This window comes from Parafrankia soli (assembly GCF_001854695.1).
Classification (GTDB): Bacteria; Actinomycetota; Actinomycetes; order Frankiales; family Frankiaceae; genus Parafrankia; species Parafrankia soli.
The window spans coordinates 1-57,671 of sequence record NZ_MAXA01000003.1; the positions used below are offsets into that span (position 1 = coordinate 1).

Below are 57,671 nucleotides of genomic sequence, written 5' to 3' on the forward strand. Positions count from 1 at the left end.
TGACGTCGAACCGGCGGGCAAGATCGGTGGAGGTTCTCTCCACCCAGTCTTTCCGCCGGTCGGCCTCCCGGGCCTTCACCCGGGCGATCCGGGTCCTCAGTCGGCCACGCCGGTTCGACCCGCGTGTGGCTTTCGCCAGCCGGCGCTGGAGCCGGCGGAGTCGTTCGGCTTCCTTCGGCCTCAGCGTCGGGCAGGACAGCCGCTCCCCGGTGGACAGCGCCGCGGACACGGCGACACCCCGGTCCACACCGACGACCTCGCCGACCTCACCGGTTCCCGGCGCGGGGACCGGGTCGGGTGCTACGGCGAACGCCACATGCCAGCGGCCCGCCCGGTCCCGGGTCACCCGGTACGACCTGAAGTCCGGGATTATCCGCGACACGCGGAACTTCACCCAGCCGACCTTCGGGATCCAGCATTGGGACCACTTCCGGTTCAGCTTCTCGACCCGTGCGTTCTTCCCTACGATCTGGAAACCCTCGGACCGGCCACGTTTCCGAAAGGTCGGGTGGCGGTGCGAGCCGTTGAAGAAGTTCCGTATAGCCTGGTCGAAGTCTCGAAGCGCCTGCTGCTGAACGGTCTGCGAACCGGCTCGCAGCCACTCGAACTCCGCCCGCGCTTCGGTCAACTGCCGGCAACGCTCCGCATGGTTCGGTGCCCTTCCCTGGCCGGGCTTCCACCACGACTGCTGTTCGACCGCAAGATTCCAAACAAAACGCGCGTGTCCGCAGTGCTCCTCGATTCCGGCGACCTGTTCGGGTGCCGGGTCGAGCCGGTAGCGGGACATACTCTCATTCTACCGAAAGGATTCGCTCATGCGATCCAGTAAGGGGCGCCCTTTCCTGCCCGGCCTGAAGGCCGGGGTATCCACGGCAAGATCCCGATGACCGAGCGCATCTTGATCAGGAACGCGAAGATACTCACCTGCTCCGCGCCGACTCCGCGGGCCGTGCCCGGCGTGCCCGGCGGCGGTTCCGGCGCCGGGGCCAACGTCGGCACCGGGTCGGACGTCATCGCCGACGGCGACCTCCTGATCGAGGGCGACCGGATCGCGCGGGTGGCGGCGGGGCGCATCGAGATCGACTCCGGTGCGGCCCGCGTCGTCGACCTGCACGGGGCGGCCGTCTTACCCGGCCTGGGTGACGCGCACGTGCACATGAGCTGGCCGCTCGACTTCGTCTTCGACCACGTCTCCGTCGCCAACGCGCCGGCCGCGCCGCACGCGCTCGACGTCGCCGCCGTGGCCCGGACGTTCCTGGAGAGCGGCTACACGCTCGTCGTCGGGGCCGGGGTCTCCCAGCCGTTCGACGACGTGCGCACCAGGGACGCGATCGAGCGGGGCCTCATCCCCGGCCCGCGGGTCATTCCGAGCGGCACGATGATCACCGAGCGGGGCGCGATCAGCGCGGACACCGGGATGACCTCGGTCGTCTCCGACGCCCGGGACATCCGCGAGGTCGTCGCCCGCCAGTGCGACACCGGCGTCCGGGCGCTGAAACTGTTCGTCTCCGGGGACGGCATCGTCCCCGAGTACCCCTCCGACGACCTTTACATGAACGACGAGATGCTGTCCGCGGCCGTAGACGAGGCCGACCGGTACGGGGCGTTCATCACGGTTCACGCCCGCGGGTCGGACAGCGTCGCGATGGCGGCGCGCAACGGGGTCCGGGTCATCCACCACGCCTGCTTCCTTGACGACAAGGCGGTGCACGAGCTCGAGGCGCGCCGGGACGACGTCTGGGTGTGCCCCGGCCTGCACTACCTGTACGCGATGGTCAGCGGCCACGCCGAGCCCTGGGGCGTCACCCCGGAGAAGATCGAGCGCTCGGGCTACGAGAAGGAGTTCCACGCCCAGGTCGAGGGCATCCGCCAGCTGCGGGAGGCGGGCATCCGCATCCTGGCCGGCGGCGACTTCGGCCACCAGTGGACAAAACACGGCACCTACGCGGCCGAGCTGCAGCGTTACGTGGAGCTGGTCGGCATGTCACCGCAGGAGGCGATCAACACCGCGACCCGGAACATGGGCCCGCTGGTGGGCCTGGACGTCGGCCAGGTCCGCGCGGGCTACCTTGCCGACCTGCTGATCGTCGATGGCGACCCGCTCGCCGACATCACCGTGCTGCAGGATCCCGACCGCCGCCGCACGGTCCTCAAGGGCGGGCGGTTCGCCTACGTCAACCCGCGGATGTTCCCATGATCGGGGCCACCGGCGAGCGGGCGGCGTCCGGCGACGTGATCGAGGCGCCCCCGCTGGACGGCCCGCCCGTCGCTGATCCGCCCGCGGTCGAGGCCCCGGTGCCCGCCCCGGCCGCGGCGGCGCTGCTCTCCGGAGTCGAGACCCTGGCGCGCCTGCTCGTCGTGCGCGAGCGGCTGGATGCCAAGGACGGCCTGACCACCGGGACGATGGTGTCGGGCTACCCGGGTTCGCCCCTGGGCACGTTCGACCTGACCCTGGACAAGCTCGGCGACAAGCTGGCCGAGCACCGCATCCTGCACCGGCCGGGGCTGAACGAGGAGCTCGGCGCCGCCGTCGTGTGGGGCAGCCAGATGGGCGCGGTCAGCGGCTACGCCGGCGTCGACGGCGTCGTCGGCGCCTGGTACGGCAAGACCCCGGGGCTCGACCGGTGCGGGGACGTCCTCAGGCACGCCAACGCCATGGGCGCCGGCCCGAACGGCGGCGTCGTCATGTTCTGCGGCGACGACCCGACCGCCAAGTCGTCCACCCTGCCCTGCGACAGCCAGTACACGTTCGAGGACGCCTGTATCCCGGTGCTGTTCCCCGGTGACCAGCAGGAGGTCCTCGACCTGGGCGTGCACGCCTACCGGCTGTCCCGGTACTGCGGATCCTGGGTCGGGATGAAGATCGTCACCGCGGTGGCGGACGGCATCGGCAGCGTCGACCTCGATCTCGACCGGCACACTCCGGAGGAACCGGAGGACATCCTGGTCGAGGGCCTGCCGTGGCGGCACCGGCCGCAGGCCAAGGTCGGCCCGCACGCGGTGCCCGGCCAGGAGGCGCTCGTCGTCGACCACCGGCTGCGCGCCGCGCAGGCCTACGTCCGGCACAACGGCCTCGACCGGGTGGTCGGCGCCCAGGCGGGCGCGCCGCTGGGCATCGTGTGCGCCGGCAAGACCTACTTCGACGTGGTCCAGGCGTTCTCCGATCTCGGTGTCCGCCCCGCCGATCTCGCCGCCGCCGGCGTCCGCGTGCTCAAGCTCGCGATGACGTACCCGGTGGTCGAGAGCACCGTCGTCGAGTTCGCCCGGTCGGTCGAGGAGATCCTCGTCGTCGAGGAGAAGCGGCCGTTCATCGAGACGCAGCTGCGGTCGATCCTGCACCAGGCGGGGATCATGGTCCCCGTCGCGGGCAAGAAGGACCTGGACGGGCGCGCGCTGCTGTCGACGGTCGGCGAGCTGGACCCGGCCGCGGTCGGCAAGGCGCTGACCCGGGTCCGCCCGGCGCTCGCCGCCGGCCGGCGCGACGAGCCGCGGCGGATGTCGCTGCCGCTGCTCGCGCTGCCGTCCCGGCCGCCGGGCTTCTGCAGCGGCTGCCCGCACAACCGCTCGACGGTCTTCCCGGACGGTGCCCTCGTCGGCGGCGGCGTCGGGTGTCACGGGATCATGTACTTCGAGACCCGGCACCAGGGCATGACCAGCCTGCCGCCCACCCCGATGGGCGCCGAGGGCGTGCCCTGGATCGGGCTGGCGCCGTTCGTCGACGAGCCGCACCTCATCCAGAACCTCGGCGACGGCACGCTGAGCCACTCCGGCATCCTGGCGATCCGGGCGAGCGTCGCCGCCGGCGTCGCCGTCACGTTCAAGATCCTGTACAACACCGCGGTCGCCATGACGGGCGGTCAGGACGTCGTCGGCCTGATGGACGTCCCGGCGATGACCCGGGCGCTGGAGGCCGAGGGCGTGCGCCGCATCGTGGTGTGCGCCGAGGACCCGAAGCGCTACGGCCGTCGCGCCCGCTGGGCACCGGGCGTCAGGGTGCTCGGGCGGGACCACCTCCCGGAGGTGCAGGAGGAACTGCGGGGCGTGGCCGGCGTCAGCGTGATCATCTACGACCAGCGCTGCGCGGCGGAGTCGCGGCGGCTGCGCAAGCGCGGGCTGCTGCCCGAGCCGCCCCGGCGGGTCGTCATCAACGAGGCCGTCTGCGAGGGGTGCGGCGACTGCGGCACCAAGAGCAACTGCCTGTCGGTGCTCCCGGTGGAGACCGAGCTCGGCGTGAAGCGGCGCATCGACGACCTTTCCTGCAACCGCGACTACACCTGCCTGGACGGCGACTGCCCGTCCTTTGTCACCGTGCAGCCCCGGTCGCGGACCTGGCCGTGGACGAGGTCCCCGGCGAAGCGCCGGGCCCGCAGGGCGAGTGCCGAGCAGGCCGCGGGTGCGTCCGCCGGGACGGGCGAGTCGGTGCGGCCGGCCCTGCCCGCCGGCACCCTGCCGGCGCCCGCCAACCCGGGTGTCGACGGCCAGTACGGCATCTACGTCACCGGCATCGGCGGGACGGGCATCATCACCGCCAGCCGGATCCTCGCGGCCGCGGCCGAGTCGGCCGGGCTCGTCGTCGGCGGCGTGGACCAGACCGGCCTGTCGCAGAAGGCCGGGGCCGTGGTCTCCCACCTGCACCTGGCGGCGACCAGAGCCGAGATCGGCTCGGCGACGGTCGGCCCCGCCGGGGCCGACCTCTACCTCTCCGGCGACATCCTGCAGGCCGCCGGCGGGCCCCAGCTGGAACGGGTCCGCCCCGGCCACACCGTGGCGGTCGTCGAGACCGAGCTGATCCCGACCACGTCGATGCTCCAGGGCGGCGCGACCGCGCCCGCCGACGAGGATCTGCGCAGGGCGATCACCGACCGGGTCGGCCCCGAGCGGGTCGCCTTCATCGCCGGGCGGCAGATCGCCGAGCAGGTGTTCGCCGACCAGCTCCTCGGCAACGTCGTCCTGCTCGGCGCCGCCTTCCAGCTCGGCGGGCTGCCGTTCACGCTGGACGACGTCGAGCACGCGATGCGCCGGCAGGGCAGGGCCGCGGCGAAGAACCGGGAGGCCTTCGAATGGGGCCGCTGGGCCGCGCACGACCCGGCGGCCGTCGAGGCCAGCCTCGCCGGGCCCGCGGGCGCCGGGTCGGTGGCCACCGGGTCGGCGGGCGCGGAGGCCTCCGGCGCCGGTCCGGAGCCGGGTCGGCGGCCCGGCCTCACCGACCCGTCACCGGCGGCGCTGACCCGCGCGGCGGCGCTCGTCGCCGAGCGCCCGCTGCCCCCGGCGCTGCGTGACCTGCTGGTCCGCCGGGCCGCCCAGGTGATCGACTACTCGGGCGACTCGCTGGCGCGGCGCTTCCTCGGCCTGGTCGAGCAGGCGTCGGCGCGCGATGACGAGGCCAGGGGGTGGGAGCTCACCCGGGCGGTCGCCGACTCCTGGCACAAGATCCTGACCTACAAGGACGAGTACGAGGTCGCCCGGCTGCACCTGAAGACGGACTACGACGAGGTCGCGCGTGGCCTCGGCATCGACGGCCCGTACAAGGTGACCTACCACCTCCATCCACCCGCGCTGCGCCGGCTGGGCGTGTCGAGGAAGCTCCCGATGGGCCGGCCCTACGCCGTCGCCTTCCACGGCCTGCGGGCGATGAAGCGGCTGCGCGGGACGCCCTTCGACGTCTTCGGCTACGACCCCGACCGCCGCACCGAGCGGGCCGTGATCGCGGAGTACGAGGCGCTGATCACCGAGCTTGTGCGGCCGGTGCCGGCCGGGTCCGGCGTCTCCTACGAGACGCTGGTCCAGGCCGCCGAGTCCGTCCAGGTGGTCAAGGGCTATGCGGAGATCAAGGAAGCCGCGGTGCGGCGCTGGCGTGCCGAGGTCGCTCAGCTGCGGCGTGAGCTGGTCCCGCCCGCCGCTGGTACCGGTGGCGGCACGGCACCCTGACCTGATGTTCCCTCGCGTCGTGGGGAACCGGGGTGCATAACAGCCCGTTTCGCAAAGATTGATCGACCACGGGGTGTCGTGTCCGGTTCGAGCACCCCCAGGGAAACCATGATCGGCCGTGGTCCCCGGCGGCCGTGTCCGGGTGCGCGGGGTGCGGGGTACGCGGGGATCATCGGGTCCCCGGCACGGTCCGGGCCCGACAGGTGTGCGTACCGGGCCGGCCGCTATGCACGGCGGCGCGGAACCGTGGCGGGTGAGGGGCAGCCAGGACTCTCTCACCCGCCGCACATCACCCGATGGCGGAGACTCAGGGTGCATAACCGGCTCGGGGAGGAGGTACCGGGCCTCGGTCTGGGTCCTGTTCCGCGGGAGGCGCCAGCCGGCCACCCCGACCCGGGTCCCGACACGACATCCCACTCCTGATCGATCCACTCCTGGCCGATCTTTGCGAAACGAGCTGTAAGTCGTAGGTCGTGGGGCCCGTCCGCAGGCGTCTCGTGAGCGGGCGGCTCGTGAGCAGTGCCTCGCGAACTCGATAAGTGAGCGAGTATTTGCTATCTTCTGGGAACTATCGTTGCCGCGGGCGACCGATCGGAGTTTCGATGGATCTGCTGCTGCGCCACGCCTCGTTGATCGACGGGACGGGTGCCCCGGCCCGCGCCGCGGAGGTCGCCGTCAGCGGTGGCCGCGTGGTCGCCGTCGGCGCCCCCGGCGAGCTCACCCCGACGCCCGACTGCGAGGTCGTCGACCTCGAGGGGCTCACCCTCGCCCCCGGCTTCATCGACGTGCACACCCACTACGACGCCCAGATTCTCTGGGACGGCGACCTCACGCCGTCTAGCTGGCACGGCGTGACCAGCGTGATCATGGGCAACTGCGGCTTCGGGGTGGCGCCGACCAGGCCCGAGCACCGCGACATCATCATGCGCCTCCTGGAGAACGTCGAGGGGATGTCCCTCAGCGCACTTGACGCCGGCATCTCCTGGTCCTTCGAGACCTTCCCGGAGTACCTCTCCGCCCTCGACCAGCGGCCCAAGCGTCTCAACGTCGGCGCCTTCATCGGCCACTCGCCGCTGCGCGCGTTCGTGGTCGGCGGTGAGGAGCGGCCGGCGACACCGGCCGAGCTCGAGCGGATGCGCGAGATCGTGCGCGAGGCCCTCGAGGCCGGCGCCATCGGGTTCTCCACCTCGCGCCAGCCCGCCCACCAGGGCGCCTACGGCCGTCCGGTGCCGAGCCGCTTCGCCGAGGTCGACGAGGTCTACTCGATGGTCTCGGTGCTCAGCGAGCTCGGGCGCGGCGTCGTCCAGGTCTCCATCGGCCCGGGCCTGTTCGTCGACCAGTTCTCCGAGCTGGCCACCCGCTTCGGCGTCCCGGTGACGTGGACGGCGCTGGTCGCCCGCGCGGACAAGCCAGGCGCGGCGATGCGCACCGTCGAGCGGGGCGGGGCGCTGCCCGGCGAGGTCTACCCGCAGATCGCCTGCCGCCCCATCGTCATGCAGATCACGATGGACGACCCGGTGCCGCTCGCCGAGATCGACGAGTGGAAGGAGGCGCTGGCGCGGCCCCGCGAGGAGCGTGCCGACCTCTACCGCGACGCCTCCTGGCGGGAGCGGGCCCGCCCCGCGACGCTGAGCGCGTGGAGCCACCGCTGGTCCAAGATCGATGTCGAGGAGACCGGCGCCCACCACGACGTCGTGGGCATCCCGCTGGACCGGCTGGCGCAGCAGCGGGGCACCACCCCCTTCGACGTCATGCTCGACCTCGCGCTCTCGGACAGCGTCCCCACCCGCTTCCGGGTGGTGCTGGAGAACGACGGTGACGCCGAGATCGCCCAGCTGCTGGCGGACAAGCGCACCCTGCTCGGGCTCTCCGACGCCGGCGCCCACGCCAACCAGCTCTGCGACGCCTGCTACTCCACCCACCTGCTCGGCCACTGGGTGCGCGAGCGCGGCGCGATCGCGCTGGAGGACGCGGTCTGGCGCCTCACCGGTCATCCCCACCAGGCCTTCCGGGTGGACGGCCGCGGGCTGGTCAAGGAGGGCTTCCACGCCGACCTCGTCGCCTTCGACCCGGCCACGGTGGGCACGACCCCGGTCGAGCGGGTGTACGACCAGCCCGGCGGCGCCGACCGCCTGGTGGTGCGCAGCACCGGCATCGAGCACGTGTGGGTCAACGGCGTAGCCACCCGTTCGTACGGTAAGGACATCCCCGGCGCCACGCCCGGCCGCCTGCTGCGCGCCCGGGGCACCGGGGAGGGCACCCCGCAGTCCTGACCACCGGACCAACCCCGCGCCCGGGTAGCCATTTCGCGGTGGCCACCCAGGCGCTTCCGCGTCCGCGGGCTCTCTGTCTCTGCCGCTCAGGGCCTGGCCGGGCCCGACCCGGGCGCCGAGCTGGACCGGCCGGGGGGCTGGTGTCCTAGGTGACTGTCCTACGCGGACTGTCCTACGCGGACCTGGCGGTCTCCTTGTCGGGGATCCGGAGCAGGTCGGCGGTGTTGCTGCGCAGCACCTTGCGCCGCGTGACCGGGTCGCAGTCGTCGAGGCGCTCGACGTAGTCCATGGGCTGGCGGAGCCCCTCGGGGTGCGGGTAGTCCGAACCGAAGAGGACCTGGTCCGGGCCGAGCACGCTGATGAGGTCGTGCACGTCGTCCTCGGGGAACGGGCAGACCCACAGATGCTCGGCGAGCATCTCGCTGGGCTTCGCCGAGAGCGTGCCGCCGATCATCGGGCCGCGCCGGCCGAGGGCGGCGGCCTTGTCGACCGTCTTCAGCAGCGGTCGCACCCAGTTGCTGCCGTTCTCGATCGAGATGATCTTGATGTTGGGGTGTCGGCCGAAGAGGTTGTGCAGGGTGAGCGCGCTGAGCGTGTCGACGATCGGCCGCTCGGTGTTGCACAGCGCCCACTGCAGCGGCGACTGCAGGTGTGACGGGTTGCCCGCGTCCTCGGACCAGAGCCGGCCGTACGCCGCGTTGTAACCGCTGTTGGAGACGTGGAACACGACCCCGACCCCGGCCTCGGCCGCCATCGCCCAGAACCGGTCGAAGTCGGGGTGCGCGGGGGAGCGGCCGCCGATCGGCCCGGGGCGCAGGTGCACCAGGCGCGCGTCGGCGTCCAGCACCCGCTTCAGCTCGGCCACGGCGTGGTCGATGTCGAGCAGGGAGAGCATCGGAACGGCGAAGATCCGGTCCTGCTCGGCGTAGCCCCAGTCCTCCTCGAGCCACCGGTTGAACGCGCGCAGGCTGGCGTAGGTCAGCTCGACGTCGTCCGCCATGTCCTGCTCGACGGCCACGCCGAGGGTGGGCAGCATGATGGTCGCCTCGACACCCTGGTCGTCCATCAGGTCCAGCCGCGCGGGCCGCTCGATGAACGCGGGGTGGTCCTTCGCGTTCAGGACCTCGCGGTGGGTGAAGCCGTCCGCCACCTCGCCGACGAACAGGCCCTGCAGCGCGCCGGGGGCGGACGCGTAGTCCCCGGGCATCACGCTCATGAAGGTGCGGCGGTCGCCCAGATAGACCCGGCCCAGGCCGTCGGCCCCGCGCTCGACCCGTACGGTGCGCTCCTTGAAACCGGCCTCGATATGCCGGGAGAAGCAGTCGTCGGGCTCGTAGTAGTGGCCATCGGCATCGATCAGCTGGTAGTCCACCGCGTGCCACCTCCGGGAAAACGATTCAGTGAATACTCGCTGCGCCGGTCGAAGTGCCGGGACTTGCGCGCGGTGCGCTGGCTGGCCACGAGGTGCGGGTCGTCTCCGGGCGCCGGGCAGGCCACGAGACGGATCGTCGTGGTCACCTGGCTGCCTCCTCCGCCTGTCGCGGTTCTGTCGCCTGCCGCGGTTTCGTGTCGCTCGGCGGCCTGCCGCGCAGATCGCGGGCCGGTTCGCACGGCCTCAGTCCTGGTAAGTGAGCATACACTTTTTTCCTATCGGGCGCAGGGGCGTTTGCGGTGGCAGGCTGAATGCCCGCCTTCCCGAAGGCGGGCGATCTCGTTCTCACCGGTAACGCGCGGAACGCCGCCCAGGCAGTTCTCCGGGATCTACGGCGGTGCCGCCCCGAAAGGCGGGTGATGAATGCGGACGCCGGCCAGGACGGCCGGCGTCCGAGGGGATTCCGCGGTGCTTCCGGGATCCGTGAGGGTCAGGTCTGTCCGCGAGGTCTGGCGGACGGCTTTGGCGGCCAGGAGGGCGTCGATCTCTGCCGGGGGGAAGCCGAGGTCGGTGAGCACGGCGACGCTGTGCTCACCGACGCCCGGCAGCATCGGCGTGACCGGGTCCGCGTCGACGCCGGTCGGGCCGTACCGCGGCAGGGCCCCGATCTGCTCGAACCAGCCCCAGTCGGCGACCTCGTACGAGGCGACCCGGCCGAGCTGGCGGTTGACCGGGTCGTCCAGCACCGCGCGGCGGAAGCCGTCCCGGTCGAGCGGTTCGATGAGGTCGGCGAGCAGGTCGGCGGCGCGCAGACGGGCCACCCACTCGGCCGCCGGCGCGGCGGCGAACACGGCCTCCAGGACGGACTCGGCCCGGCGGGCGCTCGCGTCGTCCGAGCCCCCACGCAGCGGCACGTAGGACTCCGGCAGGCCGCCGGCCGCGGTGCCGTCGTCGCCGCCGGCCGCGTCGCCGGTGACGGGCGTCGCGGCGGGTGCCGTCAGCTCGCGCAGGCGGGCCCACGCGGCGCGGTCGGGCAGGACGAGCGCGAACCAGCGGTCGTCGCCGCCGGCGTAGATGCGGTAGCCCGGGCCGTACCCGGTCTGGGTCGAGTCGAGCGAGGGGGTCGGGACGCGCTCGCCGTCGCGCTGGAACACCCCGCTCTGCAGGAGCATCCCCGCGCCCAGCAGGCTCGTCGCCACCCGCTGCCCGCACCCGGTCGACTCCCGGGCGTACAGGCCGGCCAGTATGCCGGTCGCGGCCACCCAGCCGCCGCTGACGTCCAGCGGAATCCAGGTGGGGGCGACCGGATCGTTGCCGGTGCCGCCTACAGCCTGCTCCAGGCCGGTCAGCGCCTGCATCAGGGCGTCGTTGCCGGGGTACTTCGCCCGCGGTCCCGTCGGGCCGAAGGCGCTGGCGTGGCAGTACACGGCGCGCGGGTTGAGCCGGGCGACGGTCTCCGCGTCGATCCGGAGCCGTTCGGCCACCCCGACCCGGAAGTTGTGCACGACGACGTCGGCCCACCGGATCAGCCGTTCCACGACGGGTCGGGCTTCTGGGGCGCCCAGGTCCATCGCCAGGCTGCGCTTGCCGCGCTGGCAGGCCGCCACCGCGTAGGCGGCGGCCCGCATGGCCTCGCCCTCGGGCGGCTCGACCTTGACGACCTCCGCGCCCAGGTCGGCGAGGATCTGGGCGCCCAGCGGACCGGCCACGAACGCCGAGAAGTCCAGGACGCGAACCCCCCGCAGGAGACGGCCGGACGTCCCGGCCGCGCTCGCGGCGGGGGCGCCGTCCGCGGGCGCGGGGCGGACGGGACGGACGGAGATCGGCGAGCCGACGACGACGTCCCGCCGGCCGGACTCCGAGCGGGTCACCGCCAGGCCGACCTCGGCCAGGTGCGGGTCGGCCAGCGCGTCGCCGGGGCGCAGCACCGGCTCGCAGGCGATGCCCGCCTCGCGCAGCCGGTTCAGCCAGTCCTCGCGCGGCCGCAGCGCGAACGGCGAGCGCCAGCGGCGGGCACGCTCGTTGAGCGCCCCGGTCATCTGGTCGGCGTAGTAGCCCTCGTCGCTGGGGGTGTCGCCGAGAACGTCGATGAGACGGGAGTACATCCCCTTACCACCGAACCAGACCTGCAGCAGCTCGCCGTCGGCGCAGCGGTACAGGAAGTTCGGGAAGGTCGATCCCTTCTCCCAGTAGGACTCGATCTCCGTCGCGGCGCGCTCGGAGCGCCCGATCATGCACCCGAGGGTGGAGAGCAGCCCGTCGTAGAGCGACGTCTCGGCCCAGCCGCCGGTGCCCGTCCCGACCCGGCGGCGCAACAACGCGAGCGCGGACGTCGTGAGTAGGAAGGCCGTGCCGCTGCCCGACGCCTGCGCGTCGATGAAGATCGGGCCCGGCCGGTGCCCGGCGAGCTGGGTGCAGAACCCGGCCCGCGCCTCCACCAGCAGCCCGAAGTCCTCCCCGAGGCCCTTGGACGTCCGGCTGGGCCGGCAGCGGGCGTACACCAGGCCCGGGTTGGCCGCCTGGAGGTCGAGATGGCCCAGGCCGCGCTGCTCGACGAGCGCCTCGGGTCCGTAGACGAACGCGACGTCCGCGCCCCGGAGCAGCGCGCGCACCTCGGCCGCGTCGTCGGTGACGACGAGCTGCTTGTCGCGGTGCCAGACCTCGCCCCAGGCCACGTGCTCGTCGATCGCCGGCGTCGACGTCCCGACCGCCCGGACGACCCGCGCGCCCAGGTCGGCGAAGATCATGCCGGGCACGCCGCCCGCCAGGCCCAGGCCGAGGTCGCTGGTGCCGACCGCGACCTCGACGACCGACAGGCCCTCGCAGGGACGTCCGGCGGGGGCGGTGCTCACGGCGCGACCTCGTCCGCCGGCAGCCCGTCCACTGACAGGCCGTCCACTGACAGCCCGTCCGCCGGCAGCGTGAGGCGGGGCAGTACCTCCCTGGCCGCGAGAGTGATCACCTCGAGGGTGTCCTCGTGCGCCGCCGGGGAGATGATGAAGTGGCGCACCCCCGCGTCCACGTACTGCTGGAAGCGGGCGGCGACCTCCTCGGGCGTGCCGGCCGGGGCGACCCGCTCGAGCATGCCGCCGGGCTTGTTCCCGTAGGCGCCGCCGAGGAACGACGCGACGTCGTCGCGGGCGCGGTCGCCGTCGGGGCGGATCGAGCAGTAGACGTACATCATCCACTCGAAGCCGGACTTCTCCAGGTCGCGGCCGTCCGCGGCGGCGTGCTCGCGGACGGTGCCGACCGTGCGGGCATAGGCGTCCGGTGACATCAGGTAGGGCATCCAGCCGTCGCCGACGCGGGCGGCGCGGCGCATGGCGGGCCCCTTGCGGCCGGAGATCAACAGCGGCGGGCCGCCGGGGCGCCCGCCCGGCCGGTCCGCGCCGCGCAGCTCGACCGGGACGAGCTTCGCCTCGTCGAGGTGGAAGAACTTCCCGTGGTGGGTCACCGGCTCGCCGGACCACAGCGCCCGGAGGATGTCCAGGGTCTCGTCGGTGCGCGCCCCGCGCTCGGCGACGGGCACGCCGACGGCGTCGAACTCCTGGGGGAACTCGCCGCCGACGCCGACCCCGACCGAGATCCGGCCGCCGCTGTGGACGTCCAGGTCGGCGAGCTGCTTGGCGATGATCACCGGGGGGTAGAGCGGGGCGAGCAGGATCGAGGTGCCGACGCGGACGCGCTCCGTCCACGCGGTCATCAGCGCCAGCCGGGTGATCACCTCTCCGGTGCCCGTCCGGGGGAGGATGTGGCCGCCCTGCCAGACGGACTCGATCGGGAGGCGCTCCGCGGCGGCGAGCCACGCCCGGTCCGGCTCGGGGAGGGCCGCTGCTCCGAAGACGATGCGATTGCCTGGCAACCAGGGCTCCTTAACGGACGACCGGCCGGACGGCGTGACCAGGCCGTCCGGGTCGGGGAGCAGACTCGGCGGCTGTCCGCGCGCGTGTCCGGGCTTGCGTGGCAGAATAGCGGAGTGAGCGTACACTCCTCTTCCCTGTGAAGGGAAGCTGAGCAGGGAAGCAAGGGCTGAGCAGGGAAGCAAGGGGGAGAGGCTTGACCGCGATCGTGGGTATACCCCCGGCCGTGACCGAGGAGACCGAGCCGTTCTGGACGGCGGCTCGTGAAGGCCGGTTGCTCGTCGAGCACTGCCCGGCCTGCGGGYCCGACTCCTTCCCGCCGTACGGGGCCTGCCGGGTGTGCCGGAGCCGTCCGGTCGAGTTCGTGGAGATCACCGAGCGTGGCCGGGTGTACAGCTTCACGGTCAACCACCAGCGCTGGATGCCTGGTCTCGAAGTGCCCTACGCGATCGTCCTCGTCGAGTTCCCGGGCCATCCGGGAGTGCGGGTGGCCGGCCGGCTGCGCGGCTGCTCCCCGGAGGCCGTGGAGATCGGGATGGCGGTCGAGGTCGGCTTCGAGCCGGGGCCCGGCGACTTCGCCGTCCCGAGCTTCGTCGCCGTCGACCGCGCCTCCGAGAACGGTGCCGGGGCGACCGCGTGACGGGCACCGAGCACTTCGAGAAGCGGGTCGTGCTCTCCGGCGTCGGCCAGTCGGCCGTCGGGCGGCGCATCGACCGCTCCGGGTTCCAGCTGACCCTCGACGCCGTTCACGCCGCGATCGAGGACGCCGGCCTGCAGGTCGACGACATCGACGGCCTGGCCATGTTCCCCGGCGGCGGCAAGGCCAACCTGCCCGGCTACGCCAACGGCAACCTGTACGAGATCCAGGACGCCCTGCGCCTCACCACCACCTGGCGGCAGGGCCAGGTCGAGGGCATGAGTCTGCCCTTCTACGGCCCGGCGCAGGCGATCGCGACCGGCCAGGCCCGCCACGTCGTCATCTGGCGGACGGTGAAGGAGGGCAGCGCCGCGCGCAACGCCGGCGGCCGCCCCGCCTACGGGTCGATCCACCCGGCGGCCGAGGGGCCGCTGGCCTGGCTGCTGCCGATCGGCGCGCTCTCCCCGGTGTGCCAGGTGGCCCCCTACGCCACCCGGTACATGCACGAGTACGGCGTCACCCGCGAGCAGCTTGCCTGGATCCCGGTGACCCAGCGCGCGCACGCCGCCCTCAACCCGGACGCGGTCTACCGCGACCCGCTGACCGTCGACGACTACCTGGCGTCGCGCATGATCTCGACGCCGATCTGCCTGTACGACTGCGACGTTCCCGTCGACGGGGCCACCGCGATCGTCGTCTCGGCGGCGGAGACGGCCCCCGACCTGCGGGCACCGGTCGCCATCGAGGCGATGGCCGGGGTCGTGGACGGACGCCCCTCGTGGGAGCAGTGGGAGGACATGGGCCGGGTCGGCCACGCCACCGCGGCGGCCCTGTGGAACCGGACCGGTCTGCGGCCCGCCGACGTCGACGTCGCCCAGCTCTACGACGGCTTCACCATCGAGGCCGTCTGGTGGCTCGAGGCGATGGGATTCTGCGGTACCGGCGAGGCGGGCGCCTTCGTCGAGGGCGGCAAGCGGATCGCGCTCGGCGGCGACCTGCCGCTCAACACCTGGGGCGGGCAGCTCTCCGGCGGGCGTCTGCACGCCTCCTTCGGCCACACCGCCGAGGCGATCCGTCAGCTCCGCGGCGAGGCCGGGGCACGGCAGGTGGTCGGCGCGGAAGTCGCCGCGGTGACCAACGTCGGCGGATACGAGGCGGGCGCGGCCCTTCTGACGCGCTGGCGTGGCTGAGAGAGGAGACGTCGGATGGCACGAAGTTCTGGACGGGTCGAGGGAAAGGCCGCCATCGTCACCGGAGCCGGCTCCACGCCGGGTGACGGGATAGGCACCGGGAAGGCCAGCGCCGTGGTGCTCGCCCGGGAGGGCGCGAGCGTCCTGCTCGTCGACCTGTACCCCGAGCGCGCCGAGCTGACCTTAAAGATGATTGAGGAAGAGGGCGGCAAGGCGAAGGTTTTCGCCGCCGACGTCACGCAGGCGGACCAGTGCGAGGCGATGGTCGCGGCGGCCGTCGAGAACTTCGGCACGGTCGACATCCTCGTGAACAACATCGGGCTGGCCTCCCTGGGCACCGTCGTGGACCTCTCGGAGGAGGCCTGGGACCGCGCCCTCAACGTCAACCTGCGCACGGTCTTCCTGGCGTCCAAGTACGCCGTGCCGGTGATGGCCGCCCAGGGCTCCGGCTCGATCGTCAACATCTCGTCGATCTCCGCGCTGCGGGGCGACGGCACGATCGCCTACTCGGCGGCCAAGGGCGCGATGCTCGCGATGACCGTCGACATGGCCTACTCGCACGGGCGGCAGGGCATCCGGGTCAACGCGATCGCGCCGGGGCACATCACCACCCCGATGGTGAACTCCGTCTCCGGGCAGGACCCGCGGGCCGACTTCCGCACGCAACTGCGCAACGAGGCCGGCCTGCTCGGCACCCCGGGCACCGGCTGGGACGTCGGCTGGGCCGTGGCCTTCCTCGCCTCCGACGAGGCGCGCTGGATCACCGGCATCACCATGCCGGTGGACTCCGGAGTCCTCAGCATCACGCCGCTGTCGATGGCGCAGTACCTGCGCGCCATCCCGGAGTAATAGCCGCCGCACCGCTGGGCTGACCGCGCCGGGCGGCTCGCCGGGACGGACGACACTGTTCCGCCCCGGCGGGCCGCTTCACCATTGCCGCAGCGCGCCGAGTACTTCGGCGCCGAGTACTTCAGCGTGCGGACTACTTCAGCGCGAGGACCTTCGACGCGGCGAACTTCCCGCCGTCGGCGGCGCTTCCGTCGAACCCGTACATGATGTGCGCGAAGAAGTTGAACCCCGAGGCGCAGACAGGGTCGCCGAGATTGCAGCACTCCTTGGCCTTCGGGCCGTAGAGCGGACTCGCCGTGGTGATCTTACCGGCGGTCAGTGCCAGCGGGTTGCCGAACACGACCACCGCCGCGACCCGCGGGGCGAGTTCCTTCGGAATGGTCTCGCCCACGCCGAGGAACGTCGGAATCCCGATCGAGATGTCCGTGACGCTGGCGCCCTGCGAGTACCCGCCCAGCACGAACTTCGTGTTCGGGCAGGCGGCCGCGGTCGCCTTCACGTGCCGGGTCATGTCGGTGGCCCCAGGGCCGGCCGACGTCTGCGCGTAGTCCGCGGCGTAGTTCACGGCGTACGAGGYGACCGTCTTACCGGGCAGGTTCTGTTTCACGGCGTTGACGAACGGGCCGCCGGTGATGCCCAGGCCGGGCAGCTCACCGCTGCCCCGGGCGAAAACGACCTCCACGTCGGAACAGGTGGCCGCCTGCGCGGGCCCGGCGACGATGCCACCACCGAGGGTGCAGGCCGTCGCGGCGACGGCGAGCGCCAGGGCGCGGCGTTTCCAGGAGCCGACAAATCTCATGCGCGAATCTCCTCGCGTAATCGACCAGCGCAGTGCGGCTGGTCTGTTGTCCCACCCCCTCCCTTTGTCAAGCTTTGGTGCGTTTTGGACGCTATCGTCCGGTCTGCCCGTAGACAACGAGTACCTGATCGGGTTCACCCGAAAGTGCCACCGGAGCGCCACGCAGGGACACCGTCGTCGCCCGTGGGGCCGGCGTTCAGGAGGGCAGGACCACGGAAGGGACGTATCGGGTGCTGGAACGCGAGGAGCGGGCGTTCGAGGAGTTCGTCGGGCGCACGGGCGACCGGCTGGTGCGCTGCGCGGTGTTGCTGGTCGGCGACCGGGGGACGGCCGAGGACCTGGTCCAGGGGGCGCTGGAGCGCACCTACCGGCACTGGCCGCGGGTGTCCGCCGGACACCCGGAGGCCTATGTGCGGCGGGCGCTGGTCAACGCGGCGGCGAGCCGGTGGCGCCGGTTCCGGATCCACGAGGTGCCGCTGGGTGCGGACACCAGATCGGCCTGCCGGACCACGCCGACCGGCTGTCGGTGCGCGACGAGCTCATCCGTGCCCTGATGACCCTGCCCGTCCGACAACGCGCGGTGCTCGTGCTGCGCTACCTCGACGACCTGCCCGAGGCGGAGGTCGCGGCCGCGCTCGGCTGCAGCGTCGGCTCGGTCAAGAGCCAGGCCTCGCGCGGACTCGCCCGACTGCGGGCCAGCGCGCACCTCGACGACGTCCTGCCGGCGGAAAGGAGGACTCCGTGACCATCGACGTCGAACGGGATCTACGAGCGGCCATGCGGGCCGTGACGGCCGAGGTCACGGCCCGCCCGGACACCACCCGCCTGGTACGCGAGCGGTTCCGCCTGCGTCGGCGCAGGCGGCGGGTCGCGCTCGCCGCGGCGGTGGCGGTGCTCGTGGTCGCCATCCCCACGGGTCTGGGCCTGGCCCGGTCGGACTCCGACACCGTCGAGGTCAGGCCGGCCCGCCCGTCACCGACCGCCAGTCCGGCCGCTGGGCCGACGTCCGCCCCGACCGCCGGTCCGGGTTCCGGGCTGGGGCCTGGTCGGGACGTGGGGGGCGTCGGCATCACCTGGATACCCGCCGAGATGACCTTCGAGGAGGACACGAGCGGTGCCGGCACCGGCGAGCCCACCCCGGACATCGCCACCTACTGGTCGTCCTTCAACGCGATGATGGGTAAGCAGATGGCGTTCGTCATGGTCACGGTCAGCTGGGGGCCGGTACCGACCCTCGACGCCGTCGAGTCGAGCATGCGCGTGCAGCCAGAGCGGACCGTCGCCCGCACGACGGTCCGGGGTCGGCCGGCCGTGTTCACCCGCATGGACCCCAAGCGGGAGTTCGCCCTCGTCTGGGCCGAGCAGGACGGGCTGCTCATCGAGGTAGCCGCCGGCACTCCTCTCACCGAAGACGAACTGCGCCGGGTCGCTGAAGGGCTGGTAGTCGGAGCCCGGCCAACGCTCGACCCGAAGACCGAGCAGGCCGTCCGCGAGGCCGTCACACAGGCGTACGCCATGGACGGGCCTGCGGACCGGGCGCTCGCGGCGATCGAGAACGGGCAAGGTCAGCCGCGCCGGCTACTGCATGACCATCCTTGATGACTGCCCGATCGATACACCTGCCACCCCGGCGGGCGGGCCCTCATGACCGCGCCGGAGCGGCCGGCGCGTCGATCAGGGCAGGACCGCGACGAAGCGCCAGTCGAGGACGTCCCGGTCGGGTTCCTGGCCGGGCTCGCCGTCGCCGGGTCCGCCGTCGCCGGGGCCGTCGTCGGCGCGTACCCGCGAGCGCAGGCTGACCAGGCCGCCGCCCGCGGCGAGCGGGGTGAGGTCCTCCACCGTGATGTCGCTGCGCAGGGTGTCGCCCTCGTACACCGGCCCGACGTGGTCGCAGCCGTGCCAGCCGGTGACGGTGACCAGCCGCGGCAGTGCCCGCGTGACCTGGGCGAACGCGAGGCCGATGGTGTGACCGCCGTAGACCAGCCGCCGCCCGCCGCCGGCCCGGGTGTCGTGGTGCACCTGGGCGATGTTCAGAGTGAGCCGGGCCAGCTCGGGCGCGCTGGACACGACGTCGCCGCCGCCGACCCGCCAGCTCTGCCCGACCTTGAGATCGGCGAAGCCCGCGCCCTCGGTCGCGGCCGCGAAACGCTCGAGGTCCCAGCCCTCGACGACGGCCCCGAGCTCCGCCGTCCCGGCCGTCTCGACGGTCCCGATGGCCTCGATGTCGTCGCGGTGCCCGGTGGTCCGGTCGGGGTCGCGCAGCGGGAGCATCGCGCACCGCCAGAAGTCCAGGACGGGCCGGTCGAGCTGGTCGACGGTGGTGATGCGCAGCACCGCCAGCCCGGTCGGCCGGCGCCCGGGCCGGACGCTGTTCTGCCGCAGTGCGACGACCTCGGTGGACGTCCGCAGCGTGTCGCCGATCTCGGGCGCCCGGCGGAAGACCAGCCCGCGGTAGAACAGGTTGGCCTTCACGTGATGGGTGACCACCGTGGACTGCCCGATGGCGACGTCCCAGACGACGTTCGGCGGGGCGAGCGCCGCGGCGCCGGTCACCTCGGCGCACAGTGCGGTGTCGAGGGCCAGGGCGAGCCGGCCGCCGACGATCGAGCGGTGGACGTCCGCGAGGCCGGCGGTCAGCGTGACCCCCGGCGCGGAGCGGAACCGCTGCCCGACGGCCAGCTCGTCGAAGTAGGGCCCCTCGGCGACCGATCCGATCGTCATCCCGCCCGTCCCGTCGTCTCACTCGCGATCACGCCGGTGTCGATCAGCCGGCCGATCTCGGCATCCGTCAGGCCGAGTATCTCGCCCAGGACGGGCGCGGTGTCCTGGCCGAGGCGCGGTGCCTCACCGGGCGCGCCGTACTCGCCGTCCCAGCGCATCGGCGAGCGCGCCGTGATCGCCGTGACGGTTCCCGAGGACGGCTCGTGAGCCGGCAACCGGACCTCCGCGAGCAGCGGGATCGGGTCCGCGGCGTGCGCTGCGACGACGTCGGACATGCCCCGGTACCGGCCCCACAGCACGCGGGCGGCGTCGAGCTCGTTGCTGACCTGCTGGTAGTCGCGGGCGGCGAACCAGGGACGCAGCACCGCGGCGATGGTCTCGCGTAGCCGGTACCGGTCGGCCTCGTGGGCCAGGTCGGCGTCCAGCGCCGTTTCGAGGGCGGCGAACACCTCGCCGGTCTTGGTCACCGAGCACAGCGCCGCCCACTGGCCCTCGGTGAGCGCCACCACCATCACCCGGTTGCCGTCGCTGCAGGTGAAATCGACGCCGAAACTGYCGTAGACGTGGTTGCCATGCCTGGGCCGCTCGGTCCCGCGGGCCGCGGCCTCCGACAGCCAGCCGAGATTCGCCACACCGCTGAGCGCGACGTCTGCCAGCGCCAGCTCGACGAACGCGCCGGCCCCGGTGCGGTCGCGGTCGCGCAACGCGGCGAGAACCGCCGTCGACACGGTCAGCCCGGTGATGAAATCCCAGGCCGGCAGCACGTGGTTGACCGGAGCGCCGCCCTCCTCCCGCCCGGTGATTCCCGGCAGGCCGACCTCGGCGTTGACCGTGTAGTCGACGGCGGGCCGCCCGTCCGGATAGCCCTGGACGCGAACGTGGATCAGGTCCGGCCGGCGGGCGGTCAGGGCGTCGTAGGACATCCAGCGCCGCCCGACGACGTTGTCGACGAGGACACCGCGATCCGGCCCCGGCGCGGTGATCAAAGCTGTGACCAGCTCCTTGCCCGCGCCGGAACGCAGGTCGACCGCGACGGACCGCTTCCCCTTGTTGAGGGACGTCCAGTAGTAGCTCTCGCCGGTGGGTGCCACCGGCCAGCGCTGGTAGTCGCTGCCGCCGCCGATCGGGTCGACCCGGATCACGTCGGCCCCGAGCTGCGCGAGCGTCATCCCGCCGGTGGGCCCGGCGACGAAGCTCGCACATTCCACGACCTGCAGTCCCGCAAGCGGCCGCCGGGTCATGACGCCGCCCGTGTAAGGGCCGGGGTGAGCCGTCCGAACACCGGGGTGCACCGCCCGAGTGTCGGGGCGAGACAGCGCCCGCCACCGAAGCGTGCCCATGCCCTGTCCGGGCCAGACTCCGCGTCCATGCAGCCACCGCCATACATAGTCGTTAATCAATATTCAGCTCAGAGCATAAGCACCCTTGGATGTCCTGGTCAGCGGAACGCACCTCACCACTCGTCCGGCGATGTTGGTGGCGCCGGCCAGACGTCTCCCGGACCGCTCGGGAGGTCCCGCCTCAGATCGGGTGGTTTTCACAGCGTGCAGGGCGGTGGCGGCGGCCCCTGCGGTGCGGCGGCCGCCGGGGCTGCGGGCGTCGTGCCGGCGGCGGGTGTGGCACCCGCCATCGCCGGGGCGACGACGCCGGTGTACCCGCTGCCGAGGATGAGGTGGATCCCGGTGATGGTCGAGTCGGCGCGGGCGATCGAGCCGGGTACCGCCGCCTGCACCGTCCACGCGGCCTGCTCCTGGCCGGGGCCGTAGCGCACCTGTGACGCCGCGCGGGGGTCGGCGTTGCCGGCGCTGGTTGCCTGGAACCCCTCCCGCACCAGCGCCGTGGTCACCTTCGCCGCCAGGCCGGACGTGCCGGAGCCGTTGTAGACGGCGACAGCGACCTGCGCGGGTGGGACGGTCACCGGGCCGGGCGTGGCCGAGGCGGTCGTGTCCTCGAGGGTGACGCCCTCGACCTGGCCGCCCAGCGGCATGACGATTTTCGCGAGGTCGACCGGGTCGTAGAGCTGCACCGCGCCGAAGCCGGGCAGCGTTCCGTTGTCCGGGTTTCCGCCGTCGGCGAGGCCGGGCGCGCGGGTCGGCAGTGTCTCGACGTGCATCGTGCCGGCCGCCATGCCCTTCATCGACAGTCCGAGGGCCATGAGCTCGTCGAGTGTGGTGTTACCGAGGGTGACCGCTCCGGTCGCGGCCCGGAGCAGCGCCGACGACTTGAGTGGGTTCGTCAGGACGTCGCCGCTGGTGGCCTTGCGGAGCACGGCGCCGAGGAACTGCTGCTGGCGGTTGATCCGGGCGATGTCGCCCTGCATGAAGCCATGCCGCTGCCGGACGAACGCGAGTGCCTGCTCGCCGTTGACGTGCAGGGTACCCGGGCCGCCGGACCAGCCGCTCATCGTGTCGTTGGTGTTGGTGCTCACCCGCCACCGCTTGTTGTCGTCCTGGAAGTGGTCCTTGAAGTCCGAGGGCAGCACGCAGACGTCGACGCCGCCGATCGCGTCGGTGATCTGTTTGAAGCCCGCGAGGTCGACCGACACGTAGTGGTCGACCCGCATCCCGGTCAGGCTCTCGATCATCTTCACCAGCAGCGACGGGCCGCCGTCGGTGATCGCCGAGTTGAACCTGCCCCGATGCTTCTTGTGCACCTTGCCGGCCGCGTCGGTGTACTCGGGAATGACGACGAGGGTGTCGCGCGGGAACGAGACCATCGTGGTGGCCCCGTCCCCGGCCACGTGGATCAGCATCGTGGTGTCAGAGCGCTGGCCGGCGACGAGCGAGGAGCCGCCGTACTCGTCGCCGGTGCCCGCGCGGCTGTCCGTGCCGACGAGCAGATAGTTCTCGACATCATGGTCCGCGGCCGGACGATCGTCACCCAGGTCAAGGTCGACGTGCGTGACGTTGCCGTTGGCGTAGGCGTACAGCGACCAGCCACCCACACTGAACAGCAGCACTGCGGCGGAAAGCGCGGCCGTGAGCACGGCGCCGAACCGCCCGCCACGGAAACGCCCGCGCCGGGATCGGTCAAATCCACCGTCACCACGCAGGCTTAGCCGGGAGGGAAGCGGCGAATCTCCTGGCACGGCCACCCCTCAAACATCCGCCCGATGTACCCGATTGATGATGATAAGTGAGGTGGGTCGGGTCGAGGCAGGGCGGTGATCGGGTCACCCCAGATGTCCTGGCGATTGTCTGGCGCAGGATGGTTGTCAAGGGTCACCGGTGCCGATTTCGCGGACGGTCAGTGGGCGATCCGAGCGGGAACGGGTTTGACACGGCAGCGGTACCAGACCCGAGGAAGCCGCCAGCGGTCGTTGGTGGAGTCATGCCGGATCCAGGACGTCGTGGTGAACGACGCGGTCCGCGCCCGCAGACACGGTCTTAAACCCGTTCCGAATGATGCTTGGAGTTTGCGCAGGCAGATGATCGGGCAGGCGGGGCCGAGAAACGCCCGGTGGATGTCGACCCGGTGTTCCCACTGGGTGCGGAGCTGGCGAGACTGGTGCAGCCAGGGAAAGGTTCGGCCTTCTGGCCAACGTTGGCGGCCCAGGCCGGAGCCCGTGGAGCTTCCCACGGCGGGTTGGCAGCCACGTCTCCGGGCAGTGGGACCCGAGATGCCCAGGTCCCGCATCCCGGGGCTTGGGGCTTCGCCGTGCTCGTGCCRGCTGCGGGGCCCCGTCAGCGCGGGGCTCCGCCGGGTATGGGCCGGGGCGGTCGCTCAGGCCCTTGCCTCGACCGCGTCCGTCGCTGCGGCGCCCGCGGTGCCCTCCGCCACGGAACCGGCGGCGGCCCCAGCGGCCCCGGTCGGCCGGTCGTGCGGGCTGCGCTGGTCGGGAACGACGGAGGTGGGTGCGGCCGACTTGCGGGCCGGGATGGCGAGGGCTACCAGGAAGGCCACCAGTGCGGCGCCGGCGCCGATCAGGAAGCCGACGCGCAGGCCGGTCAGTGACGGGACCTGCGTCGTCCCGAAGGAGATGGTCATGTTCGCCAGCACGACGCCGATCACGGCACTGGCCGTCGACGTCCCGATGGAGCGCATCAGGGTGTTGAGGCCGTTGGCGGCGGCGCCCTCGGAAGCGGGCACCGAGGCCATGATCAGGGTTGGCATCGCCGCGTAGGCGAGCCCCACGCCGCCGCTGATCGAACAGGCGATGACCAGGACGCCCACGGGGCTGCCCATCAGCCCGAGCGCGGCGACGTATCCGACGGTCATCACAGCTGTGCCGGAGAGGAGGGCGGCCTTCGGCCCGCGGGCGGTGATCAGGCGTCCGGCGAAGGGCGAGACGACCATCATCATCAGCCCCGCCGGCGCCATCCACAGGCCGGTGGCGAGCAGTGACTGGCCGAGGCCGTGCCCGGTGGCCCTGGGTAGCTGCATGATCTGCGGGCAGATCAGCGACATCGCGTACATCGCGAAGCCCAGCACGGTGGAGGACAGGTTCGTCAGGAGCACCGGGCGCCGGGCCGAGGTGCGCAGGTCGACCAGCGGGGCCTTCGTGCGCGTCTCCCACCGGCCCCAGGCCAGCAGGACGGCGACCGCGGCTCCGAACAGCCCCAGGGTGGTGGCGCTGGACCAGCCCCAGGTGCTCCCCTTCGACACGGCGAGCAGCAGCGCGACGAGGCCCGCGGAGAGGGCCACCGCTCCGGGCAGGTCGAAGCTGCCGGAACCCCGGACGGGGGACTCGGGAACCACGACCGTGACCAGCGCCATGAGGATCAGGGTGGCGATGGCCGAACCCCAGAACAGCACATGCCAGTCGAGGTTCTGCGCGACGATCGCCGCGATCGGCAGTCCCAGCGCGCCGCCGATGCCGAGCGACGAGCTCATCAGGGCCATGGCCGGGATCAGCCGCTTCGGTGGGAGAAGGTCACGCATGATGCTGATGCCCAGCGGGATGATCGCCAGACCGAGGCCCTGCAGGGCCCGGCCCGCCACGATCGGCACCAGGGAGTCGGTCAGGGCACAGACCAGCGAGCCCGCCACGAGGATGTAGCCGGAGAGCAGGAGCATCCGCCGCTTGCCGAACAGGTCGCCGAGCCGGCCGAAGACCGGGTTCGCGACGGCTCCGGTGAGCAGGGTCGCCGTGATGGCCCAGGACGCGTCGCTCGCGTTGGAGTGCAGGAGCTTCGGCAGTACCGGGATCAGCGGCACCATCAGCGTCTGCATGAGCGAGACCAGGACGCCGACCGCGGCCAGGACGGCGACGATGGCGCTGGCTCGTGACGGAGCGTCCGTCCCGGCTCCGGAGTCCGGGCCGGGGCCCGGACTCGCTCCGTTCGAGACTTCGCTGGCGTCCATGTGCACCCCAAGATTAGCTGTACAGTACAACTATATGTATCACGCACATCGACGTGATGTCCGTGTACGACCGGTGGGTTCTTGGTCACACCTCGCGCGGAGGGGTTGTCATCTCTGCTGTCGGCTGAGCTTTTCATGCTGTTTGCCCATATTTGGTGCTGGCCGATTGCGCTGACACCAGGGCAATGGGCGCAAAGGTGCAGGTCACGCGCGAGACTTCCGATGTCCCGGGTGGAACAGCCACCTCCCGGGAGCACCTGCTACGTCCTGGGGGGCTTCACGTGAACCTTGTAAGGCACCTGGCGGCCGGTCACGTCCGGGGCGACTATCTCGACGGCATCGCGGTATTCAGCGGGATCCCCTACGCCGCCCCGCTGGACGGCCCCGCCCGCTTCGCCGCCCCCCGCTTACCCGAGCGGTGGACGGGCACCCTGGACGCCACCAGGTTCAGCCCCAGCCCGCCGCAGACCTCGTGGATGGGAGGGTTGGAGTCGCTGTGGCATCCCGGTGACGGCACCGACTGCCTGAGCGTGAACGTGTGGACGCCCGATCCCACCGGGCGTGGTCTTCCGGTGCTGGTGTGGTTCTACGGCGGCGCGTTCCTGATCGGCTCCGCCAGCCAGCCCGAGTACGACGGCGCGACGCTCGCCCGCGGGGGAGCGGTCGTGGTGACCGTGAACTACCGGGTCGGCTTCGAGGGGTTCGGCTGGCTGCCCGACGCGCCGCTCAACCGCGGCCTGCTCGACCAGCTGGCCGCGCTGCACTGGGTGCGGGACAACATCGCGCAGTTCGGCGGCGACCCTGGCAATGTGACGATCATGGGCCAGTCCGCGGGCGGTACCTCGGTGGCCGTGCTGGTGGCGGCGGACGAGGGGCGGGGGCTGTTCAACCGCGCGATCGCCCAGAGCGTCGCCGGTGGCTTCCTCACCCCGGAGCACGCCCGGGCGACCTCCGAGCGCATCGCCGCGGCCCTCGGGGTGCGCGCCACCGCCAGCGACCTGGCAGCCGTGCGCCCCGAGGCCATCCACGCGGTTCAGCATGAGGAAGGCCAGATCACGCCGTACGGGCCGATCCTGGGTGGGGAGCTCGTCCCCGCTCTGCCGTGGCGGCGGCTGCGCGGCGAGGTCGATCTCGTGGCCGGCTCCACCCGTGACGAGTACCGGCTGTTCGCCATCGCGGCGGGCGTGGCGGACGCCGATCCGGCGGCGACCGCGGTGACGGTCGGCCTGCCGCCCTCGGCGGCCGGTGCCTACCGGGCGGCCCACCCGGATCTGTCCGATGCCGACCTGAACGCGATGATCCTCTCCGACGGCGCCTTCCGGATGCCCTCGCTGTGGTGCGTCGGCAACCATCCCGGCCGTGCCTACTGCTACGAGTTCGCCTGGCAGAGCCCCGCCTTCGCGGGCGCGCTCGGCGCCTGCCACGGCATCGACACCCCACTCACGTTCGGCAACTTCGTCGGGACGATGTCGTCGATGCTGCTCGGCAATCCCGTCCCGGCCGGGGTCGTCGACCTGTCGGAGCAGATGCGCTCGGCCTGGATCTCGTTCGCCGCGACCGGCGACCCCGGATGGCCGGTCTACCGGGCGGGCAAGGCGATCACCCGCATCTGGGACGTGCCGTCCCGCCTCGCGGCCGATCCGCAGGCGGTGTCCCGCCAGATCTGGGAGCAGGCCGCGACGGCGGGCTCCGGCCGCTGACAGGTTCCCTGAACCGCGGTCGGCCCGAGTCGCGTCACGAGACCCGGGCAGGCCAGACGGACGGCGGTGTCAGGTGACCGGTAGTCGTCCCGTGACCAGGCGCGAGATCGACGCCTTGTGACCCTGATTGTTTCCGACCGTTTCGGACTGATTGGGGATGGTTCGACACGGCCGGAATCATCTTGTGCGCACGTCGCGCCGACGCCGGCCCAGGGCTGCGAACTGTGCTTTGCGTGACGATGTCTGCGCAGGTCAGGGTCCATATTTGGCGTCCTGGGGGTAGCGGCTACGATCCTCAAACTTCGCTAATGAAATGCTTAGGCACGAGGGTTGGGTGCCGTGGGCGGTCCAGTGAGGAAGGCCTCCACGGCGCACGACATCGCCGCGTGCGTTCGTCCACGCGCTCATAGGGGGACCTGTATGCGTAAGGCTGGAGTGGTAGGACCGTTATCCCTGGTAGCCGCGATCGTCGTGGGTGCCCTGACAGGGTGCTCGACATCGGGAGCAGGAGCCGGGGCGAACGGCCCCTGCGACAGCCCCGGAGTCACGGCCGACCAGGTCAAGTTCGGCTTCATCTTCTCCGACACGGGCACGGGCAGCGAGGCGCTCTCGTCGGCCCGCCTGGGAGTTGACGCCAGGATCGGGCTGGCCAACGAGACGGGAGGGGTCAACGGCCGCCGCGTCACCTACGACTGGCGGGACGACGCGGCCTCCTCGTCCACGAACGTGCGGGTGACCCAGGATCTCAGCAGCTCCACCTTCGGCCTGGTGGGAGTGACCTCCGCGATCGGCGGCTCCCTCGACAGCCTCGAAAAAGAGGGAGTTCCGTACGTCGGTCTCACCCAGCCCTCCTACGCCAAGTACCCGAATGTCTTCGCGCACCTGTACGACGCGGCGCCGGAGACGATCGGCCGGTACTTCCAGGCCAACGGCGGAACGAAGGTCGCCATGGTGAGCACCGGGGGGTCGGCGTTCACCGAGGAGGTCGCCGGGCGGTACCGCAGCGCGTTCGAGTCCGTCGGTCTGCAGGTGGCCCCGCTGATTCCCTTCGCGGCCAGCGTCGACAGCCCGGCGCGGGTGGCCCAGCAGATCGCCGGCAGCGGCGCGAACGCGCTCATGGGCTTCACCACCGTGGACGACCTGGCCGCCATCGTGCAGGCCACCCGCCAGGCGAACCTGGCTCTCACTTCGACCGTCTCGACCAGCGGGTACGACCGCGGCGTGCTCGCCTCGACGGGGCCGGCGCTGCGCGGGGTCTCCTTCCCGGTCTATTTCCACCCGTTCGAGGCGGGCGGGCCGGCCATCGACCGCTACCGCGACGCGATGACCCGTTTCGCGCCGCAGGCCGTCCAGCCCGAAGAGAAGTTCGCCATGTACGGATACATCTACGCGGACATGTTCCTGCGCGGACTTGAGCTGGCCGGCGACTGCCCGACCCGCGAGGGCTTCATCAGCGCGCTGCGGAACGTGACCGACTACGACGCCGGCGGGCTCATCGAGGCGACCGACCTGCGCACCAACGCGACCACCCCGCTTCAGTGCGCCGCGTTCGTCCAGGTCAATCCGGCCGGTGACGCGTTCCAGGTGGTGCGCGAGCGACTCTGCGCCAACGGCCAGGGGAACTGAGCCCTCAGGCGGCGGGTGGTGGTGAGCGGCCCCACCCGCCGCCTCGGTTGACGACTCTCCCGTACGCCCTCATAGTGAGGTTGCCTCACTATGAGGGCTGGATGATGCCGGCCCGTGACGTCCGACGCCGGAGCCCTGTCCCACCTCGGCCGCGGCGGGACAGAAGGAGTCGGCATGGACGTCCCCCTCGACCGCCGCCCGAGCCAACGCGTCGTCGTCGCCACCCTCTTCGTCGCGACGATGTTCATCACGATCATGGACACCACGATCGTCAACGTGGCACTTCCCTCCATCGCCGCCGACCTGGGCGTGAGCTCCGGGTCGATCGACGAGGTCGTGATCGCCTACCTGGTCAGCCTGGCCGTCTCCATCCCCGCGTCGGGCTGGCTCGCGGACAGGTTCGGCAGCCGGCCGGTGTTCCTCGCCGCGCTGGGCGTGTTCACGGCGGCCTCCGCCCTGTGCGGGCTTGCCGGCAGCCTCCCCGCGCTGGTGGTCTTCCGGGTGCTGCAGGGCGTCGGCGGTGGCCTGCTCACCCCGGTGGGCATGGCGATGCTCTACCGGGTCTACCCACCGGCGGAACGGGCCCGGGCGGCCCGGATTCTCATCGTGCCCACCGTCGTCGCGCCGGCCGCCGGCCCGATCCTCGGCGGGGTGCTGACCGACCAGGCGTCCTGGCACTGGGTGTTCCTGGTCAACGTGCCGATCGGGATCGCCGCGTTCGGCTTCGGCCTGGCGTTCCTGACCGGCTCCCGGGTGCCGGGTGCCGGCCGCTTCGACGCGCTGGGCTTCGTGCTCTCGGCGAGTGGCTTCGCCCTCGTCCTCTACGCGCTGTCCGTCGGGCCGAACCACGGCTGGCGCTCGGCCGGGACCCTCACGGCCGCCGGGGTCGGGCTCCTGGCGACCGGGGCCACCGTGTGGTGGGAGCTGCGCCGCACCCAGCCGCTGCTGGCCCTGCGGCTACTCGGCAACGACCTGTTCCGCACCGTCAGCCTGACCCTGTCGATCGCGTTCATGGCGTTCATGGGCGTGCTGTTCCTCGTCCCGCTGCTCATGCAGACGGTGCGGGGCGCCAGCGCGACGACGTCCGGGCTCGTCGTCTTCCCCGAGGCCCTGGGTGTGCTGACCGCCACCCAGATCGCCGGGCGCCTCTACCCGAGGATCGGGCCGCGCCGGCTGATGGCCGGCGGCCTGGTCTTCGCGGCCGCCTCGATGCTCGCCCTCGGCTTTCTCGACTCGGCCGGATCCCTCTGGCCGCTGCGCGCGCTGCTGTTCGGGGTCGGCTTCGGTATCGGCTTCGTGATGATGCCGGCCCAGACCGCGGCCTTCGCCACCATCTCCCCGCAGCGGACGGGCCATGCCTCCGCGCTGTTCAACGCGCAGCGCCAGCTCGCCTCCGCGCTCGGGGTCGCGCTGGTCTCCACCGCGCTCAGCCTGGCGCGACCCGCCGCCACAGAGCCCGGCGGCGGGTCGGTCGTCGGCGACACCGGCTCCTTCCGGTGGGCGTTCGTCGTCGCCGCGGCACTGGCCGCCCTCGGGCTCCTCGCCGCGCTGCGCGTTCGGGACGCCGACGCCGCCCCCACCATGCGCCCACCCGCGGCGGTGCCGGCCACCGCCGCGGGCGCGGCCACCACGCCCGTCACGGCGGCTGGCGCGCCCGCGACCGCGGCCGGCGCGCCCGCCGCGGAGACCGTCCTACTCGGGCACGGTAGGGATGACCAGGGTGGAGGTTCCAGGGCCGGTGCTGACGGTCACGTCGACCGGGCTCGCGTTGGGAGTGAGGACGTCGGCGGCGCCGCCGGAGACCCGGACACCGATGCGGTGGCCGGCGGCGAAGCGGTGGTGGACCGGCCGGATGCCGATCTCGAAGGCGGTGGGCTCCCCGGCGGTCACCGGCGTCGGTGAGGACGCAGTCCTTGCCCAGGAGCAGCGTCCCGGTGCGGCCGTGGGCGGCCGGGCGTAGTTCGAGACCTCACGCCAGCCGGCACCGGTGCCTTCGGGACCCTCGAAGCTCACGAACGTCGGGCGGTCCGGCACGGGGTGTCCGGCAGATCCATCACCCAGCGGTCGAACCAGGCGAGCAGCAGGCCCGGCGCGAGCCCGTCACACTCCGGCCAGGTTGTGGAGACCGGCGCGGACGCGATCGAGGGGCATCTGGCGGGCCGCGACGAGGTAGTCGACGACGTCGGCACGCAGCGCGGTGAACAGGACGTGCGCCAGATAGTCGGTGTCCTCCCCGGGCCGCACGGCCGCGAGGCGCCGGGCGAGCTCGGCGATCCAGTACCGRCTGGACGAGTTCGAGTAGTAGGCGTTCGGCCCGCGGTGCTCGAGTGCCCGGATGAGGGTCCGGTTGGCCACCACGAAGTCGAGCAGGGCGTCGAGGTAGGCGCTCAGCGCCTCGGTCGGGCTGCCACCGGGGCCGAGCGGCGCCGGCCCGTGCTCGACGCGCTGGCTCAGCGCGTTCGCCCGGGGCTGCAGGACGGCCTCGACCAGGGTGGTGCGGTCGCCGAACCTTCGGAAGACGGTGCCCTTGCCGACCCCGGCGGCCTCGGCGATGTCGTTCATCGACACCTCCTCGGCCCCCTCACGGTCGAACAGGTCCGCTGCCGCGGCCAGGATCGCCGCGCGATTACGGGCGGCGTCGGCCCGCTCGACCCCGGTCACCGCCCACCTCCTCCCGCCGCGCGGACCGGCGGTTCGCCGGCCCGGCGATCCGCCGTGTGGCGCCACTCGCGTGGCGCCGGTTCCAGTCCGCGTGCGCGAACGGTTCCAGCAAATTCTGCCAGGAGTTCCGCGATGGTGTCCGGGGCGCCGCCGCTGCCCCGGACCGGTGTTTCAGATGTCCCGATTCAGCCGCGCGCAGGGTTTCCATCAGGTTAAGCGTGTCGGGATTGTCTGACCTCGGGAATTGCGTGCCGCGCTGCCGCCGGGGCGCCTACGAGGGCTGGCCGAGACCGCGGATGAACACGGTGATCCCCGGGCCCCTCCCGCCGGACGGCCTCCGAGTAGTAGCGGCCGCTGGAGATCGTGGTGCCGGCCGGGTCGACGGTCCAGATGACGACCGCCGCCATCTCCATCCCCGTGGCGGCCGCGGCCGTGGTCGTCTCGGTCCGCACCTCGTTCCCGTTGACCGCCGTCCGATGGATCTCGACGGCGGAGCCGGGGTGCGTCTCGAACAGGGTGTTCAGGGTGGCGATCTCCTGGTCACGCCCCCGGAAGCCACGGGCCGGCTGTTGCGGGACGATCATCTCGAAGGCGGGTCGAGGCAGGTCCTGAGCCCGTCGACATCCTTTGTGCTGATGGCCCGGAAGAAGCTCTCGACGGGCCGGAACGGGTCTGCGTCCGAATGAGCAGTGGATGATGTCACGCTGACATCCTTGCGAGGGGAGGAACGGTGGAGAAGCGGGCGGGACACGTTTCCGGATGGCTGCCGATGAATCGGTGGAGCCCTGCCGTTCAAGGCGGTCGAGAAATGCCGTCCTGCGGTCGCGAAATACAGCCGAACAGTGCGGTTGCGAAATGCGTCCGACGATGGCTGTCGCGCTGACGTTCCCCGTCGCGGTGACGTCGCGGTGACCGCCGGGAATCGGTTTCGGTATCGGTGTGCGCGGCGGCGGGGAGAAGAAGTCACCTACCGGACCGGGCGGCTCGTCAAGGGGTGTCCGCCGGCGCCCGCGGCGTCTGGTACTTGGCCCAGTCCGTCCGGCCGAGGCCGACGACGGGGATCCCCTGCTGGGAAAGGTTTTCCAGCGAACCACTGATCGCGGAGGTGGCCGCCACGAGGCCGAAGACGGGCTTACTCCGGAGCAGGTCATCGGTGACATGAGCGTTCTGCGACGGGGAGTTCTGGTCGTCACGCCAGTCGTAGGTGATCAGGCGGCCGTGTATTCCGCCTTCGTCATTGGCGAGGCCGATCCTGGCGTCGATCCCGGCCCGGGCCGAAGCATACGCGGCGCTACCCGCACCCGAATCGGAGACGAGGAATCCGATCTCGACCTGATCAGGCGTGACGCCGGGAGCGCCGCAGGCGCCGGATGCACTGGACCCGCCCCCGCCGGCCGAGCAACTGGTCGCGGCGACCACGAGGATCGTGGCCGCCAGCCCTAACTGTCGTGTCAAACTACCCCGAAACACAAACGTCCCTATCAACGGTAAACGGGAGCGATGGCAGGGTCCGGTGAGCGGTAAACCGGATAAACAGCTCGCGGAGCCGCCGGCCCACCAGGAACCCGCTTTCAGTGGCGATCGCTCTGGACAGGTCAGGATGGTAGCGACCGCCGTAAACCGGCCTGAGTCCGCCTGTTCTCTCTGATGGCGGGCGTGTGCCATCGCCAACTGGCCGACGCGGGCCGCGCCACCGTGCGGCGGGCCTACCGCGGCCTCGCGCCCGCTGCGCCAACCGTGGTCGGCGGCCATCGAGGTGGTGCCGACGGTGGGTGATGGGTGACGTGTCGGGCGTGTCGTTGGGGCGAGCGTCCGCGCCGGCACCGATTCGGGCCGATCGGCGCCGCGGCACTTGACAGGATGATCTATCGCGGCCAGGATCGAATGTATGTTCGATCTCCTCGGAGTCCGGCCACGCCCTCGCACCGTCCAGGATGACTCCGTCGCGCCGGGCGAGCAGTTTCCGTCACAGCGAGTAGCCGATGATTCCCGCCCGCTGTCCGCTCGGGCGTCGAGCGGCCTGCCGCCGAGCGTGGCCCGGGTCGCGGCGCGGACGAGACTGTCCGCCGAACTGCTCGCCGCCATCCTCACCGTCGACGGGCGATCACGGGCGACCCTCGACGACATGGAGCGCGCGGACGCTCTCGCGGACGTGCTCCTCGCCCGCCGCCGGCAGCGGGTCGACCGGCATCGCCCCGAGCTCGCTCGGCCAGCCCGGCACGGTTGACGCGTCAGCCCGCGGTGACGGTCCTGGCCTGGCGGATCCGCAGCTGACGCTGTCCACCGTGACGCCACTGCCGCCATCGCGGGCGGCAGCCTCGTCACTGCCGTCGTAGCCGCGGCCGGTTGTTCTGCTTGATGCCCGTCGGTATCCGGGTCTCTTAGCCGGCCAGGTGTTCAGGCACGAGCGGTGATGTCGGCGATCGTAGGTTGCCTACGTAACGCTGTTCCGGTGCGTCACGCCGCCGGGAACTCTCGGACGCTGCACGATGAGTTCCCGGATGAACAGCTGTCCTCTGTGGAGGACTTCCTCCAGCGCTTTCTTACATCGCCGGCCGTTTATCGACATGCCCGGCTGATGGTTTCTCCCGCCGGTCCTCATGCCCACAGCCAGGGGGCCGTGGTGCACACAGCGGTGATCTGGTGCCGATGGGTACGGCCTCGATCAGCTGTGCGAGTGCRCCCAGCGCAGGACCCGGCGACGGATGGGACGCCGCTGCCCGACAGCCTCGCCGGCCAGGTCGAGGCGGGTGCGGACCGTCCGCCGCTCCGGCTGCGCGGTGGTGGCGCCAAGGGACAGGAAGGTCTCCTCGGAACCGAAGTGCCAGGGGTTGTCCGAGCGACGGGTGGCCGGCTTCTCGTACCCGCTGGAGTGAGTGGCGGCATGGATGGCGTTCAGCACGGCGGGCTCCCGGGTGCAGAGAAGGGGCAGGTGATGAGGCGGTCGAATCTCAACCGCCCTAATTAATAGTGCATGCACCACGGAGTTCTTGTGGGCCCGATCGACGTGACCTCGGACGCACTCGGCAGGGAACCGTGAAAAATGTGACCGACGCCCGTGTCCTGGAACACAATGCGGCCGAAAAGTGTCGCGAGATCGCGACTGCAGGGTTGCGCCGCTCACATTCGGGCCGGCCATCGGTGACGTGTGTCACCAATGGCGGGAATGTGGATTTCGGCGGGATCTCCGGTGGAACGGGCGCCGCCGACGGGCGCGGACCAGGACAGCCGGCGGGCAGCGGGCGGGCGCAGGCGGGCAGTGGAGCCCGTTGCCCGCGAGGGTCTGTCGGCGGCGCGGGGCCCTGGCGGCCGGCATCGACGGGACGCGCCAGCCGATCCGGGCAGGTCGCGCCGGGGATGGATCAGCCGACGCGCAGCTGCTCGCCGGGCAGCGTCACCTCGTCGCCTGGCCGCAGCTGGCGGCCCCGGCGGGTCTCGACCTCGCCGTTGACGCTGACGCTCCCGCTGGCCAGCACCGCCTTGACCTCCGAACCCGCCTCGACGACGTCGGCGAGCTTGAGGAACTGGCCGAGCCGGATGACGTCGCCGTCGATGCTCACTTCACGCATTCCCTCAGCATGCCCGACCGCCGACCGCCGACCGGACCGGCTGGCGGGACGCCGCGGTCGACGACCGGGCGGGGCCCGCGGCTGGGGTCGTAACGATCAGGCTCGCCGGTTCAGGCGGACGGGTCGAGCTGGAGCGGGAGTGCGACAAGCGAGCGGATCGTCGTCGTGAAGGCTGGCTGGAAGCCGTCCGGAACGCGGTAGTCGGGGATGCGGGCGTGCCATTCGCGCAGGGCGATGCGCAGCTCCAGCCGAGCCAGGTGTGAGCCCAGGCAGCGATGCGGCCCCCGCCCGAACGCGATGTGCCGGTTCGCGTCGCGGTTGAACCGGACGGCCTCAGGCTCGGGGATCTCCCGCTCGTCGGTGTTGGCGGCGCCGAGCAGACCGGTCACCACCTGGCCCTTGCGTACCGGGCAGCCGGCGATCTCGGTGTCCTGGGTCGCGAATCGCGCCACCATCATCACCGGCGGCTCCCAGCGGAGCAGCTCCTCCACGGCGTTCGGAATCAGCGTCGGGTCGTTCACCAGCGCATGCCGCCGGTCGGGGTGGAGCGCGAGATGCAGCATCATGCAGTCCAGCGAGGCCGAGACGGTGTCCAGGCCGGCGACGAGGAAAAGGAAGCAGATGTCGAGGATGTCCTCGTGGCTGAGGCGTGCGCCCTCGACCTCGGTCTGCAGGAAGCGGCTGACGATGTCCTCGCCCGGGGTGGAGCGCCGGTCGGCGATGACGGCGTCGAAATACTCGTAGATCGACGCGGCGGTCGTCTTCAACAGGGCAACCGAGTCCTCGTGGCCTCGGGGCCGCCCGGTGATCGACTCGGGCCGGATGAAGCCGTCCTTCATTTCAAGGAAGGTGGGGAGCTCGCCGAGCGGAAGCCCCAGCAGGGCGAGGAAGACCTGCGACGGGAACCGCAGCGAGAACTGCTGGACGAAGTCCACCTCGCTCTCGGTGGCGATCGCATCGACGAGGCCGCGGGCCAGCTCGGTGATCGGCCCTTCCATCTCCTTCATGCGCTGCGGGGAGAAGAGCGGGTCAAGGATCCTGCGGTCAGGAACGCAGGGTTCTCCATGGGATTTCCCGACTCGGGTGCCGTACCCGACGCCGCACTGTCAGTCGACATGTGAGCTCCTCGCCGTAGGCTGCGACGAATTTATACCAAGTATAAAAACGTCGCAGCCTGGCGAAGTGGGCCCGCCGCGCCGTCGCCCGCTGCCGGTGGGTGCCGCGGCGCCACTCAGAGCGGGTAGGTCACCGTGGTCAGCCGCTCGGACAGTTCCCACAGACGTTCGGCGGTCCCGGTGTCCCGCGACGCGGCGTTGGAGGTGACCAGGACCGGGTGGCCGGTCATCTTCAGCAGCCCGGACGGCCCGTAGTACTCGCCACCCCTCGTCGATGGATCAACCGCCGCGCGCAGAAGGGGCAGGGAGCCTTTGAACGCGGAGTGGACGATGGGGTTGGGGATGTGGTCGACGACCTTCTTGAGTTTCCGCTGGATCGGGCTGGGGTTGCCCCCGACCTCCGTGTTCGCGCCACCAGGATGCGCGGCGACGGACCGTGCCGATCCTCCCGCCGCCGTCAGCCGGCGCTGCAGCTCATAGGTGAACAGCAGGTTCGCGAGTTTCGACCGGGCGTAGGCCCGGAACGGCCGGTACTTCTGGGCCAGGTCGAGGTCGTCGAAGTCGATCTTTCCCATCCGGTGCCCGTTGCTGCTGACCGTCACTATGCGGCCGGCGTCGGAGGCCGTCACGGCTTCCAGGACGAGCCCGGTAAAGGCGAAGTGGCCGAGGTGGTTGATGCCGAAGTGCTGTTCGAAGCCGTCCTCGGTCCTGCCCTGGGGCAGTAACATGACGCCCGCGTTGTTGATGAGCAGGTCGATGACGGGGCGCTCCGTGACCAGCGCGTCGRCGGCCTTGCGGACCGAGGTGAGCGAGCTGAGATCCATCTGCAGTACTGAGACGTCCGCCTCGGGTACGGCGATCCGGATGGTGTCCAGGGCGTCCTGTGCCTTGACCGGGTTACGGCAGGCCATCACCACTGTCGCGCCGCGCCCGGCGAGCAGCTTGGCGGCCTCGAAGCCGATTCCGGAGTTCGCGCCGGTGACGACGGCCGTCCGGCCGTTCAGGTCGGGAACGTCGGCCGCACTCCAACGCCGCCGCTCAGGCGCTTCCGCCATGACGACCTCCGCGATCGATACAGGGCGAGGATCTCCGCCCATCTGATGTGAAACCCGTGGCCATATCGAGACCACTGGCAGCACACTACAGGCACTGGTCCGCGTGTGATTCCCGTAGCCCACGCGTTCGCGCATGCCAGGCCCAGCACCAGACAGACCGTCGCCGTCCTGCTTCGGTGGCGGACATCCGCCACCGGGATCACGTGGAACCCGGCGCCTTTGCCATTGGCACGAGGGGCAACTGCGCGAGCCCGGTGGACGTCCGCCCGGCGCGTTCTCGGACCCGCTGCCCGTATACCTGCGTCGCGGTATCCTTGCCATTAGGCGCGCGTCGAGCGACTGGCCTGGAGATTGGCGCCGAAATAGCCGCTGGCCGAGCGGGCCCCGTTGCGGCCCCGTAGGCGGCAGGCCACCCGCTCCCCCGATGCTCATCCCCGGCCGGCCGGGGATGCCTCGGGTCAGATCCAGCCGCGGGCGCGGGCGAGCTGGACGGCCTCGTGCCGGTTGACGGCGCCCAGCTTCGCGGCAGCCGATGACAGGTAATTGCGTACCGTGCCCCTCGACAGAGCGGCCCGGGCCGCGATCTCCTCGACCGGTGCGCCGCCGGCGGCCAGCTCGAGGACCTCGGCCTCACGCGAGGTCAACGGGCTCTCTCCGGCCGCGATCGCCTCCGCGGCCAGCTCCGGGTCCACGTAGCGGCCGCCGCCGTGCACCGCCCGGACCACGTCGGCGAGGACCTGCGCGGAGACGGTCTTCGGAAGGAAGCCGCGCGCCCCCGCCGCGAGCGCCTGCTTGAGATAACCGGGACGTCCGTGGCTGGTCACGATCACGTTGGCGCACCCGGGGACCTCGGCACGCATCGCCTGGGTGACGGCGATGCCGTCCATGCCCGGCATCTGCAGGTCCAACAGCGCGACGTCGGGGCGGTGCAGCCGCCCCATGGCCAGCGCCTCGGGCCCGGACGCGGCCTGGGCGACAACCGCCATGTCGTCCTCCATGGCCAGCAGTGCCGCCAGCGCGCCGCGGATGAGGTTCTCGTCGTCGGCGAGCAGAACCCGGATCACGGCTGCGCCTCGGCCGCGGTGGGTGCGGGTCGCGGTGCCGTGACCGGGCCCTCCGAGACATCGTCCGGGACGGCGAGCCGAACCTCCAGGACGAAGCAGCCCCCGGATTCCCGGGCCACGCTGAGAACGACGCCCAGGCCGGCGAGCCGCTCGCCCAGACCGGCCAGGCCGCTGCCCGCCGTGGGCCCGGGCCCAGGCCCCGCGACGGGCCCTGGGCCCTGGGCTCGGGGCCGCGCCGGGTCGCGGGGCGTGCTGGCTGGCGGTGCCCGGCGCGGCCGGCGGCGCACCGTCGTTGGTGATCCGCAGTACCGCGGTGCGTGCGCGCCCGGGCCCGAGGCGCACATCGAGGTCGACGGTGCAGGTGGTGGCCGCGCTGTGCCGGATCACGTTGGTGGTGGCCTCGCGGACGACCCAGCCCAACGCGGTCTGCGCGGAGGGGGGCAACGCCCGGTCGAGGGTCTCCCGGCTGACACCTCCGGTGATCTGACAGGCCACCCCCGCCGAGCGCAACAGCGCCCGGGCGCCGGCGAGCTCCGCGCCCAGGTCGGCCCGGCGGTAGCCGTCGACAACCGCGCGCATCTCGCGCAGCGAGTCGTGGGCGACCTGGCGAACCTCCAGCATGCGTTCCGCCGCGGCAGCGTCTCCGTGCTCGGCCAGGCGTGCGGCGAGCTCGCTCTGGACGGCCATCAGCGACAGGTTCCGGCCCAGCACGTCGTGCAGGTCCCGGGCGAACCGCAGCCGCTCCTCGGCCACGGCGAGGCTGGTGTGAACCGCCCGGGACCGGTCTATCTCCCACACCACGCCGAGCATCCAGGTCGAGACCCGGTAGGTCAGCGCCACCAGCACAATCGGGTACGCGTAGTACCCGGCCGCCTGGAGCGGTGTGACTTCGGGGCCCACGTCGGCCGCCGGCGCCACGGCGTCCACCATGGCCTGGATCAGGGCGCAGCCGGCGGCCCCCACCACCACGCAGGCGAGCAGCGACGGTGTCCGCAGCAGTGGCGTGACCGCCGCGGTCGACGCGCCACCGGCGATCATCGTCACGATGAGCGTGACCGACATGCCACCGCCGCCGGGATCGGCGTCGAACCCGGGGATGGCGGTGCCCATCGCGGCCAGGACGACCGCGCCCGCGGCCACCCCGGCGATCAGCGGGGCCGCCGCCCGCCGCCCGCCCAGATGGGCCGCGAGCCCGGCGCGCAGCAGCACCACACAGGCCACGGCGTGCAGCGCGGACACGACGAGGAGCCCACCGGCGGCCAGCCCCCAGGCACCCGGCCGGGAGCTGATCGCCAGCAGCACCAGCCCCGGCTCGGTGGCGGAGAACAGGTACAGCGGCCACCGGGTGATGGCGTCCATGCGCTCGGCGCTGCCGCGCTCGCGCCACCAGCGCCACCACCCGGTCATGGAATCCACGGTGTCATGCCCCGCCCGCCGGGTGGGCCATCGGACACCCGACAGCCGGCGGCGGGCGAACCGGTCAACGGCGCGGCTCCCACCGGAACCACCGCCGCGCCGCCCAACCGGCGGCGACCACCCACGCCACCAGTACCAGGGCCGGCGGCACCGCCGCTTCGAACGAGCCGGTGAAGTCGACGGTGCGGCCGTCGCCCGCCGCGCCGGTCAGGCCGAGTCGCATCAGATCGACCACCGGGGTCAGCGGCAGCATCCGGGCGGCCAGCTCCCACGGCGCGGCCAGCGCGTCGAGCGGGACGAGTAGCCCGGACAGGACGAGCGGCACGACCAGCACCGGCATCGTCGTCACCTGGGCCATCTCGACGCTGCGGGTCACCGTGGTGCTGAGCGCGGCCAGCGCCACGAAGATCTGCGCCCAGGCCACCGCGACGGCCGGAGCCGCCGTCCCGGCCAGGATCTCGAGATCACCGGCCTCACCGGCGCGCAACCGTTTGAGCACCAGGTCCTCGCGCCGGGCCACCAGCGCGGTGACCAGGTTGTAGTACACGGCGGCCAGGAGCACGACCGCCGTGATCGCGGTGAGGGCGGCCGCCCCGGCACGGGCCGATCGGCCGCCCTCGACCGGGACCGACATGACCACCGGAATCAGGCTCACCGGTGTTCCGAGCGCGATGAGCAGCGCAACGGCGTTCCGGCGTAGCAGCACCATCTCGGCGCGGCCCAGCGACCTGACCCGCCGCGCCGCACCGGAGCCGCTCGTCCCCGGGAGCGGGCGTGCCGGCGCGGCACCCTCGCTCGCTCCGCTCACGCCGCTCGCTCCGCCGCCGCATCCGGTCGGGCCTGGCGGCCGGGCTGGTCGACCTCGCCGGGGAGCGAACCGCCGGAACCGTCCACAGCGACCTCGGAACGGGCCACGGCGAGAAACGCCTCCTCGAGCGACGCCGACCGGGCATTGAGGTTGCGCAACCGCACCCCGTTCCGGTCGCCCCAGGCCAGCAGCATCGTGAGGGTCCGCTGGAGATCCGCGGTGGTCAGCAGGACCCCGCTTCCGCAGCCGCCACCCCCGCCTCCGTCGCCGCTCCCACTCCCGTCGCTGTCACTGCCGCCTCCGTCGCCGCTCCCGCCCTTGCCCTTGCCCTTGCGGCCGCCGAACCACGCCTCGGTCAGGTGCAGCCGCGCGCCGGGGAACTCCGGCAGCTCGACGGGGAGTCCGGCGTCGAGCTCGAACGTGATACGGGCGGGTTGCGCCGCGACGACCTCGGCCGGTGTGCCCGTCCGCACGATCCGGCCCCGATGCATGATCGCCAGCTGGTCCGCCAGCGTCTCGGCCTCCTCGAGATAGTGGGTGGTGAGCGGCACGGTCGTTCCCGCCGTGACCAGGCCCTCGACCCCGTCCCAGGTCGCCCGGCGGCTCTGCGGATCCAGACCGGTCGTCGGCTCGTCGAGGAACAGCACCTCGGGCCGGCCGAGGACGGCCGCCGCGAAGTCGAGCCGGCGCCGCTCGCCGCCGGACAGCTGCCGGACGCGAATCCCCGCCCGATCGCGCATGCCGGCCAGCTCGAGTGCCTCGTCCACCGGGCGCGGCGACGTCAGCGTGCCGGCCCACGCCCTGATCGCCTCCGCGACTGTCAGGTCGGCGGGGAAAGCCCCGGACTGGAGCATGATCCCGATCCGGGGCCGCACCAGGCGCCTGTCCCGGAACGGGTCACGCCCGAGTACCCGGACGGTGCCGGCGCTCGGCCGGGCCAGGCCCTCGAGCACCTCCAGGAGGGAGGTCTTCCCCGCGCCGTTGGTGCCCAGCAGAGCGAACAGGCAGCCGCGAGGCACCACGAAGGCCACCCCCCGGACCGCGTCGTGGCCGCGCCGCCCCACCGGACCGTAGCGACGCCAGAGATTCCCGGCGGTGATGACGCCGGCTTTTTCGTCCACGTCCTTGTTCATGACCTCGAGCATCCGTCACCATCCGTGTCACCGATGGTGACGGTGTCATCGGTTTCCGTGCGGCGCGCACGGCTCGCCCATGACAAATGTCAGCGTCGCCGATGCTCAGGCAGCGCTGTCGATGACGGCTACCGCCATCCGGCCGCCGTCCACGTCGAGGACCGTTCCGTGGATGAACGCCGCGTCGTCCGAGGCGAGGTAGACGGCCGCGATCGCGTCGGGATGACCGGAGCCGCCGGCGGGAGTACCCCGCATCATGGCCTCGGCCGGATGCTCGACGGCGGCGTCCAGGTCAGGGGTGCGGATAACGCCGGGCGAGACGGCGTTGACGCGCACACCCAGCGGTCCGAACTCGGCGGCCCAGGAACCGAGGTTGATGATCACGCCCTCGCCCGCGGCGACCATGGCGGGGGCCACGGCCTGGGTGAGGAAGAACGGAGCCTTGACGTTGACGGCGTAAACCCGGTCGAAGGTGCGATCGTCGGTGGTCAGCGTGGTGTTCGGGGGAAGATGCCGGCGTTGTTGACGAGAATGTCGAGACGGCCGCCGAGGCGGCGGGTCGCCTCCTCGGCCAGCGTTCGACTGCGGGCCGGGGTCCCGTCGAGGTCGGCGTGAACGAAGTCCGGCCGGCCGCCGCTCTCCCGGATCGTGGAGATGACGGCCTCGCCACGGGCGCCGTCCCGACCGGAGACAACGACGTGGGCCCCTTCGGCGGCGAACGCCACGGCGATGGCCCGGCCGATGTTGCTCGTGGAACCGGTGACGAGCGCGGTCCTGTTCTGGAGTCGTTGAGCCATGTCCGGGGAGGCTAGGCAGCCATTTTTGGACCCGCAAGTCCAGAATCGCCGAGACCCGTCGCGGGTATCAGGCGCCGCTGCCGTCCCCACAGAGACGCTCATGGGCGACCTGGTAGGCGCTACCGGTCGGATTGGACGGTCATGAACGAGAGTGATGGTGCGCTTTCGGGCGAGTCGATCCGTCCTGCTCTGGCGCGCCTGTGCTCAAGAACTCAGGTCGACCGGATCGGCTGGCCCGCGCAGGCGGGACGTCTCGCATCTCGGATCCGCTATTGGTTCCGTCGACGATGAAGCGGGTGGCCGTGGTCGGGCCGATGCCCCGGGAGCCGTCCGTGCGCCACCGCGGTGGTGGGCGCCAAGCCCGGATCCACAGGGATCCTCCCGGTGCAGGTCCGCTTCGCGGCAGAACGATGTCACTAATGTAGACGTTGCGGTGAACCCGGCCGAGGTCAGGGTTCGGGAGCAAACCCAGGCCGTCGCTTCTGGCGGAAGTGATCAGCCCTGGTTGGAGCCCGGGCCGGCGGAGCCGGGAAGGTGATCGTCGTGGATCGCGTCCACCAGCAGGCCGATGGCCCAGGCGATGGCCTGGGTCGCCTGATCGCCGTCGAGGTTCCACATCGTGGTCAGCCGCTCGTAGGACGGAATGTGCCACAGGACGTCCAGCATGCCGGTGGCCATCACGCGTTGGGCCTCGGGCCAGCCGGCCGTGTGTTGAGCGACGGCGGTGACAAGCGCCTCGCGGCGGCGCTGGTCCTTGGGTATCGACGTCGCCTGCGCGGGGTTCGTGGGGGTCCACCGTGGAACCGCGTAGGACGACAGCGTCGCGAAGGCGCGTGCGGTGACCTCGGGGAGGCGATCGAGGTCGAGGCCCTCGTAGCTCACACCCGCCTCGTCCTCGAGGCGGCGCAGGACGGCGTCGTGGAGATCAGCCTCGGTGGGGAAGTGCCGGTAGACCGTGCGTTCACCGACGCCGGCCCGCTCGGCGACCGCACGGAACGTCAGATCACGCCAGTCCCACGCGGGGAAGCTGTGGACCAGGGCCGAGCCGGCGTCGACGATCCGCTCGCGCGTCTGGGCCGCCAGCTCCCGCCGGCGCGGGCTGTCGTAGCGCCGGCGAGGCGGTGTCGCCGCGCTTCGGTCTGGGCTGGGTGTTGCCGCGGCGCTCATATTGGTGACATCATACTACCGCGAAGGCGGCTCGAGTTAAGGGAGAGTGGCTGTGGATCTTGGCTTGGTCGGTGCCACTGTGGTGATACAGGGTGGCACGCACAGTGTGGGTCTGGCCACCGTAACGCGGCCCTGATCCCCATGGGCCCCGCCGATTCCAGGGTGACGGCCGCCATCCGCGGCCATACAGGCCCACTACCCCTCCGCCGTCAATCACGTCAGAGTTCCACGCCGTTCGGCATGCCAACAATCACAACGGATTCTGCCTCAGCGAGCACCCGGCCCCGAGTGCCCGATGGCTGGCCTCCGGCGGGCACCAGAGCCTCGATCCGTTCGTCGCGCTCGGCCATGTCGCCGCCGCGACCCAGCGGTTGCGGCTGCACACGAACCTTTCCGTCGCGCCCTACCGGAACCCGTTCCTGCTCGCCAAGGCGGCGGCGACCGTCGACAAGCTCTCCGGTGGACGGATCGTGCTCGGGCTCGGCACCGGGTACATGAAGACCGAGTTCTTCGCGCTCGGAGTCGACATGGACGAGCGCAACACGCTGTTCGACGAGATCCTTGACGTGCTGCCGATGCACTGGAGCGGTGAGCCGTTCAGTTACAAGGGCCTGCACTTCGACGCCCGGAACGTCATCACCCGGCCCCGACCGGTGCAGGACCCGATTCCCATCTGGATCGGCGGTAACTCGAAGCTGAGCCGGCGCCGCATCGCGCAGCGGGCGCAGGGCTGGATGCCGCTGGTGGGCCCGCCGGAGCTCAGCGCGGCGGTGCGGACGACCTCCATCGGTTCGCTGGGGGAGCTGGCTGTCATGATCAACGAGATCCGGGACGCCGCCGCGGCCGCCGGGCGGTCGGACACGATCGATGTGCAGTACTCCTACAAGGACCGCTCCATCGCGACGCCGACCGTCGAGCCCGACCGCCACCGTGAGGCGATCGCCGAGATCGAGAAGGCCGGGGTGACCGCCGTGGTGGTGTCGAGCCCATCGGTGTCGTCCGCGGCCACGCTCGAGTTCCTCGAGGCGTTCGGCGCGACCTACCTGTCCTGACCGCGCCTGGCGAACGGGCCCGTATCGCGCGAGTCAGCGCTTGACGAGTAGATGCGGCGGGGGAGGGCCGAAACGCCCGCGGACGAAGTCCAGGAGCCCGCGGACACGTCCTTCGAGGTTCCAGTAGGGGCCGCGCCGGGCCGGGACGACCGCGCCCGAGACGAGATGCCACAGTGCGATGCAGAACCGGATGAACGCGTGGTAGCGGCCGGAGTGGTCCCGCACGAGCAGCAGGGTGTTGCGGAGCTGCAGGTAGTCGATCGCCGCGGCGGTGGAGCCGATGTTCGGGTTCTTGACCATCGCGCCCCGCACGAGTCCGGACTCCCAGCCGGCGGACCTCGCCCGCAGCGCGAGGTCCGCCTCCTCGCAGTACGCGAAGTAGCGTTCGTCGAAGATCCCGATCTCGTCGAGGCAGGCACGGCGGGCGAACATCAGCGTGCCGTGCGGGTGCCCGGCGGGCTCCCAGCCCTCGTCCACGCTCGCGGGCATGAGGATCCCGCCGAAGTAGGGGTCGATGACCGGCGTCGCTCCGTCGCCGACGTCCGCACAGGCAAGACCCGCTCGCGGCTGCTGCGCCAGCACGCCCAGCATGTGACTCAGGCAGGTGGGCTCGGGCAGCGCGTCGTGCGGCGCGAGCACCACCCACTCTCCCGCGTCCGCGTCGGCGAGGAACGCGCGGTAGCCGACGTTGGCCGCCGGTCCGAACCCCAGGTTGCTGCCAGCGAGCACCACCGTGACATCGGCGGCCTCGACCGGCGGCATGACCGCCGATCCGTTGTCGACGATCGTGATCGAGACGGGAACGTCCTGCGCGCGGAACGCGTCGATGGTGTCGACGAGTCGCTTCGGCTGGTCACGGTGAACGATTACGACCGAAAGAGGCTGCACAAACCCAGTGCTACATCAGATCAGTGGGCCAGCGTGCGAAATAGGGTGAAGCCGGGCCATGACGGACCGGCTGTGCCGGATTGCCCGCGGCCGGTCAGCGTTCCATCAGGTGATCCGCTCGGCACCGGGACGCGGGGACACGGGAACGCCGGGCCGCGAGCACGGCCGGCAACCCGACCGCGCTGTCACCCGATCAACGATCGACGATCCCAACCCGCGCGCGCCGTGCGCCGTGCGCGCCGTGCCTTCAACCACTCGTGCCGTGGGACGGAAAACGTCCACCGAGAACTGTCTCCGTGGCGGCGAACGCGCGCCGCGCCATCTCGGCTGGCCCCAGGCCCGCGAGCGAGGCGGAGTACACCTCTGTCGCCACGACGGGATCGGCTCCGGTCGCGACGAGAACATCCAGGACAGCCTCGATGTCGGCGTCGCCGTCCCCGGGCAGCAGGCGGGCGGTGATCGTCTCCGTCCTCAGGTCGTCGGCCGGCCGCGCAGGCGCGTCACACAGCTGAAGGACATGGATCCGCTCCGCCGGCACGTCACGCAGGGTGTCGTAATCGGGCCCACCAGGCTGGCGGAACCAATGCCACACGTCGACTACCAGGCCGAGGTTGTCGCGGTCCACCGCATCCAGGAGCCGCATCACCGCCCTGATGTTCGGCACCACCGACCACGGCAGGAACTCGAAACTGATCCGCAGACCCCGCTCCGCCGCGAGATCGCACAGGTACGCCAGCCGCTCCGCCACGCCGGCGATCGACGGTACCTCGTCCTCCAGCGTCGTCGCGATAACCGTCGGGGAGCCGGCCCACTGCGCGATGTCGAGAAGTGGTCGGGCCTGCTCGGCTATCTCCTGTCGGTCGGCGGTGACCCATTCCATCAGAACCTCGACAGTGGGGATCGCCAGCCCCCTGTCCCGGTGGTAACCGAAGAACTCCTCCGGAGTCATACCGTCAGCGACGGCGCCAGCGAGGTGCGAACTCGTCAGCTGCGCCCCGTCGAACCCCGCGTCCGCGACGGCGTCGACGAGTGTCCGGACGTCGGCAGCGTCGACCGGATGGCCGAGCGGTAGAAGAGTCGGAGCCGAAATGGCCCTCATCGGACGAACCTCTCATCGGGAAGAATGCTGCGGCGCGCGAGTCCAGGCTAGATCTCTGACGCCTACGTCATGTGTGAGTTGTGGCGATGTTGTGCTGTTGGGGGCGGCCCCGTTGCGGGCGCCGAGTCGGCGCTGTGCGGTCCCTGGTCTTCGCGGTCTCCATCGGCAAGATAGGTTATTCCAGTCAAAATGGACATCTGCTTACCCAGGTGAACCTGAGTCGCGCTTTCGTTACGTAGGGAATCCCAGATCGGCGAAGGTGGCGAAGGCCGCCGTATGGCACCTTCCCCGACTATCGGGGTGAAGTCGTGGACGGCATTCATTCCTTGGTGACCAAAGGGGCGCGCGTGACAATCATAGGAGACGACGTTGAGATCGTTCTCAATTATGGTCAGCCGGTCAGCTGGTTCGTTCCGGCCAGGGTGACCAGCCAGCAGATCCAGGACCGTGAGCACACGAACATGTTCCTGGCGGAGCTTCTGCTGAGGTATCCCGCCGGGCCGCCCGCGAACCTCATCAACCCGTCGATCGCGGCGATCAACGTCCATCCGCGTATCACGCCCAGCGTCGTCCGGATCGAGATCAGTAATCAGGAAGCCGCCCTGGCCATCCCCAACACGGCTCCGGCCGCCGCGCCGGTCGCGGCAGTGGCCGCAGGAGCACCGGCGGGAGCGCGGCGGGCGGCCCTGCGGGCACGGATGCAAGCCCGGCGCGGCGCGTACACCTGGAGAGAAGGCCGCAGTGTGGCCTTCAACGCCTGGATCAACGGCGCGGCGCCACTGGCGAATCCCATCGGCGACAACGCGACCATCAACTGCTGGGAGGCGGTACTGGTAGCCGCGGCAGAAGCCGGTCTGGTCACGGTCGCCCAACTGACCCACGCGTACGGAGCCGTGGACCCCGACACCGCCGTGTACAACCTGTTGACGGCAGGCGGCGTGCAGCAGATCAACTGCGCGAATGCCGCCCCCGCGAACAACATCCAGGCCGGCGACGTCATCATGGTCGAACACGCGGGTCAGCCGCTGCACCATGTCATGGTGGTTCTGACCGCCGACCCGGCGAATTTCCTGCAGATCGAGGTGCTGTCGCTGTGGGGCACCCTCGGCGGCTTCGTTCTCGGCCGGGGGGAGCTGAACTTCCTGCTCCTCCCCACGACGGTGTTCCGTTATTCGACGCTGTAGCGCCGGATTCGCGTGCCGCGCCTGCCACGATCCGCCCGCTGCGAGGACGTGCCGGAACGGGTCGATCCCGCTCCGGCAGTCCGCGATGACCGACAGAACCGCCACTCGGCTCAGGCGCGACGGGGCGTGATGTCGAGCCAGACGAGCCGGTGGTCGGAGCTGGGGAACGGGTACTTCCCGGTCAGCCGCGAGAGCGGATCGGTGGTCTCCGGCCAGAACACGCCCGCTCCCGCCGTGGCCAGATCGCGGGAGGGCAGCACGTAGTCGACCCGCAGGTTGCCCGGCGCGGTGTCGGCGAAGTCGGCCGTGTCGTGGGCCGGGTCGCCACGGTGCGTCGCGTTGGCGCCGCCCTGCAGTACCGCCGCCTCGGCGGCGCCCGCGCTCGACGGGATGACCGAGGCGTTCACCTGGCGGCTCTGGAGCAGCTGGTTGGCGGCCGAGGAGACGCTGTCGCCATCGACTGGGTCGGCGTTCATGTCACCGGCGATGACGAACCGCGAGCCCGGCCGCAGCCCGCCGCGCCTGCTCTGGTCGTCGTAGATGTAGGAACCGCCGCCCGGCCGGACGTAGTCGGCCCAGAAGCGGATCTCGTCGTGATTGCGCCGCCCGTTTCGGTCCTCCGTCCCGTCGAAGGTCGGCGGTGTCGGGTGGCTCACCAGCAGGTGAACCGTGTCCCGCCCGACCTGGACCGGCACGTCCCAGTGGCTTTTCGACGAAAGCCGGACGGCCGCCAGCTCCTTCGGCGAGTACCAGTCCGCGGGCGCCGCCGTCGCCGGGTCGTCCGGCAGCAGTGCGCCCGGCATGTCCTTCCAGCGGAAGTCCCGGAAGGTCCGGACCTGCCGGACGTCGATCGGGAACCGGGAGTAGACGACCAGACCGTACTGCCCGGGGAAGGCTCCGAAACCCAGCGCGTCGTCGCCGTAGCCCGGAGCTCCGGGGACGGTGACCACCTGGCCGTCGTTGTTAAGGTCGAAACCGGAGGCGATTCCGGTGTTGCTCGGCGCGATGTACCGGAAGGGATACCTGACCGGCTGAGCGCCTTCCTGACTCCTGGCCAGGTAGTTGTCCGCGAACAGCTTTACGGCCAGCGGGTCGTGGTCGAACTCGTTGATCAGAAGTACGTCGGGGTGGGCCCGCTGGATGATCTGGGCGACTGTCTGCGCCTGGACGTCATCGGGTGTTGACAGGTCCGTCCGCAGCTCTCCYGCCGTGGCTCGGTTGAGCGAGGCATTGAAGGTGGCGAAACGCACCGTCGAACCACCCGATCGCTCGTCGGCCCCGGCAACGGTGTTGGTCTCCGGGGGCGAAGCGGCGTGCGCGGCGGTGGCCATCCCGGTGAGCACGAGTGCTCCGGCTGCGGCGACGGCCGCGGCACGAGTGATTCTTCGATGGTGTCGGGCCATTGATCCATCTCCGTACGTTCCGGTTGTGGTACACGGCATCGTGGACCGGTCGCCAACGAGAACTGCCCCGTTCGTAACCCGTCGTCACGCAGTGTAGGAAGCCAGGGCATACGGAGAACTACAGGCGATTGAAGTCTTCAGCACGCTCCGTGTACAGGTGTCTTTCGACACGGAAAACTCTCGACGAGCCATACGGTTAACCGAGGTGCTATTTCCGGGCACCGGCGGGTGGTCGGATTGCTGTCGCGGTTGTGGCGCGACCGCAACACAGTGGCGGCACGAGCAGGCCGGAGATGGCGATACGGAGTATGCGTCGGGCGCGCCGATGATCCGTCCAATGCCCGCCCGTGGCGGGTACCCGCGGTCAGCCGGGATGCGTTCATGGAGCAGACCCATGGAGGACACCGCCGGGGCCCGTCGATGTTCCGCGAGTTCGGCAGAGTGGAATTGACCGGAGGAGGAGTCGTGGGACGCTCCCGCGACCGGCGAGGCGCGGACCCGGCGGATCCTCGTGTACCGGCTCAGCTCCACCGGTCGGTACGAGCTGAGCAGGCAGCTCGGCTACCAGGTCGAACCCGGGCAGCGGATCTCCGAGGTCGCCGCCTACGGCGAGGACGGGCTCCTCGTCCTGGAGGCCTCGTTCACCGCAGGTGTGGGCAACCGGAACGCCCTGTACTCGGTGCCGGCCGCCGGCCGCGGCGCGGACGTCACCACCGTGCCCGACCTTTCGGCGCTCCCGGAGCGTGCACTGGTGGGTAAGCGGCTCGTCGCGGACCTCACCGCCTGCCCCACCCTGGGCGCTACCACCCCGGGCACCCAGGTCAACCCGCTGATGGACAACTACGAAGCACTCGCGATCGACCCCCGGGGGCCCGGGCGCGGCACGGCGATCGTCAACGTGCTCAGCGACGACAACTTCCGGTGCCACCCAGGTGACCCGCGTGTTCCGGGTCGCGGTGCGGCTGCCCTGACCCCGGCGACGAATGTCGTCGGACGTCGCACGCCCTATCCGATCATTCTCGCCCGAAGCCGGTCGCCGAGGTCGAGACGGCGCGGTACCCGCATGAGCTCGGCCGGCGTGACGACCACCCCGAACGCGCGGAGCCGTTCCGCGAGCAGGTCCCAGTCCTGCGCCCCGCCGCTGTCCTCGACCGCCGCGAGGTCCGGCGGCAGCGGGTGGTCAACGTCGGCCCAGTCCGGCAGCGGGACCATGTACACCGTGCGCTCGATCTCTTCGATCGTCAGCTCGGACAGGCGCTCGTCGGGGGTCCTGCCCCTGCCTGACATGCCCCAGCCCCGGTCATCCAGGAGGGTGACCTCACGGCCGTCCGAGAGCTCGGCGAACTCGTGCACCGTGAAAGAAAGCCCACTGTCGGCGTCGCTGACGGCACCCACCAGTCGAGGGCAACCATGGATCGGGCGGGATTCCTGAACTGACTGTGGGGCCCATGCCGTCCGCTGCCAGACTCTGCGACCACGATTTGTTACTCGGCGCGCCGGGCACTGACTGACAGGTAAGGGCGGACCACGGGACGGCTGTCAGGAAGCCGGGGCGCCTGCGATCGCCAGCGCGCAGCCCACGATGTACAGCGCCACGAAGATGGCTGGTAGTACCTGCTCCACCTCGAGCATCGACGCCGGAGCCAGGGTGGAAGGGAGACGCCTCGACCCGGCCAACGAGCCCGCCTTACTAGGATCGAACGCGCTACGTCACTTCCGCTTCTCGTGAGGCCCGGGCCGGGTGCGGAGGTGACCCGTCCTGATCCAGAGGGGGAGCGTTGCCTGACAATAAGAGTCGGCATACCAGACTCGATGCTGCTGAAGGTGCGTGACGAGGCACACATCTCGACCTGGATCGAGTCCGGGATCGACATCTCGGTGCCCAGCATCGCCCGGGTCTATGACGCGTTGCTTGGCGGCAAGGACAACTTCCCTGCTGATCGCGTCGTCCACGACCAGCTCATCCAGGTGATTCSGGATGGCAAGACGTCCGCGCAGTACAACCGGCAGATGCTCCGGCGTGGCGTCGAGTTCATGGTGGAGCAGGGCGTCAGCCAGTTCATCGATCTGGGGTCCGGTCTTCCGACCGCGGAGAACACCCACCAGGTCGCCCAGCGAATCGCACCCGATTCGAAGGTAGCCTACGTCGACATCGATCCAATCGTGCTGGCGCACGGCCGGGCGTTGCTGGCAGAGAACGACAACACCACGGTCGTCACCGCGGACTTCCGACGTCCCGACGAGATTCTGAGCAACCCGGACGTGGCTGCTCTGATCGATCTGTCGAAGCCGGTCGGGCTTCTGATGCTCGCGGTCGTTCACCACGTCCACGACGACGAGGACCCGGCCGGCCTGGTCCGCGCATACGTCGATCGGATGGCGTCGGGCAGCTACCTGTTCCTGACCCACTTCGTCGACCACGGAGCGGAGACCGCGCCCATCGAGCAGGTGCTTCTCAACGAACTGACCAGGGGGCGCTTCCGCTCGGTCGACGAGATCATCTCCTACTTCGACGGACTGAACCTCGTCGAGCCAGGCGTGGTCTACAACCCGCTGTGGCGGCCCGCCGTACCGGTCGTCGAGCCGTACCCACTGGCTGTCAGGCTGGTGGCGGGCGGTATCGGACGCAAGCCGTAGACCCTGTCACCCTGTGATCCGCCTGGAGTCATATCGTGACCTGGCTGCCGGCACGCAGCGCCACGACGGCGCCGACGAGCACGACCAGGGCGGCTGTCGCCACCGGCGTCCAGCGCAGGCCCGCGGCGAATCCCGGCACCAGCGTCTGGGTGCGCTGGAGCAGCGGGATGAGTGTGCGGTCGAGCAGGAACCCGACGCCGACCAGCGTCGCCGCCATTCCCACGCCGTAGGCGAGAACCAGCAGGACCCCGAACCACGCCCGCCCCAGTGCGACCGCTCCAAGCAGCACGACGACGGCCGACGGCGTCGGCACCATGCCGCCGACGAGTCCCGCGGCGAGCAGGCCGCGTAGCCTCGGCTGGTCGGTGACGGGCGGGTGCACGTGCCAGCGCCCGCCATGCGAGTGACCGTGCTGGTGCGCATGACCATGACCGTGCGAAGGGCCGTGGTCGTGGTGTCCATGGCTGTGAACGCCGCTGCCGTGGTGGTGGTGATGGCTGTCGTCGCGGTGAGGACGGGCGTGGCTGTGTCCACGGTCGTGTTCATGGCGGTGGTTATTCGAGTGGTCGTGGCCCGCGATCAGTAGGCCGCGATACGGCGACATGATCAGCCTTGACCGCAGCAGACTGGTACCGAGACCGATCATCAGCAGCCCGCTCGCGACACCGAGCCACGGATAGATCTTCTCCGGAGCGAAGCCGCTCGACGCCGACAGCACGACCGCGAGGACGAGAACGCCGAGGGTGTGGGTGAGCGTGACCGCTCCGGCGGTGACGGCGAGTTGCCGTCCTGTCGCCGAGCCGCCGACGATCCGGGCCGCCATCACCGTCTTGCCGTGCCCGGGGGCGAACGCGTGCGCTGTCCCCAACACGACCGCGGCGAGCAGTGCGAGCACGCCCAGGCCGAGTGAGAAGGAGTCCCGCTCGACCAGGCCGTTCACCCAACCGGCAAGGCCGCCGGCCGCCTGCCGGGCCTCGTCTGACGCACCGCTACCAGGCGTTCCAGTGCCGATGGCGCCCGCCTGCGACAACGGGTCGGCCGCGGCGGGTCCGCCCGGACGAACGGTCAGCGTCGCGCGAGTGACGTCAGAACCGCCGCCCAGTGGGTCGTCGGGGTACCGGGTCAACAGGTTCGTCGGTGAGCGGGACGGTACGTCCGAGGAGACCACCGTGGTGCCGTCCCCGACCGCGACCGTCTCCCGCCAGCCGACCCGGTCGGCGTACGCGGCCAACGTGTACCGAATCGTCGTGGTCGTGGTCGTGTCCGCGTCCGCTGCCCCGGCGGTCTCGGCGGAGTATCGGCAGACCAGCCGCATCGTCGACAGCCCGCCGTCGCCCGGTGGGAACGACAGCGAGCCGCCGATCGGGACGAGAGGGCGGGCCCGGCCGTCGACCGCCAGCGTCGCCCGTCCGGCCGTGCGGGCGCACTCCGCTTCCCGCCAGCGGGCGGCTCCCAGCGCGTCGACGTCCGGCCGGACCTGCGCCGCCGGTATCTCGGCGAAGTCGGCGACCACGTCGACGAGAACCTCCTCGATGCCCACCCGCAGCACGCTCGCGCTGTTGACGGTGAAACTCCCGAGGGGATGTGCCGACGCGGATCCGCCCGCCGTCAGGACGAACGCGGCCACCGTCACGGCCAGGACGGCTGCCCGACGCAGCGAGGTCACCGGGCACTCGCGTCGAGGGACGCGAGAAGGGCCTGTGCCCGGGGCGCGTGCAACGGTGAGAAGTGCGGGTCGGTGTCCAGCGCCGCCCGGAGGTCCGCGACCGCGGCGTCGGTCCGGCCGAGCGCGGCGTGCACGACGCCCCGGTGGTAGGAGAACAGTGCTCGGCGGGTGCCGAGGCCGAGCGCCGACTCGGCGGACGGCAGCGCCTCGTCGTCTCTGCCGAGCTGGTGCAGCACCCAGGCACGAGCGTCGTCCACGAAGACCCCGGCCCGGTGCGGTTCGCCGCCCGGCGCCGGGGACAGCGCGGCCAGCGCGGCGGCGGGGTCGCCGTGGTCCGCCTCGAACAGCGCCAGCTCGACGTCGACCTCGACTCCCTGCGCGCGCATCAGCTCCGCGGTGGAACGCACCAGGGAGTACTGCCGCTTCGCCTCGTCGGGCCGGCCCAACGATTCGAGCAGTTCTCCGTACTCGGCGACGATCCACGGCTGTGGGCTCCGAGTGGCCGCGACGGCGTAGTCCGCCAGGGCCGCCTCGCTCTCGCCCCGGGCGGCGGCCACGCGGGCACGACCGACGAGCAGCGACACCGATGACGGGTCGCTCGCCTGCCCGCGTTGGTAGGCCTCGTCCGCCCCGACGAGGTCGCCCGAGTGCCGCGCCAGTTCACCGAGATGGAAGTAGGCGAACGCGGCATCGGCTGCCGACGTCGCGTCGTCGGCTACCCGCCGCAGCATCGCGGCCGCCTGGTCGATCTCGCCGCGCAGCTCGAACGCGTAGGCGACCCGGGCCAGCGACGCGACATCGGGACGCAGGTCGACCGCGGTCTGCGCCGCCTGCCACGCTTCGGGATAGTGCCCGAGTTCGACGAGCGCGTCGAAGCGCACCCCGTGCGCGGTCGCGTGGAACGGGTTGACGGCGACCGCGGCATTCGCGGCGCGCAGCGCACCGGGGAAGTCGTGACGTGCGGCGGCGAGCGCCGCCTGCCCGGCGAGGGCGGCGTCGTTGTCCACCGGACGCAGTTCCAGCGAGCGGGCGAACGCCCCGTCGGCCCGTGGGTAGGACGTCGGATCACCGGTCACTCTGGCCTGCTCGACGTAGGCGAGGCCGAGCTCGGCCCAGGCCGGCCAGTCCCCCGGCACCTGGCCGAGCCGGTCACGCAGACTCGCGACGGGTGCGGCCGCCGCCCTGCCCGCGGAGGACCACGCCTCGTCCACGGCCGCCGCTCCGGTCGGCGTCGGCGCGACACCGTGGCCCGAGTCATCCCGGACGAGCGGCGGGCCGACCATGGCCAGCACAGCCGCGCCTGTCAGGCCGGCCACGCAGACCAGGCCGGCGAGCACCCGCGCTCGACTCGCCCCGCCGCCCAGTCGCCGCTTCATGCGTGTCCTCCCCGCTTCCGTCCCGCCGGTCGTTCGCCAGCGATTCGGATCCGCGGCGGTCGCGGACTGCACCTGGGACGCAGAAATGATGTCAGGTAGCCGACACGATCCGTGCTCCTCTCATCACCGAACCACGGACGTTCACCGGACAGGCGCATCCGTCCGGTCCGTCGATCCGTGAGGGAGAACCATGAGCTGACTGACATCCGCACGCGACGGAACGCCCGGCCGCCGACGGCGGGGACGGCTGCCCCGGCGGCGCGCTCTGGCTGGCGCGACCGCCCTGCTCTTCGGTGCGACGGGCGCCGTGGTGACCCTCGCACCGACGGCCGCTGACGCGTCCAGCCACCGGGAGGCCCCGCTGATCAGCAGCGACCCGACGGTCGACAACACCGACACCTACGCCTTCGTCAGCCCGGACGACCCGGATTCGGTGACGCTCGTCGCCAACTGGCTGCCCTTCCAGGAACCCGCCGGCGGACCGAACTTCTACCCGTTCGCGACCGACGCCCAGTACGACATCAATGTCGACAGCAACGGCGACGCGAAGCCCGACATCACCTACCGCTGGACGTTCGCCAGTACCTATCAGAACCAGAACACGTTCCTCTACAACACCGGGCCTGTCACCTCGCTCGACGACCCGGACCTGAATTTCCGGCAGACCTACAAGCTGGAGCGGATAGCCGGTGGCAAGACCACCGTGCTGGCGGACAAGGTGCCCGTCGCGCCCTCGTTCGTGGGCGACGCGTCCATGCCCGACTACCTGGCGCTGCGCACGGCGTCCCTGAAGGAACTGCCCGGCGGCGCCAAGACGTTCGCCGGACAGGCCGACGACCCGTTCTTCCTCGACCTGAGGGTGTTCGACCTGCTCTATGGCGGCGACCTGTCCGAGGTCGGGCAGGACAGCCTCGCCGGGTTCAACGTGAACTCGGTCGTGCTGCAGGTCCCCAAGACCGAGCTGGCTCTCAAGGGCGACCCGGCGCGCAACCCGGTGATCGGGGTGTGGAGCAGCACCCAGCGGCGCAGCGCCTCGATCTACGGGCCGACCGACGGCTCCGGCATGCGGATGTCCTTCGGTAACTGGTCGCAGGTCTCGCGCCTCGGCTCGCCGCTCGTCAACGAGGTGGTCGTGCCGATCGGCCAGAAGGACCGGTTCAACGCCTCCACTCCCGCCCGGGACGCCCAGTTCCTGAACTTCGTCACCAAGCCCGAACTGCCGAAGCTGATCGAGGCGATCTACAAGATCCCCGCGCCGGCGACACCGCGCAACGACCTCGTCGCGGTGTACCTGACCGGTGTGAACAAGGCCAACCTCGGTGTCGACCTGAACGCACACGCGCTCAACGCCGACGTCGACCCGGCGAAGATCGCGCCCTCCGAGCAGCTTCGGCTGAACATGTCGATCCCGCCGACCGCGGAACCGAACCGGCTCGGCGTCCTCGGAGGCGACACCGGCGGGTACCCGAACGGCCGACGGCTGGGCGATGACGTCGTCGACATCTCGCTCCAGGCTGTCGAAGGCGCCCTGCTGCCCAACCCGCCGGCGGCGGTCACCGGCCTCGGTGACGGCGTCGACGGGCCCGACGTGCGGTTCCGCGGATGGTTCCCGTACGTCGGCCTGCCCACCTCGGGTTCGAGCTGACAGGGCGGCACGACCATGACCAGACTCCGGCGAGCCGCCTCGGCCGCCATTACGGTCGCCGTCATCGTCGGCGTGGCGGCCTCCTGCGGCGGGGAGGGACCTCCGCCACTGCCCGAAGCCGGGTCGTTCGCCCCCGGTGCCTGCCAGACGCTGGCCCCGGACCTGATAGCGACCCTGCGGCTGACCCGGGCGGACCCCGGCGCACCGGACGAGATCAAGGCGCTCGCCCGCGACCTCACACCGCCCCAGGAGAAGCTCTACGGCCGGATCGGTACGGCCGGGGAGTACGCCGGCGACCTCGAACGGGTCACCACGGCCGTCGGCTTCCTCCGGCTGCGGGTCGATTCCGGGACCTACGACCCCGCTCTGCTGACGGAGGTGAGGACCACCGCCCGGATGCTGGCGGACCGCTGCACCTGACCGCAGGCGCCCGGCCGCCGTCTACCGGGCCCCTGCCGATCTGAGCGGACCGGCTCGGCCAACCGAGCCGGTCCGCTCCCGCCCGACCAGCGAGCCGAGGAGCATCGCTGTGGCGACTCCGGTCTGACCGATCCACGACGTTCCCGCCTGGTGGTGGTTCCACGCCGGGCACACAGCTGAGACGAGGAGGAAGCCGGCGCTGCCGTACACGGCGAGGGTGAAGCCCCATCGGTGGTCGGCCAGCAGGGAGACGAACGCGGCTGCCAGGAGGACGAGGGCGCCGGCGCTGACGACGTCCACCCACGGCGGTTGCGTTGGTGGTCGTGCCTCGCGGGGCGGCTGGATCGCCGCGACGGTCACGAACCCTGCGAGCAGCGCCGCGGCCCACAGCCGCCGCCAGCCGACGACGGGGGTGGCCGGTGCGGCGACCGCCTCTGTCGGCCGCGGCGACCCGTCGACCTTCGCGGGCGGGTCGGACCGGACGATGACCGGACCTCGTCCGCGGGCAGGACGCGGGTCGTGGCGCGGACGCTCGGGACGAATCCGTTGGACCTGTGATGCTGACATGTCCCCACGGTGCGGCCCACGTGTTGTGTGGCCGCGTCGCATGGCTGGAGCCAGTGTTGAGAGCCCGTGGTCCACGGTCCGTGCGAACCGACAGCTGACGACCTCGATCCGTCACTCGACCGTGCCGGCTGCCCCACCCACCCAGCCGGTCCGGTCCGGACCGGACCGGACCGGACCGTGAAGCAGACGAGCGAGACGGCTCGCTACTGGCACGGCGTGGACTGGTAGCTGCCGCCCCGGTCCGGGTCCGCATCATCTCGGCCACCACGGCCGGGTGGGAGAGCATCAGGTGCGACGAGTCCACCTCCACGGTGTCGACCCCCGCACGCTGGTAAGCGAAGCGCTGGACCTCCGGATTGATGGTGTGGTCCGAGGTGGCCACGATGCCCCACGAGGGCCTGGTGCGCCACGCGGCGGCGGGCGCCTTCTCGGCGAAGGCGCCGTGGACGAGGACGACAGTGGGCTGAGACCAGCTCGTCGGCCTTTCCCGATGAGACCTGATGGGAGTTGTGCGGAGTGCGCGGCCCGCGCACACCACCGGGCTGTTGACGATCTGTGCATCGCTTCCGTGTCTGGGGCCCCGGGCCTTCCACCTCCACGCCGGGCGCCGCTACCTCGGTGTATTCCGGGCCGCGTCCGCGTTCCGCCGTCCCGGCTTCTTCCCGTCGGTGGCCGTAGCCCCGCGACCAC

General features: G+C 71.3%; 47 protein-coding genes and 3 pseudogenes. 19 read left to right on the forward strand and 31 right to left on the reverse strand.

The window, feature by feature from the left end; genetic code table 11:
• On the reverse strand, positions 1-787 hold a 787-nt coding region (locus BBK14_RS02105), incomplete at its 3' end, for an RNA-guided endonuclease InsQ/TnpB family protein (protein ID WP_071059591.1).
• A 96-nt stretch (positions 788-883) separates the two neighbouring features.
• On the opposite strand from BBK14_RS02105, the gene BBK14_RS02110 reads away from it, so the two are divergent.
• The 3 genes from BBK14_RS02110 (at position 884) to BBK14_RS02120 (ending at position 8,201) form a co-directional block, all read left to right on the forward strand.
• Positions 884-2,197, forward strand: coding sequence for a metal-dependent hydrolase family protein (locus tag BBK14_RS02110; RefSeq protein WP_071059549.1), 1,314 nt, complete (start codon positions 884-886; stop codon positions 2,195-2,197).
• Entirely contained in the window at positions 2,194-5,928 is a 3,735-nt protein-coding gene (locus tag BBK14_RS02115; protein WP_071059550.1) for an indolepyruvate ferredoxin oxidoreductase family protein, read from the forward strand. The genes BBK14_RS02110 and BBK14_RS02115 overlap by 4 nt, the downstream gene beginning before the upstream one ends.
• A 602-nt stretch (positions 5,929-6,530) precedes the next feature.
• A complete protein-coding gene (locus BBK14_RS02120) occupies positions 6,531-8,201 on the forward strand; it encodes an N-acyl-D-amino-acid deacylase family protein (protein ID WP_071059551.1) in 1,671 nt (556 codons plus the stop codon).
• A 172-nt stretch (positions 8,202-8,373) separates the two neighbouring features.
• Here the strand turns inward: BBK14_RS02120 and BBK14_RS02125 are convergent, their stop codons facing one another.
• From BBK14_RS02125 to BBK14_RS02135, 4 genes are all read right to left on the reverse strand, one after another.
• Positions 8,374-9,573: an amidohydrolase family protein gene (locus tag BBK14_RS02125; RefSeq protein ID WP_071059552.1), complete on the reverse strand. Its 1,200-nt coding sequence runs from the start codon at positions 9,571-9,573 to the stop codon at positions 8,374-8,376.
• Positions 9,558-9,719, reverse strand: a complete 162-nt coding sequence (locus BBK14_RS38000) for a hypothetical protein (RefSeq protein WP_157904194.1) — start codon at positions 9,717-9,719, stop codon at positions 9,558-9,560. The genes BBK14_RS02125 and BBK14_RS38000 overlap by 16 nt, the downstream gene beginning before the upstream one ends.
• A 243-nt stretch (positions 9,720-9,962) precedes the next feature.
• Positions 9,963-12,425 carry a CaiB/BaiF CoA-transferase family protein gene (locus BBK14_RS02130; protein ID WP_241831047.1) on the reverse strand — a complete coding sequence of 821 codons (2,463 nt, stop codon included), beginning with the start codon at positions 12,423-12,425 and terminating at the stop codon, positions 9,963-9,965.
• Positions 12,422-13,435, reverse strand: coding sequence for an LLM class flavin-dependent oxidoreductase (locus BBK14_RS02135; RefSeq protein ID WP_071059553.1), 1,014 nt, complete (start codon positions 13,433-13,435; stop codon positions 12,422-12,424). The genes BBK14_RS02130 and BBK14_RS02135 overlap by 4 nt, the downstream gene beginning before the upstream one ends.
• A 194-nt stretch (positions 13,436-13,629) precedes the next feature.
• Between BBK14_RS02135 and BBK14_RS02140 the strand changes: the two genes are divergently transcribed.
• From BBK14_RS02140 to BBK14_RS02150, 3 genes are read left to right on the forward strand one after another with little or no spacing between them, the layout of a single operon-like run.
• Positions 13,630-14,073, forward strand: coding sequence for a Zn-ribbon domain-containing OB-fold protein (locus BBK14_RS02140; protein ID WP_241831048.1), 444 nt, complete (start codon positions 13,630-13,632; stop codon positions 14,071-14,073).
• Positions 14,070-15,260: a thiolase family protein gene (locus tag BBK14_RS02145; protein WP_071059555.1), complete on the forward strand. Its 1,191-nt coding sequence runs from the start codon at positions 14,070-14,072 to the stop codon at positions 15,258-15,260. Before BBK14_RS02140 ends, BBK14_RS02145 begins: the two co-directional genes overlap by 4 nt.
• Positions 15,261-15,275: 15 nt before the next feature.
• Positions 15,276-16,109: an SDR family NAD(P)-dependent oxidoreductase gene (locus tag BBK14_RS02150; RefSeq protein ID WP_071059556.1), complete on the forward strand. Its 834-nt coding sequence runs from the start codon at positions 15,276-15,278 to the stop codon at positions 16,107-16,109.
• A gap of 133 nt (positions 16,110-16,242) precedes the next feature.
• Here the strand turns inward: BBK14_RS02150 and BBK14_RS02155 are convergent, their stop codons facing one another.
• Entirely contained in the window at positions 16,243-16,908 is a 666-nt protein-coding gene (locus BBK14_RS02155; protein ID WP_071059557.1) for a cutinase family protein, read from the reverse strand.
• Positions 16,909-17,138: 230 nt separating this feature from the next.
• Between BBK14_RS02155 and BBK14_RS42620 the strand changes: the two genes are divergently transcribed.
• From BBK14_RS42620 to BBK14_RS02165, 3 genes are read left to right on the forward strand one after another with little or no spacing between them, the layout of a single operon-like run.
• Positions 17,139-17,462 (forward strand): sigma factor, encoded by a 324-nt coding sequence (locus BBK14_RS42620; protein WP_476739380.1) that lies wholly within the window; start codon positions 17,139-17,141, stop codon positions 17,460-17,462.
• A complete protein-coding gene (locus tag BBK14_RS42625) occupies positions 17,462-17,653 on the forward strand; it encodes a sigma factor-like helix-turn-helix DNA-binding protein (RefSeq protein ID WP_476739381.1) in 192 nt (63 codons plus the stop codon). The genes BBK14_RS42620 and BBK14_RS42625 overlap by 1 nt, the downstream gene beginning before the upstream one ends.
• On the forward strand, positions 17,650-18,507 hold the full coding sequence (locus BBK14_RS02165; protein WP_071059558.1) for a hypothetical protein: 858 nt from the start codon (positions 17,650-17,652) through the stop codon (positions 18,505-18,507). Before BBK14_RS42625 ends, BBK14_RS02165 begins: the two co-directional genes overlap by 4 nt.
• A 75-nt stretch (positions 18,508-18,582) precedes the next feature.
• Here the strand turns inward: BBK14_RS02165 and BBK14_RS02170 are convergent, their stop codons facing one another.
• The 4 genes from BBK14_RS02170 to BBK14_RS02185 all read right to left on the reverse strand — a co-directional run bounded on the left by BBK14_RS02170 (position 18,583) and on the right by BBK14_RS02185 (position 24,933).
• Complete coding sequence (locus tag BBK14_RS02170; RefSeq protein ID WP_071059559.1) at positions 18,583-19,629, reverse strand: MaoC family dehydratase; 1,047 nt, start codon at positions 19,627-19,629, stop codon at positions 18,583-18,585.
• A complete protein-coding gene (locus BBK14_RS02175; RefSeq protein WP_071059560.1) occupies positions 19,626-20,870 on the reverse strand; it encodes a CoA transferase in 1,245 nt (414 codons plus the stop codon). The genes BBK14_RS02170 and BBK14_RS02175 overlap by 4 nt, the downstream gene beginning before the upstream one ends.
• A 296-nt stretch (positions 20,871-21,166) precedes the next feature.
• Positions 21,167-22,717 (reverse strand): LCP family protein, encoded by a 1,551-nt coding sequence (locus tag BBK14_RS02180; protein ID WP_071059592.1) that lies wholly within the window; start codon positions 22,715-22,717, stop codon positions 21,167-21,169.
• Positions 22,718-23,352: 635 nt separating this feature from the next.
• Positions 23,353-24,933, reverse strand: a complete 1,581-nt coding sequence (locus BBK14_RS02185) for an MFS transporter (protein ID WP_071059561.1) — start codon at positions 24,931-24,933, stop codon at positions 23,353-23,355.
• A 281-nt stretch (positions 24,934-25,214) separates the two neighbouring features.
• On the opposite strand from BBK14_RS02185, the gene BBK14_RS02190 reads away from it, so the two are divergent.
• From BBK14_RS02190 to BBK14_RS02200, 3 genes are all read left to right on the forward strand, one after another.
• Complete coding sequence (locus tag BBK14_RS02190) at positions 25,215-26,633, forward strand: carboxylesterase/lipase family protein (RefSeq protein WP_071059562.1); 1,419 nt, start codon at positions 25,215-25,217, stop codon at positions 26,631-26,633.
• 420 nt (positions 26,634-27,053) lie between these two features.
• On the forward strand, positions 27,054-28,259 hold the full coding sequence (locus BBK14_RS02195; protein ID WP_071059563.1) for an ABC transporter substrate-binding protein: 1,206 nt from the start codon (positions 27,054-27,056) through the stop codon (positions 28,257-28,259).
• Between the two features lie 174 nt (positions 28,260-28,433).
• Positions 28,434-30,161 (forward strand): MDR family MFS transporter, encoded by a 1,728-nt coding sequence (locus tag BBK14_RS02200; protein ID WP_071059564.1) that lies wholly within the window; start codon positions 28,434-28,436, stop codon positions 30,159-30,161.
• Here BBK14_RS02200 and BBK14_RS41875 read toward each other — a convergent pair.
• The 4 genes and pseudogenes from BBK14_RS41875 to BBK14_RS34385 form a co-directional block, all read right to left on the reverse strand.
• Positions 30,063-30,293: pseudogene (locus BBK14_RS41875) on the reverse strand (CocE/NonD family hydrolase C-terminal non-catalytic domain-containing protein); the annotation flags it as partial. The gene BBK14_RS02200 and the pseudogene BBK14_RS41875 overlap by 99 nt on opposite strands.
• Positions 30,294-30,359: 66 nt before the next feature.
• Entirely contained in the window at positions 30,360-30,920 is a 561-nt protein-coding gene (locus BBK14_RS02205; RefSeq protein ID WP_071059565.1) for a TetR/AcrR family transcriptional regulator, read from the reverse strand.
• A 212-nt stretch (positions 30,921-31,132) separates the two neighbouring features.
• Positions 31,133-31,504 carry a nuclear transport factor 2 family protein gene (locus tag BBK14_RS02210; protein WP_071059566.1) on the reverse strand — a complete coding sequence of 124 codons (372 nt, stop codon included), beginning with the start codon at positions 31,502-31,504 and terminating at the stop codon, positions 31,133-31,135.
• Between the two features lie 403 nt (positions 31,505-31,907).
• Complete coding sequence (locus BBK14_RS34385; protein WP_241831049.1) at positions 31,908-32,375, reverse strand: ABC transporter substrate-binding protein; 468 nt, start codon at positions 32,373-32,375, stop codon at positions 31,908-31,910.
• Positions 32,376-32,808: 433 nt separating this feature from the next.
• Here BBK14_RS34385 and BBK14_RS02220 point away from each other — a divergent pair, with 433 nt between their 5' ends.
• The gene (locus BBK14_RS02220) at positions 32,809-33,147 is read left to right on the forward strand and encodes a hypothetical protein (RefSeq protein WP_020464221.1); all 339 of its coding nucleotides are present in this window, start codon (positions 32,809-32,811) and stop codon (positions 33,145-33,147) included.
• A 438-nt stretch (positions 33,148-33,585) separates the two neighbouring features.
• Here the strand turns inward: BBK14_RS02220 and BBK14_RS02225 are convergent, their stop codons facing one another.
• From BBK14_RS02225 to BBK14_RS02265, 10 genes are all read right to left on the reverse strand, one after another.
• Positions 33,586-33,822 carry a hypothetical protein gene (locus BBK14_RS02225; RefSeq protein WP_071059568.1) on the reverse strand — a complete coding sequence of 79 codons (237 nt, stop codon included), beginning with the start codon at positions 33,820-33,822 and terminating at the stop codon, positions 33,586-33,588.
• 460 nt (positions 33,823-34,282) lie between these two features.
• Positions 34,283-34,489 carry an RNA-binding S4 domain-containing protein gene (locus tag BBK14_RS02230; RefSeq protein ID WP_198541142.1) on the reverse strand — a complete coding sequence of 69 codons (207 nt, stop codon included), beginning with the start codon at positions 34,487-34,489 and terminating at the stop codon, positions 34,283-34,285.
• A 110-nt stretch (positions 34,490-34,599) separates the two neighbouring features.
• Positions 34,600-35,487: a cytochrome P450 gene (locus tag BBK14_RS02235; RefSeq protein ID WP_241831050.1), complete on the reverse strand. Its 888-nt coding sequence runs from the start codon at positions 35,485-35,487 to the stop codon at positions 34,600-34,602.
• Positions 35,488-35,720: 233 nt separating this feature from the next.
• Entirely contained in the window at positions 35,721-36,659 is a 939-nt protein-coding gene (locus tag BBK14_RS02240; protein WP_071059570.1) for an oxidoreductase, read from the reverse strand.
• A 458-nt stretch (positions 36,660-37,117) separates the two neighbouring features.
• Positions 37,118-39,130, reverse strand: a complete 2,013-nt coding sequence (locus tag BBK14_RS42630) for a helix-turn-helix transcriptional regulator (protein ID WP_083390649.1) — start codon at positions 39,128-39,130, stop codon at positions 37,118-37,120.
• 73 nt (positions 39,131-39,203) lie between these two features.
• The gene (locus tag BBK14_RS02250; protein ID WP_071059571.1) at positions 39,204-39,947 is read right to left on the reverse strand and encodes an ABC transporter permease; all 744 of its coding nucleotides are present in this window, start codon (positions 39,945-39,947) and stop codon (positions 39,204-39,206) included.
• The gene (locus tag BBK14_RS02255) at positions 39,944-41,092 is read right to left on the reverse strand and encodes an ABC transporter ATP-binding protein (RefSeq protein WP_083390650.1); all 1,149 of its coding nucleotides are present in this window, start codon (positions 41,090-41,092) and stop codon (positions 39,944-39,946) included. Before BBK14_RS02255 ends, BBK14_RS02250 begins: the two co-directional genes overlap by 4 nt.
• A gap of 93 nt (positions 41,093-41,185) precedes the next feature.
• The gene (locus BBK14_RS42635; protein ID WP_275078431.1) at positions 41,186-41,572 is read right to left on the reverse strand and encodes an SDR family NAD(P)-dependent oxidoreductase; all 387 of its coding nucleotides are present in this window, start codon (positions 41,570-41,572) and stop codon (positions 41,186-41,188) included.
• The gene (locus tag BBK14_RS42640) at positions 41,569-41,877 is read right to left on the reverse strand and encodes an SDR family NAD(P)-dependent oxidoreductase (RefSeq protein WP_275078432.1); all 309 of its coding nucleotides are present in this window, start codon (positions 41,875-41,877) and stop codon (positions 41,569-41,571) included. Before BBK14_RS42640 ends, BBK14_RS42635 begins: the two co-directional genes overlap by 4 nt.
• A 495-nt stretch (positions 41,878-42,372) precedes the next feature.
• Positions 42,373-43,044, reverse strand: a complete 672-nt coding sequence (locus BBK14_RS02265) for a TetR/AcrR family transcriptional regulator (protein ID WP_071059572.1) — start codon at positions 43,042-43,044, stop codon at positions 42,373-42,375.
• 257 nt (positions 43,045-43,301) lie between these two features.
• On the opposite strand from BBK14_RS02265, the pseudogene BBK14_RS02270 reads away from it, so the two are divergent.
• Positions 43,302-44,096, forward strand: a pseudogene (locus tag BBK14_RS02270) (LLM class F420-dependent oxidoreductase); the annotation flags it as partial.
• Between the two features lie 33 nt (positions 44,097-44,129).
• Here the strand turns inward: BBK14_RS02270 and BBK14_RS02275 are convergent.
• Both BBK14_RS02275 and BBK14_RS02280 read right to left on the reverse strand, forming a co-directional pair.
• Entirely contained in the window at positions 44,130-44,984 is an 855-nt protein-coding gene (locus tag BBK14_RS02275) for a glycosyltransferase (RefSeq protein ID WP_071059573.1), read from the reverse strand.
• A gap of 247 nt (positions 44,985-45,231) precedes the next feature.
• The gene (locus BBK14_RS02280; protein WP_071059574.1) at positions 45,232-46,083 is read right to left on the reverse strand and encodes a sugar phosphate isomerase/epimerase family protein; all 852 of its coding nucleotides are present in this window, start codon (positions 46,081-46,083) and stop codon (positions 45,232-45,234) included.
• A 308-nt stretch (positions 46,084-46,391) separates the two neighbouring features.
• Here BBK14_RS02280 and BBK14_RS02285 point away from each other — a divergent pair, with 308 nt between their 5' ends.
• Positions 46,392-47,267, forward strand: coding sequence for a hypothetical protein (locus tag BBK14_RS02285; RefSeq protein ID WP_131802143.1), 876 nt, complete (start codon positions 46,392-46,394; stop codon positions 47,265-47,267).
• Between the two features lie 110 nt (positions 47,268-47,377).
• Here the strand turns inward: BBK14_RS02285 and BBK14_RS02290 are convergent, their stop codons facing one another.
• A complete protein-coding gene (locus tag BBK14_RS02290; protein ID WP_083390651.1) occupies positions 47,378-48,670 on the reverse strand; it encodes an endonuclease/exonuclease/phosphatase family protein in 1,293 nt (430 codons plus the stop codon).
• 472 nt (positions 48,671-49,142) lie between these two features.
• Between BBK14_RS02290 and BBK14_RS41885 the strand changes: the two are divergent.
• Positions 49,143-49,577, forward strand: a pseudogene (locus BBK14_RS41885) (esterase-like activity of phytase family protein); the annotation flags it as partial.
• 98 nt (positions 49,578-49,675) lie between these two features.
• On the opposite strand, the gene BBK14_RS02295 reads toward BBK14_RS41885, so the two are convergent.
• The gene (locus tag BBK14_RS02295) at positions 49,676-50,065 is read right to left on the reverse strand and encodes a hypothetical protein (RefSeq protein ID WP_198541143.1); all 390 of its coding nucleotides are present in this window, start codon (positions 50,063-50,065) and stop codon (positions 49,676-49,678) included.
• Positions 50,066-50,482: 417 nt separating this feature from the next.
• Here BBK14_RS02295 and BBK14_RS02300 point away from each other — a divergent pair, with 417 nt between their 5' ends.
• A complete protein-coding gene (locus BBK14_RS02300) occupies positions 50,483-51,307 on the forward strand; it encodes an SAM-dependent methyltransferase (RefSeq protein ID WP_071059577.1) in 825 nt (274 codons plus the stop codon).
• Between the two features lie 28 nt (positions 51,308-51,335).
• Here BBK14_RS02300 and BBK14_RS02305 read toward each other — a convergent pair whose 3' ends face one another.
• Positions 51,336-52,973 (reverse strand): HoxN/HupN/NixA family nickel/cobalt transporter, encoded by a 1,638-nt coding sequence (locus BBK14_RS02305; RefSeq protein ID WP_083390652.1) that lies wholly within the window; start codon positions 52,971-52,973, stop codon positions 51,336-51,338.
• Entirely contained in the window at positions 52,970-54,349 is a 1,380-nt protein-coding gene (locus tag BBK14_RS02310; RefSeq protein WP_071059578.1) for a tetratricopeptide repeat protein, read from the reverse strand. The genes BBK14_RS02305 and BBK14_RS02310 overlap by 4 nt, the downstream gene beginning before the upstream one ends.
• 310 nt (positions 54,350-54,659) lie before the next feature.
• Between BBK14_RS02310 and BBK14_RS02315 the strand changes: the two genes are divergently transcribed.
• On the forward strand, positions 54,660-55,994 hold the full coding sequence (locus tag BBK14_RS02315; RefSeq protein ID WP_241831051.1) for a DUF4331 domain-containing protein: 1,335 nt from the start codon (positions 54,660-54,662) through the stop codon (positions 55,992-55,994).
• A gap of 15 nt (positions 55,995-56,009) precedes the next feature.
• Positions 56,010-56,414: a hypothetical protein gene (locus BBK14_RS02320; RefSeq protein WP_071059579.1), complete on the forward strand. Its 405-nt coding sequence runs from the start codon at positions 56,010-56,012 to the stop codon at positions 56,412-56,414.
• 21 nt (positions 56,415-56,435) lie between these two features.
• Here the strand turns inward: BBK14_RS02320 and BBK14_RS02325 are convergent, their stop codons facing one another.
• Positions 56,436-56,981 carry a hypothetical protein gene (locus BBK14_RS02325; protein ID WP_071059580.1) on the reverse strand — a complete coding sequence of 182 codons (546 nt, stop codon included), beginning with the start codon at positions 56,979-56,981 and terminating at the stop codon, positions 56,436-56,438.
• Between the last annotated feature and the right edge of the window lie 690 nt (positions 56,982-57,671).

What these genes read in the sequence shown, in the direction of transcription:
- BBK14_RS02210 (WP_071059566.1), bottom strand. Translation starts at nt 31,504, where the DNA reads ATGATCGTCCCGCAACAGCCGGCCCGTGGCTTCCGGGGGCGTGACCAG.
- BBK14_RS02265 (WP_071059572.1), bottom strand. Translation starts at nt 43,044, where the DNA reads ATGAGCGCCGCGGCAACACCCAGCCCAGACCGAAGCGCGGCGACACCG.
- BBK14_RS02325 (WP_071059580.1), bottom strand. Translation starts at nt 56,981, where the DNA reads ATGTCAGCATCACAGGTCCAACGGATTCGTCCCGAGCGTCCGCGCCAC.
- BBK14_RS02110 (WP_071059549.1), top strand. Translation starts at nt 884, where the DNA reads ATGACCGAGCGCATCTTGATCAGGAACGCGAAGATACTCACCTGCTCC.
- BBK14_RS02255 (WP_083390650.1), bottom strand. Translation starts at nt 41,092, where the DNA reads ATGCTCGAGGTCATGAACAAGGACGTGGACGAAAAAGCCGGCGTCATC.
- BBK14_RS02220 (WP_020464221.1), top strand. Translation starts at nt 32,809, where the DNA reads ATGTTCGATCTCCTCGGAGTCCGGCCACGCCCTCGCACCGTCCAGGAT.
- BBK14_RS42630 (WP_083390649.1), bottom strand. Translation starts at nt 39,130, where the DNA reads ATGACCGGGTGGTGGCGCTGGTGGCGCGAGCGCGGCAGCGCCGAGCGC.
- BBK14_RS02310 (WP_071059578.1), bottom strand. Translation starts at nt 54,349, where the DNA reads ATGAAGCGGCGACTGGGCGGCGGGGCGAGTCGAGCGCGGGTGCTCGCC.
- BBK14_RS42625 (WP_476739381.1), top strand. Translation starts at nt 17,462, where the DNA reads ATGACCCTGCCCGTCCGACAACGCGCGGTGCTCGTGCTGCGCTACCTC.
- BBK14_RS02150 (WP_071059556.1), top strand. Translation starts at nt 15,276, where the DNA reads ATGGCACGAAGTTCTGGACGGGTCGAGGGAAAGGCCGCCATCGTCACC.
- BBK14_RS02200 (WP_071059564.1), top strand. Translation starts at nt 28,434, where the DNA reads ATGGACGTCCCCCTCGACCGCCGCCCGAGCCAACGCGTCGTCGTCGCC.
- BBK14_RS02320 (WP_071059579.1), top strand. Translation starts at nt 56,010, where the DNA reads ATGACCAGACTCCGGCGAGCCGCCTCGGCCGCCATTACGGTCGCCGTC.
- BBK14_RS02230 (WP_198541142.1), bottom strand. Translation starts at nt 34,489, where the DNA reads ATGCGTGAAGTGAGCATCGACGGCGACGTCATCCGGCTCGGCCAGTTC.
- BBK14_RS42640 (WP_275078432.1), bottom strand. Translation starts at nt 41,877, where the DNA reads ATGGCTCAACGACTCCAGAACAGGACCGCGCTCGTCACCGGTTCCACG.
- BBK14_RS02280 (WP_071059574.1), bottom strand. Translation starts at nt 46,083, where the DNA reads ATGAGGGCCATTTCGGCTCCGACTCTTCTACCGCTCGGCCATCCGGTC.
- BBK14_RS02195 (WP_071059563.1), top strand. Translation starts at nt 27,054, where the DNA reads ATGCGTAAGGCTGGAGTGGTAGGACCGTTATCCCTGGTAGCCGCGATC.
- BBK14_RS02120 (WP_071059551.1), top strand. Translation starts at nt 6,531, where the DNA reads ATGGATCTGCTGCTGCGCCACGCCTCGTTGATCGACGGGACGGGTGCC.
- BBK14_RS02235 (WP_241831050.1), bottom strand. Translation starts at nt 35,487, where the DNA reads ATGGAAGGGCCGATCACCGAGCTGGCCCGCGGCCTCGTCGATGCGATC.
- BBK14_RS02185 (WP_071059561.1), bottom strand. Translation starts at nt 24,933, where the DNA reads ATGGACGCCAGCGAAGTCTCGAACGGAGCGAGTCCGGGCCCCGGCCCG.
- BBK14_RS02115 (WP_071059550.1), top strand. Translation starts at nt 2,194, where the DNA reads ATGATCGGGGCCACCGGCGAGCGGGCGGCGTCCGGCGACGTGATCGAG.
- BBK14_RS02170 (WP_071059559.1), bottom strand. Translation starts at nt 19,629, where the DNA reads ATGACGATCGGATCGGTCGCCGAGGGGCCCTACTTCGACGAGCTGGCC.